General features: G+C 71.1%; 45 protein-coding genes and 4 pseudogenes (1 of these 49 cut by a window edge). 24 read left to right on the top strand and 25 right to left on the bottom strand.

Going from position 1 to position 56829, the window contains the following annotated elements; genetic code table 11:
- Position 1: 1 nt before the first annotated feature.
- The 3 genes from QM699_RS11185 to gloB form a co-directional block, all read right to left on the bottom strand.
- Complete coding sequence (locus QM699_RS11185; RefSeq protein ID WP_415011198.1) at positions 2 to 163, bottom strand: hypothetical protein; 162 nt, start codon at positions 161 to 163, stop codon at positions 2 to 4.
- Between the two features lie 179 nt (positions 164 to 342).
- A complete protein-coding gene (clpA, locus tag QM699_RS11190; protein WP_415011199.1) occupies positions 343 to 2667 on the bottom strand; it encodes an ATP-dependent Clp protease ATP-binding subunit ClpA in 2325 nt (774 codons plus the stop codon).
- Between the two features lie 193 nt (positions 2668 to 2860).
- A complete protein-coding gene (gene gloB, locus QM699_RS11195; RefSeq protein ID WP_415012745.1) occupies positions 2861 to 3625 on the bottom strand; it encodes a hydroxyacylglutathione hydrolase in 765 nt (254 codons plus the stop codon).
- An 87-nt stretch (positions 3626 to 3712) separates the two neighbouring features.
- On the opposite strand from gloB, the gene QM699_RS11200 reads away from it, so the two are divergent.
- From QM699_RS11200 to QM699_RS11225, 6 genes and pseudogenes are all read left to right on the top strand, one after another.
- Positions 3713 to 4480, top strand: coding sequence for a class I SAM-dependent methyltransferase (locus QM699_RS11200; RefSeq protein ID WP_415011200.1), 768 nt, complete (start codon positions 3713 to 3715; stop codon positions 4478 to 4480).
- Positions 4481 to 4914: 434 nt separating this feature from the next.
- A complete protein-coding gene (locus tag QM699_RS11205; protein WP_415011201.1) occupies positions 4915 to 5475 on the top strand; it encodes a F0F1 ATP synthase subunit delta in 561 nt (186 codons plus the stop codon).
- Entirely contained in the window at positions 5475 to 7013 is a 1539-nt protein-coding gene (gene atpA / locus QM699_RS11210; RefSeq protein WP_415011202.1) for a F0F1 ATP synthase subunit alpha, read from the top strand. Before QM699_RS11205 ends, atpA begins: the two co-directional genes overlap by 1 nt.
- Positions 7014 to 7118: 105 nt before the next feature.
- Entirely contained in the window at positions 7119 to 7991 is an 873-nt protein-coding gene (locus tag QM699_RS11215; RefSeq protein WP_415011203.1) for a F0F1 ATP synthase subunit gamma, read from the top strand.
- A gap of 21 nt (positions 7992 to 8012) precedes the next feature.
- A pseudogene (atpD, locus tag QM699_RS11220) lies at positions 8013 to 9444 on the top strand (F0F1 ATP synthase subunit beta).
- Positions 9444 to 9842, top strand: a complete 399-nt coding sequence (locus QM699_RS11225; protein WP_415011204.1) for a F0F1 ATP synthase subunit epsilon — start codon at positions 9444 to 9446, stop codon at positions 9840 to 9842. Before atpD ends, QM699_RS11225 begins: the two are co-directional and overlap by 1 nt.
- Positions 9843 to 10012: 170 nt before the next feature.
- On the opposite strand, the gene QM699_RS11230 is transcribed toward QM699_RS11225, so the two are convergent.
- Positions 10013 to 10486, bottom strand: coding sequence for a hypothetical protein (locus QM699_RS11230; protein ID WP_415011205.1), 474 nt, complete (start codon positions 10484 to 10486; stop codon positions 10013 to 10015).
- Positions 10487 to 10851: 365 nt separating this feature from the next.
- Positions 10852 to 12078: a urate hydroxylase PuuD gene (locus QM699_RS11235; RefSeq protein WP_415011206.1), complete on the bottom strand. Its 1227-nt coding sequence runs from the start codon at positions 12076 to 12078 to the stop codon at positions 10852 to 10854.
- A 123-nt stretch (positions 12079 to 12201) separates the two neighbouring features.
- On the opposite strand from QM699_RS11235, the gene QM699_RS11240 reads away from it, so the two are divergent.
- Complete coding sequence (locus QM699_RS11240; protein WP_415011207.1) at positions 12202 to 13146, top strand: LysR substrate-binding domain-containing protein; 945 nt, start codon at positions 12202 to 12204, stop codon at positions 13144 to 13146.
- A 208-nt stretch (positions 13147 to 13354) separates the two neighbouring features.
- On the top strand, positions 13355 to 15349 hold the full coding sequence (gene thrS / locus QM699_RS11245) for a threonine--tRNA ligase (protein WP_415011208.1): 1995 nt from the start codon (positions 13355 to 13357) through the stop codon (positions 15347 to 15349).
- A gap of 104 nt (positions 15350 to 15453) precedes the next feature.
- On the opposite strand, the gene rnk is transcribed toward thrS, so the two are convergent.
- Complete coding sequence (rnk, locus tag QM699_RS11250) at positions 15454 to 15858, bottom strand: nucleoside diphosphate kinase regulator (protein ID WP_415011209.1); 405 nt, start codon at positions 15856 to 15858, stop codon at positions 15454 to 15456.
- Positions 15859 to 16312: 454 nt separating this feature from the next.
- On the opposite strand from rnk, the gene QM699_RS11255 reads away from it, so the two are divergent.
- Positions 16313 to 17329 carry a substrate-binding domain-containing protein gene (locus tag QM699_RS11255; RefSeq protein ID WP_415011210.1) on the top strand — a complete coding sequence of 339 codons (1017 nt, stop codon included), beginning with the start codon at positions 16313 to 16315 and terminating at the stop codon, positions 17327 to 17329.
- A 52-nt stretch (positions 17330 to 17381) separates the two neighbouring features.
- On the opposite strand, the gene QM699_RS11260 is transcribed toward QM699_RS11255, so the two are convergent.
- The 4 genes from QM699_RS11260 to QM699_RS11275 form a co-directional block, all read right to left on the bottom strand.
- Positions 17382 to 18566, bottom strand: a complete 1185-nt coding sequence (locus QM699_RS11260) for an aromatic amino acid transaminase (RefSeq protein ID WP_415011211.1) — start codon at positions 18564 to 18566, stop codon at positions 17382 to 17384.
- A 19-nt stretch (positions 18567 to 18585) separates the two neighbouring features.
- Positions 18586 to 19143 carry a GNAT family N-acetyltransferase gene (locus QM699_RS11265; protein ID WP_415011212.1) on the bottom strand — a complete coding sequence of 186 codons (558 nt, stop codon included), beginning with the start codon at positions 19141 to 19143 and terminating at the stop codon, positions 18586 to 18588.
- Positions 19140 to 19991 (bottom strand): 3-mercaptopyruvate sulfurtransferase, encoded by an 852-nt coding sequence (sseA, locus tag QM699_RS11270; protein WP_415011213.1) that lies wholly within the window; start codon positions 19989 to 19991, stop codon positions 19140 to 19142. The genes QM699_RS11265 and sseA overlap by 4 nt, the downstream gene beginning before the upstream one ends.
- Positions 19992 to 20273: 282 nt before the next feature.
- The gene (locus tag QM699_RS11275; RefSeq protein ID WP_415011214.1) at positions 20274 to 22952 is read right to left on the bottom strand and encodes a GNAT family N-acetyltransferase; all 2679 of its coding nucleotides are present in this window, start codon (positions 22950 to 22952) and stop codon (positions 20274 to 20276) included.
- Positions 22953 to 23128: 176 nt separating this feature from the next.
- Between QM699_RS11275 and QM699_RS11280 the strand changes: the two genes are divergently transcribed.
- A complete protein-coding gene (locus QM699_RS11280) occupies positions 23129 to 24613 on the top strand; it encodes an NAD(P)H-hydrate dehydratase (RefSeq protein WP_415011215.1) in 1485 nt (494 codons plus the stop codon).
- On the opposite strand, the gene QM699_RS11285 is transcribed toward QM699_RS11280, so the two are convergent.
- From QM699_RS11285 to QM699_RS11295, 3 genes are read right to left on the bottom strand one after another with little or no spacing between them, the layout of a single operon-like run.
- Positions 24600 to 26168: an AMP-binding protein gene (locus QM699_RS11285; protein WP_415011216.1), complete on the bottom strand. Its 1569-nt coding sequence runs from the start codon at positions 26166 to 26168 to the stop codon at positions 24600 to 24602. The genes QM699_RS11280 and QM699_RS11285 overlap by 14 nt on opposite strands.
- A gap of 49 nt (positions 26169 to 26217) precedes the next feature.
- Complete coding sequence (locus tag QM699_RS11290; protein ID WP_415011217.1) at positions 26218 to 26901, bottom strand: DsbA family protein; 684 nt, start codon at positions 26899 to 26901, stop codon at positions 26218 to 26220.
- A gap of 11 nt (positions 26902 to 26912) precedes the next feature.
- Entirely contained in the window at positions 26913 to 27347 is a 435-nt protein-coding gene (locus QM699_RS11295; protein WP_415011218.1) for a DUF721 domain-containing protein, read from the bottom strand.
- A 173-nt stretch (positions 27348 to 27520) separates the two neighbouring features.
- Between QM699_RS11295 and QM699_RS11300 the strand changes: the two genes are divergently transcribed.
- Positions 27521 to 28549, top strand: a complete 1029-nt coding sequence (locus QM699_RS11300; protein ID WP_415012746.1) for an A/G-specific adenine glycosylase — start codon at positions 27521 to 27523, stop codon at positions 28547 to 28549.
- 15 nt (positions 28550 to 28564) lie between these two features.
- On the opposite strand, the pseudogene QM699_RS11305 reads toward QM699_RS11300, so the two are convergent.
- Together QM699_RS11305 and QM699_RS11310 are read right to left on the bottom strand one after the other, a co-directional pair.
- Positions 28565 to 28900, bottom strand: a pseudogene (locus tag QM699_RS11305) (VOC family protein); the annotation flags it as partial.
- A 47-nt stretch (positions 28901 to 28947) separates the two neighbouring features.
- Positions 28948 to 29634 (bottom strand): helix-turn-helix transcriptional regulator, encoded by a 687-nt coding sequence (locus QM699_RS11310; protein WP_415011219.1) that lies wholly within the window; start codon positions 29632 to 29634, stop codon positions 28948 to 28950.
- Between the two features lie 112 nt (positions 29635 to 29746).
- Here QM699_RS11310 and QM699_RS11315 point away from each other — a divergent pair, with 112 nt between their 5' ends.
- Complete coding sequence (locus QM699_RS11315; RefSeq protein ID WP_415011220.1) at positions 29747 to 30199, top strand: hypothetical protein; 453 nt, start codon at positions 29747 to 29749, stop codon at positions 30197 to 30199.
- Positions 30200 to 30221: 22 nt separating this feature from the next.
- Here the strand turns inward: QM699_RS11315 and QM699_RS11320 are convergent, their stop codons facing one another.
- Positions 30222 to 30980 (bottom strand): SDR family oxidoreductase, encoded by a 759-nt coding sequence (locus tag QM699_RS11320; protein ID WP_415011221.1) that lies wholly within the window; start codon positions 30978 to 30980, stop codon positions 30222 to 30224.
- A gap of 198 nt (positions 30981 to 31178) precedes the next feature.
- On the opposite strand from QM699_RS11320, the gene QM699_RS11325 reads away from it, so the two are divergent.
- Together QM699_RS11325 and QM699_RS11330 are read left to right on the top strand one after the other, a co-directional pair.
- Positions 31179 to 32525: a TldD/PmbA family protein gene (locus QM699_RS11325; RefSeq protein WP_415011222.1), complete on the top strand. Its 1347-nt coding sequence runs from the start codon at positions 31179 to 31181 to the stop codon at positions 32523 to 32525.
- Positions 32518 to 33288 carry a 3'(2'),5'-bisphosphate nucleotidase CysQ gene (locus QM699_RS11330; RefSeq protein WP_415011223.1) on the top strand — a complete coding sequence of 257 codons (771 nt, stop codon included), beginning with the start codon at positions 32518 to 32520 and terminating at the stop codon, positions 33286 to 33288. The genes QM699_RS11325 and QM699_RS11330 overlap by 8 nt, the downstream gene beginning before the upstream one ends.
- Positions 33289 to 33339: 51 nt before the next feature.
- Here the strand turns inward: QM699_RS11330 and QM699_RS11335 are convergent, their stop codons facing one another.
- Positions 33340 to 34584, bottom strand: coding sequence for an aminotransferase class V-fold PLP-dependent enzyme (locus tag QM699_RS11335; RefSeq protein ID WP_415011224.1), 1245 nt, complete (start codon positions 34582 to 34584; stop codon positions 33340 to 33342).
- 98 nt (positions 34585 to 34682) lie between these two features.
- Here QM699_RS11335 and pheT point away from each other — a divergent pair, with 98 nt between their 5' ends.
- Together pheT and mscL are read left to right on the top strand one after the other, a co-directional pair.
- Entirely contained in the window at positions 34683 to 37076 is a 2394-nt protein-coding gene (gene pheT, locus QM699_RS11340; RefSeq protein WP_415011225.1) for a phenylalanine--tRNA ligase subunit beta, read from the top strand.
- Between the two features lie 110 nt (positions 37077 to 37186).
- Complete coding sequence (mscL, locus tag QM699_RS11345; protein ID WP_415012747.1) at positions 37187 to 37558, top strand: large conductance mechanosensitive channel protein MscL; 372 nt, start codon at positions 37187 to 37189, stop codon at positions 37556 to 37558.
- Between the two features lie 333 nt (positions 37559 to 37891).
- On the opposite strand, the gene QM699_RS11350 is transcribed toward mscL, so the two are convergent.
- The 3 genes and pseudogenes from QM699_RS11350 to QM699_RS11360 all read right to left on the bottom strand — a co-directional run.
- Entirely contained in the window at positions 37892 to 38905 is a 1014-nt protein-coding gene (locus QM699_RS11350; protein WP_415011226.1) for a zinc-dependent alcohol dehydrogenase family protein, read from the bottom strand.
- Positions 38889 to 39917, bottom strand: a complete 1029-nt coding sequence (locus QM699_RS11355; protein ID WP_415011227.1) for an NAD(+) synthase — start codon at positions 39915 to 39917, stop codon at positions 38889 to 38891. Before QM699_RS11355 ends, QM699_RS11350 begins: the two co-directional genes overlap by 17 nt.
- Positions 39874 to 40992: pseudogene (locus tag QM699_RS11360) on the bottom strand (nitrilase-related carbon-nitrogen hydrolase); the annotation flags it as partial. The gene QM699_RS11355 and the pseudogene QM699_RS11360, both read right to left, overlap by 44 nt.
- A gap of 110 nt (positions 40993 to 41102) precedes the next feature.
- Between QM699_RS11360 and fabF the strand changes: the two are divergent.
- Complete coding sequence (gene fabF / locus QM699_RS11365) at positions 41103 to 42362, top strand: beta-ketoacyl-ACP synthase II (protein WP_415011228.1); 1260 nt, start codon at positions 41103 to 41105, stop codon at positions 42360 to 42362.
- A 10-nt stretch (positions 42363 to 42372) separates the two neighbouring features.
- The gene (mltG, locus tag QM699_RS11370) at positions 42373 to 43530 is read left to right on the top strand and encodes an endolytic transglycosylase MltG (protein WP_415011229.1); all 1158 of its coding nucleotides are present in this window, start codon (positions 42373 to 42375) and stop codon (positions 43528 to 43530) included.
- Positions 43531 to 43563: 33 nt separating this feature from the next.
- Here mltG and QM699_RS11375 read toward each other — a convergent pair whose 3' ends face one another.
- Positions 43564 to 44652 (bottom strand): hypothetical protein, encoded by a 1089-nt coding sequence (locus tag QM699_RS11375; RefSeq protein WP_415011230.1) that lies wholly within the window; start codon positions 44650 to 44652, stop codon positions 43564 to 43566.
- Positions 44653 to 44832: 180 nt separating this feature from the next.
- On the opposite strand from QM699_RS11375, the gene QM699_RS11380 reads away from it, so the two are divergent.
- The 6 genes and pseudogenes from QM699_RS11380 (at position 44833) to QM699_RS11405 (ending at position 53049) form a co-directional block, all read left to right on the top strand.
- A complete protein-coding gene (locus QM699_RS11380) occupies positions 44833 to 45612 on the top strand; it encodes a DUF2189 domain-containing protein (RefSeq protein ID WP_415011231.1) in 780 nt (259 codons plus the stop codon).
- Between the two features lie 74 nt (positions 45613 to 45686).
- Positions 45687 to 49298, top strand: a complete 3612-nt coding sequence (locus QM699_RS11385) for a hydantoinase B/oxoprolinase family protein (RefSeq protein WP_415011232.1) — start codon at positions 45687 to 45689, stop codon at positions 49296 to 49298.
- Between the two features lie 128 nt (positions 49299 to 49426).
- Positions 49427 to 50032, top strand: coding sequence for a nitroreductase family protein (locus tag QM699_RS11390; RefSeq protein ID WP_415011233.1), 606 nt, complete (start codon positions 49427 to 49429; stop codon positions 50030 to 50032).
- A 129-nt stretch (positions 50033 to 50161) separates the two neighbouring features.
- Positions 50162 to 50465 (top strand): annotated as a pseudogene (locus tag QM699_RS11395) (SelT/SelW/SelH family protein).
- On the top strand, positions 50465 to 51145 hold the full coding sequence (locus tag QM699_RS11400) for a uracil-DNA glycosylase (RefSeq protein WP_415011234.1): 681 nt from the start codon (positions 50465 to 50467) through the stop codon (positions 51143 to 51145). The pseudogene QM699_RS11395 and the gene QM699_RS11400 overlap by 1 nt, the downstream one beginning before the upstream one ends.
- Positions 51146 to 51306: 161 nt before the next feature.
- Positions 51307 to 53049 (top strand): ABC transporter ATP-binding protein, encoded by a 1743-nt coding sequence (locus QM699_RS11405; RefSeq protein WP_415011235.1) that lies wholly within the window; start codon positions 51307 to 51309, stop codon positions 53047 to 53049.
- A 60-nt stretch (positions 53050 to 53109) separates the two neighbouring features.
- On the opposite strand, the gene QM699_RS11410 is transcribed toward QM699_RS11405, so the two are convergent.
- The 4 genes from QM699_RS11410 to QM699_RS11425 all read right to left on the bottom strand — a co-directional run.
- Entirely contained in the window at positions 53110 to 53943 is an 834-nt protein-coding gene (locus tag QM699_RS11410) for a shikimate dehydrogenase family protein (protein WP_415011236.1), read from the bottom strand.
- A gap of 65 nt (positions 53944 to 54008) precedes the next feature.
- Complete coding sequence (locus QM699_RS11415; RefSeq protein WP_415011237.1) at positions 54009 to 55394, bottom strand: MFS transporter; 1386 nt, start codon at positions 55392 to 55394, stop codon at positions 54009 to 54011.
- A gap of 242 nt (positions 55395 to 55636) precedes the next feature.
- A complete protein-coding gene (locus QM699_RS11420; RefSeq protein ID WP_415011238.1) occupies positions 55637 to 56596 on the bottom strand; it encodes a LysR family transcriptional regulator in 960 nt (319 codons plus the stop codon).
- 110 nt (positions 56597 to 56706) lie between these two features.
- Positions 56707 to 56829 carry the 3' end of a DUF2934 domain-containing protein gene (locus tag QM699_RS11425; protein ID WP_415011239.1) on the bottom strand. 165 nt of this gene lie beyond the right edge of the window, so the window shows 123 of its 288 coding nt (coding positions 166-288); its start codon lies off the right edge, out of view — the gene reads right to left on this strand; the stop codon is at positions 56707 to 56709.

A 56829-nucleotide genomic window follows, 5' to 3' on the forward strand; every position in this document is an offset into this window, starting at 1 on the left:
GTCAGCTGCAGGTCGTCCAGCCCGGACGGGCGACGACGGTCCTGTCTTTGGCGGAAACCGTCACGCCGGCGTTGACGATGACGGCATCGCCGCTCTCCGCGTAGGTAAAGATCGGATCGGCATCGTCGGAGATGACGGATGTCGAGAAAACAGTGGTTGTCATGATTTCCCCCCAAGGCGCGCAGGCTGAATAGCCGAGTCGGAAAAGAGCGGGGGCTCCGACTGCCCAAATAACGTGCGCCTTCAGAGGCCGTTGGGGCAACGCGTTCCGAGGCCCGCGTAAACGAAAGGCCCCGCCGGCGAACCGGCGGGGCCTTCGATCCTTGCGAGCGACGTGCGGGCCTATTCGGCGGTGAGCAGCGGCGGCTTCTTCGCCGCGATCTGCGGCGTGCCCGCCGGTTCGATCTTCAGCGAAATCTCGTCGTTCTCCACCGTCACGCGCACCAGGCCACCCTTCGCCAGCTTGCCGAACAACAGCTCCTCGGCCAGCGGCTTCTTGATGTTCTCCTGGATCACACGGCCGAGCGGCCGCGCGCCCATCTTGTCGTCATAGCCCTTCTCCGCCAGCCACTCGGCGGCCTCCGGCGACAGCTCGATCTGCACGTTGCGGTCCAGCAGCTGCGCCTCGAGCTGGAGGACGAACTTCTCGACCACCTGCAGGATCACCTCGCGCGGCAGCGGCGCGAACGAGATCACCGCGTCGAGGCGATTGCGGAACTCCGGCGTGAACATCCGCTCGACGGCGGCCGTGTCCTCGCCCTCGCGCCGCGCCCGGCCGAAGCCCAGCGCCTCCTTGGCCTGCTCCTGCGCGCCGGCATTCGAAGTCATGATGAGCACGACGTTGCGGAAATCCACCGTCCGGCCGTTGTGGTCGGTCAGCTTGCCGTTGTCCATCACCTGCAGGAGGATGTTGTAGACGTCCGGATGCGCCTTCTCCATCTCGTCGAGCAGCAGCACGCAGTGCGGATGCTGGTCGACGCCATCGGTCAGGAGCCCGCCCTGGTCGAAGCCGACATAGCCCGGAGGCGCACCGATCAGGCGGGAAACCGTGTGCTTCTCCATGTACTCCGACATGTCGAAGCGCAGCAGCTCCACGCCGAGCTGCTCGGAAAGCCGCTTCGCCACCTCGGTCTTGCCGACGCCGGTGGGGCCGGTGAACAGGTAGTTGCCGATCGGCTTCTCCGGCTCGCGCAGACCGGCGCGGCTCAGCTTGATCGCCGAGGCGAGCGCCTCGATCGCGCGGTCCTGCCCGAACACCAGCCGCTTCAGCGACACGTCGAGGTCCTTCAGCACCGCGGCGTCGTCCTTCGACACGTTCTTCGGCGGGATGCGCGCGATCTTCGCCACCACCGCCTCGATCTCCCTCGAGGTAATCGTCTTGCGCCGGCGGCTCTCGGGCAGCAGGTGCTGCGCCGCGCCCGCCTCGTCGATCACGTCGATCGCCTTGTCCGGCAGCTTGCGGTCGTGGATGTAGCGCGCCGACAGGTCCACTGCCGACTTGATCGCATCGAGCGTATAGCGGATGTCGTGGTGATCCTCGAAGTACGGCTTCAGGCCCTTGAGGATCTTGAACGCATCCTCGACGCTCGGCTCGTTCACGTCGATCTTCTGGAACCGCCGCGCCAGCGCCCGGTCCTTCTCGAAGTGCTGGCGATACTCCTTGTACGTCGTCGACCCCATGCAGCGCAGGCTGCCCGACTGCAGCGCCGGCTTCAGCAGATTCGAGGCGTCCATCGCGCCGCCGCTCGTCGCCCCCGCGCCGATGACCGTGTGGATCTCGTCGATGAACAGGATGGCGTTCGGGTGCTGCTCCAGCTCCTTCATCACCGCTTTCAGCCGCTCCTCGAAGTCGCCGCGATACCGCGTGCCGGCGAGCAGGGCCCCCATGTCGAGCGAGAAGATCGTGGTGTCGGCGAGCACCGCGGGGGTCTCTCGATCGACGATCTTGCGCGCCAGCCCCTCGGCGATCGCCGTCTTGCCGACGCCCGGATCCCCGACGAGCAGCGGGTTGTTCTTGCGCCGACGGCAGAGCACCTGGATGCAGCGTTCGACCTCCAGGTCACGTCCAATCAGCGGATCCACGTCCCCCCGGCGTGCCTTGTCATTCAGGTCGACGCAGTACTTCTGCAATGCGGTCTCCTCGGCTTCCTTGTTACTCTGCGACTGGGCCTTTGTCTCGGGGGCAGCCTCGGCTCCTTTCACGGGGCGTGCTTCCCCGTAGGTCGGATCCTTGGCGACGCCGTGGCTGATGTAATTGACCGCGTCGTAACGGGTCATGTCCTGCTCCTGCAGGAAATACGCGGCATGGCTCTCGCGTTCCGCGAAGATCGCGACCAGCACGTTGGCGCCGGTCACTTCCGACCGGCCGGAACTCTGCACGTGGATCGCCGCGCGCTGGATGACCCGCTGGAAGCCGGTGGTCGGCGCCGCCTCGGACCCTTCGATGTCGGAGATAAGGGCGTCGAGTTCCTCGTCGAGGAAGGTCAAAATCGTCTTGCGCAGCTTCTCAAGATCGACGCCGCAGGCCTTCATCACGCGCGCCGCATCCGGTTCGTCCACCAGCGCCAGAAGAAGATGTTCGAGCGTGGCAAGTTCATGCTTGCGCTGATTTGCCTGCCCGAGGGCACTGTGGATTGCGGTCTCGAGGGTACTCGAAAAAGACGGCATAGTCCGCGTTCCTTCCGGTCTTGTCCCGCCGGCCTGGGGGTACCGGCGGTGGGCAGGTCCAAACCTAGCCCGTCACCTGTTAAACTTCGGTTTTATCCTCCACGCTTCAAGGCCGATTATGCCACGGCCCGACGAAAGCGCAAAAAAAATGCACTGACGTTCCCGCGAGGAGTCGTGCAGTTGCTGCACCTGCTCAGAAAGAATCCTTCCGGCGTCGGACCTCGGCGAAAACTTGGGCATCGGACGAACCCGAGAGCCCCAGTCCAGCCTTGAATCCCGGATCTACGACCCGCAGGAACGGGTTGGTCTGCCGCTCCAGCCCGAGAAGGGCCGGCACCGTCGGTGCGCCATTTTTTCGCAGCGCAGCAATTTCCGCCGCGCGCGCCTGCAGGGCGGGGTTCGCGGCGTCCACCGAGAGGGCAAATCGCAGGTTGCCCTCCGCGTATTCGTGGCCGGAGTAGACCATGGTCGTATCCGGCAGCGCGGCCATCTTCGCGAGGCTCTGCCACATCTGCGGCAGCGTTCCCTCGAACACCCGTCCACAGCCCATCACCATCAGGCTGTCGGCCGAGAACAGCGCCTCCGCGTCGGCGAAATGGTACGCGATGTGTCCGAGGGTATGCCCCGGCACGTCGAGCACCGTCGCGCGGCTCTCGCCGAGCGCCACGGTGTCGCCCTCCGCCACCGCCCGGTCGAGCGGCGGCATGCCCTTCTCGCCGGCCGGCCCCGTCACCTCCGCGCCGAAGCCCGCCACGAGCTCGGCGACGCCGGCGATATGGTCGTCGTGCCGGTGGGTGAGCAGGATCGTGTGCAGGCCCCAGCCGCGTGCCGCGAGGGCGGCGGCGATCGGTCCGGCCTCCGGCGCGTCCACCAGTCCGACCCGCCCGCTCGCGGTATCGCGGAGCAGGTACGCATAGTTGTCCGTACGGCACGGAACGACGACGACTTCGAGCGGCACGGACTTCCCCTTCGCATTGGCGCAGATGTTGGCGATCGGATAGGGTAGCACAACCTGCCCATCCTGCCAGGGAAGCCCGGGGCCCCGATGTATCTCGACGTCCTCGATCTGCGCGCCTTCTACTATCGCACCCGGCTCGGGCGCTCGGCGCAGCGCGTGCTGCAGGAGGCGCTGCGCGCGCTCTGGCCCGACACCCGCGGCCTCACGGTGGTCGGCTACGGATTCGCCGCGCCGATGCTCCGGCCGTTCCTCGCCGATGCCGGACGGGTGCTGTCGCTCATGCCGAGCGGCCAAGGGGTGATGGCGTGGCCGATCGGCGCGCCCAACCTCTCGGTGCTCGTCGAGGAAACCCGCTGGCCGATCGAGGCGGGCAGCGTCGACCGCCTGATCGTCATCCACGGGCTTGAGACCTCCGACCGGCCGGGCGCGCTGCTGCCCGAGATCTGGCGGGTTCTCGCCCCCGGCGGCCGGGTGGCGTTCATCGTGCCGAACCGCTCCGGCCTTTGGGCACGGCGCGACGTGACCCCGTTCGGCCACGGCCGCCCCTACAGCCTCGGCCAGCTCGAAGGGCTGATGCGCGCCCATCGCTTCGAGCCCGAGCGCCACGGCGCCGCGCTCTACGCGCCGCCGACGCACCGCCGCTTCTGGATCCAGACGTCCTACTTCCTCGAGCGCCTGGGCCGGCGCTTCGAGCCGCGCGTTATTGCCGGCGCGCTGATCGCCGAGGCGACGAAGCAGATCTATGCCCGCCCCCCCTCGACGGGCAAGCTCGCCGTCCCGGGGCCCCTCGACGTGCTCGAGGGCCTCACCCTGCCCTTCCCCGAGCCGGCCCGTGGCCATCGCGAGGCCAGCTGACCCCGCTGCCGGCCATCACCATCCCTACGCCGCGGCCGCCGCGCCGGACGACAGGCAGCGGCGACCGCCAGCATGGGAGCGGAAGAAAGCCGGCAGGGCCGCAGGACTCATCCCATCCCGGCAGGGAATCTCCGCACGCCCGACGCCCTCACCCCTCGCCCTCCGGTCTGCCGGCGCACCCCGGCGATCGTGCTGCTCCGCCGCAGGTGAGCCGCCCGGCGCGGCCGGCTTGCTGCGACGCGGCGTCGCAGGGCGCCGGGGTCGAATTCCTCCTCCGAAAGCCCTAACCCGCACGCGCGCCGATGTATTGCCACGCCTGAACCCCTCTGCTATCACCGCGCCGCGATCTCGCTCGGGCGATAGCCGGCCCTTGGCTGGGAATCGGAACTGTCCGCCCGCGGGGGGCCGTCAGAACAACGGAGATAGGGGGACGGGTGTCCAGCTCAGCGTCGATGACCTCTGGGGTGGCGGGCCGTTACGCGACCGCGCTCTTCGACCTCGCCAAGGAGGGCAACGATCTCGACAAGGTCGAGGCCGATGTCCTTGCGCTTGAGGATGCCCTCTCCGTCAGCCCGGAGTTTCGCGAGGTGCTCGCGTCCCCGGTGCATTCCCGCGATGAACATGCCCGCATGATCGCCGCCATCGCCGACAAGCTCGGCCACGGCGTCGTCGTGAAGAACACCCTCGGCCTGATCGCCCGGAACCGCCGCCTGTTCATCCTGCCCGAGCTCATCGAGCAGATGAAGGCGCTCATCGCCGACGAGCGCGGCGAGATCACCGCCGAAGTCACCACCGCCAAGCCGCTCACCGACGAGCAGGCCGGCGCGCTGAAGGAAACGCTCAAGGCGAGCGTGGGCAAGGACGTGAAGCTCGACGTCACCGTCGACGAGTTGCTGATCGGCGGCCTCGTCGTGCGCGTCGGCTCGCGGATGATCGACACGTCGATCCGCTCCAAGCTCGCCCAACTGCAGAATGTCATGAAAGAGGTCGGATGATGGCGATCCAAGCCGCTGAAATCTCTGCTATCCTCAAGGAGCAGATCAAGAACTTCGGCCAGGAGGCCGAGGTCGCGGAGGTGGGTCGCGTGCTCTCCGTCGGCGACGGCATCGCCCGTGTCCACGGGCTCGACAACGTCCAGGCCGGCGAGATGGTCGAGTTCCCGGGCGGCATCCGCGGCATGACGCTGAACCTCGAGGTCGACAACGTCGGCGTCGTGATCTTCGGCTCCGACCGCGACATCGGCGAGGGCGACACCGTCAAGCGCACAAAGTCGATCGTGGACGTGCCGGTCGGCAAGGGCCTGCTCGGCCGCGTGGTCGACGCCCTCGGCGACCCGATCGACGGCAAGGGCCCGATCGAGGCCGCCGAGCGCCGCATCGCCGACGTCAAGGCCCCGGGCATCATCCCGCGCAAGTCGGTGCACGAGCCGATGGCGACCGGCCTCAAGGCGATCGACGCGCTCATCCCGATCGGCCGCGGCCAGCGCGAGCTGATCATCGGCGACCGTCAGACCGGCAAGACCGCGGTGGCGCTCGACGCCATCCTGAACCAGAAGGTCTACAACGAGGCCGCGGGCAACGACGAGAGCAAGAAGCTCTATTGCATCTACGTCGCCGTGGGTCAGAAGCGCTCCACCGTCGCGCAGCTCGTCCGCAAGCTCGAAGAGACCGGCGCGATCGAGTACACCACCATCGTCGCGGCCACCGCTTCCGAGCCGGCGCCGATGCAGTACCTCGCGCCCTACGCGGCCTGCGCCATGGCCGAGTACTATCGCGACAACGGCATGCACGCGCTCATCATCTACGATGACCTGACGAAGCAGGCCGTGGCCTACCGCCAGATGTCGCTGCTCCTCCGCCGCCCGCCCGGCCGCGAGGCCTACCCGGGCGACGTGTTCTATCTGCACTCGCGCCTGCTCGAGCGCGCGGCGAAGCTCAACGGCGATTTCGGCAACGGCTCGCTGACCGCGCTTCCCGTGATCGAGACCCAGGCGGGTGACGTGTCGGCCTATATCCCGACCAACGTCATCTCGATCACCGACGGCCAGATCTTCCTCGAGTCCGAGCTGTTCTACCAGGGCATCCGTCCCGCGGTGAACGTCGGCCTCTCGGTGTCGCGCGTCGGCTCGTCCGCCCAGACCAAGGCGATGAAGTCCGTCGCCGGCTCGATCAAGCTCGAACTCGCGCAGTACCGCGAGATGGCTGCCTTTGCGCAGTTCGGCTCGGACCTCGACGCCGCGACCCAGCGCCTGCTGAACCGCGGCTCGCGCCTCGTCGAGCTTCTGAAGCAGCCGCAGTACTCGCCGCTCACCAACGCCGAGCAGGTTGTGGTGATCTACGCCGGCACGCAAGGCTATCTCGACAAGCTCCCGGTGCGCGACGTCACCCGCTACGAGCGCGCGCTGCTTGCGCACCTGCGCTCCGGCGAAGCCGGGCTTCTCGAGAAGATCACCACCCAGGACCAGAAGATCTCGGGCGACATCGAGAAGGAAATCAAGGCGGTCCTCGACCACTTCTCCAAGACCTTCGCCTGACGGGGTCGCGCGGGCCGCGGCCGGCCAAGCGCCGCCGCGGCCCGCATCATTCGACGCGCCTCTCCGCGGGCGCGTGACGAGGACTGAACGAGGGACCCGGGGACAATGCCCAGCCTGAAGGACTTGAAGATCCGGATCACCAGCGTGAAGTCCACGCGGAAGATCACCAAGGCCATGCAGATGGTCGCCGCCGCCAAGCTGCGCCGCGCGCAGGAGTCGGCCGAGGCCGCCCGCCCCTATGCCGAGCGCATGGAGTCGGTGCTCGGCAACCTCGCCTCCGGCGTGTCCGGCGCGGCGAACGCCCCGAAGCTCCTCGGCGGCACCGGCGCCGACAAGGTTCACCTGCTCGTCGTCGCCACGGCCGAACGCGGCCTCTGCGGCGGCTTCAACTCCTCGATCGTGCGCCTTGCACGCGCCCACGCCAACCGGCTGCTGGCCGAGGGCAAGACGGTGAAGATCCTCACCGTCGGCAAGAAGGGCCGCGAGCAGCTGCGCCGCGACATGAGCAGCCTTCTCGTCGGCCACGTCGACCTCTCGGAGGTGAAGAAGCTCGGCTACGCCGACGCCGCCCGCATCGCCGCCGACGTGATGCACCGCTACAACGCCGGCGAGTTCGACGTCTGCACCATCTTCTACAACCGCTTCCAGTCGGTCATCTCGCAGGTCCCGACCGCCCGCCAGCTGATCCCCGCGGTGTTCGAGGCCGCCGACGGCGCCTCCGGCGCGCAGTACGAGTACGAGCCCGACGAGGGCGCCATCCTCGCGGAGCTGCTGCCGCGCGGCGTCGCCACCCAGATCTTCACGGCGCTGCTCGAGAACGGCGCGTCGGAACAGGGGGCGCGCATGTCGGCCATGGACAACGCCACCCGCAACGCCGGCGAGATGATCGACCGGCTCACCATCCAGTTCAACCGCTCGCGCCAGGCGGCGATCACGAGCGAGCTCATCGAGATCATCTCGGGCGCGGAAGCGCTCTAAAGGGGACGGAGACAAAGGCACATGGCCGAAGCAAAACCCACCGGCAGGATCACGCAGGTCATCGGCGCGGTTGTCGACGTCCAGTTCGACGGCCACCTCCCCGAGATCCTCAACGCGCTCGAAACCGAGAACAACGGCGCCCGCCTCGTTCTCGAAGTGGCCCAGCACCTCGGCGAGTTCGACGATCCGCGCCATCGCGATGGACTCGACCGAGGGCCTCGTGCGCGGCGCGCGCGTGACCGACACCGGCAAGGCGATCCAGGTGCCCGTCGGTGACGGCACGCTCGGCCGCATCCTGAACGTCGTCGGCGACCCGGTGGACGAAAAGGGCCCGGTGCAGGCCACCGAGTACCGCCCGATCCACGCCCCGGCCCCGGACTTCGCCTCGCAGTCGACCGAGTCCGAAGTGCTCGTGACCGGCATCAAGGTCATCGACCTGCTCGCGCCCTACGCGAAGGGCGGCAAGATCGGCCTGTTCGGCGGCGCCGGCGTGGGCAAGACCGTGCTCATCCAGGAGCTCATCAACAACATCGCCAAGGTGCACTCCGGCTATTCGGTGTTCGCCGGCGTGGGCGAGCGCACCCGCGAGGGCAACGACCTCTACCACGAGTTCATCGAGTCGGGCGTCATCGACGCCAACGACCTGTCGAAGTCGAAGGTGGCGCTCGTATACGGCCAGATGAACGAGCCGCCGGGGGCCCGCGCCCGCGTCGCGCTGTCGGGCCTCACGCTCGCCGAGCAGTTCCGCGACCAGTCCGGCACCGACGTGCTGTTCTTCGTCGACAACATCTTCCGCTTCACCCAGGCGGGTTCCGAGGTGTCGGCGCTTCTCGGCCGCATCCCCTCCGCCGTGGGCTACCAGCCGACGCTCGCGACCGACATGGGCGCGCTGCAGGAGCGGATCACCTCGACGCGGAACGGCTCGATCACGTCCGTGCAGGCGATCTACGTGCCCGCCGACGACCTCACCGACCCGGCGCCCGCGACCTCGTTCGCCCACCTCGACGCCACGACGGTGCTGTCGCGCGCGATTTCCGAGCTTGGCATCTATCCGGCGGTCGACCCGCTCGACTCGACCTCGCGCCTGCTCGACCCGATGGTGATCGGCGACGAGCACTATCAGGTCGCCCGTGACGTGCAGGGCATCCTGCAGCGGTACAAGAGCCTGCAGGACATCATCGCCATCCTCGGCATGGACGAGCTGTCGGAAGACGACAAGCTCACCGTCGCCCGGGCGCGCAAGATCCAGCGCTTCCTGTCCCAGCCGTTCGACGTGGCGCAGGTCTTCACCGGCTCGCCGGGCGTTCAGGTGCCGCTGGCCGATACCATCGACAGCTTCAAGCGCGTCGTCGCCGGCGAGTTCGATCACCTGCCGGAGGCCGCGTTCTACATGGTCGGCGGCATCGACGAGGTCCTCAAGAAGGCGGAGAAGATGGCCGCCGAGGCGGCCTGATGGCCGACACCCTCACCTTCGATCTGGTCAGCCCCGAGCGCAAGCTCGCGTCGGTCCAGGCGACGGCGGTGCAGATCCCCGGCATGGCCGGGGATTTCACCGCGATGCCGAACCACGCGCCGTTCCTCACCACGCTGCGCCCCGGCGTCGTCCGCGTCACCGCGGCCGACGGCGTGACGGAATACGTGGTGACGGGCGGTTTTGCCGAGGTCTCGCCGACCGCCACGTCGATCCTTGCCGAGCAGGCGGTGCCGCGTGCCGAGGCGACCGCCGATCTCGTGACCGAGCTTCTGGCCACCGCCGAGAAGGATCTCGCCGACGCGCCGGACGAGGCGAAGATGGCCGCGGGCCAGCGCGTCCGCGACGTGATGGCCCTGCGCAGCCAGCTCGGCGCGTAACTCGATCAGGGTGGGTTCCGCGATCCACCCTGCCCTCACCGCTCGGCCGGTCCGGGACACCCTCATTCGCGGCTTTGCCGCGAAATCTGACCCACCAACTTCCTGATAAGATCAAATAGATACGCGTTACCTCGCGCGTGAAATCCCTTGGCCCGCGTTTCCGGCCCCTGCTAGCCGCCGATCCAGAGATCGAGCCGCCCGGGCTGCGGGTCGGTCAGAAGCTGGCCATAGTCTCGCACGCCGATGGTGCCGTGCTCGCCCACCGCCGGCGAGATCACCCGCGCCAGCGCCTGCGCCGCCGGCAGGTCCGCATCCCGAAAATAGCCGATCCGCGACGTGGCAATCCGAAACGGCAACGGCTCGACCACCACGTCGGGAACGCCGGCCTGCTTCAGCGCCGCCACCAGGCCGTCGCGCCGGTCATTCGAGACCTCCGGCCCGATCCGCAGGCGCACCGCCTGCACCCCGGCCAGCGCCGCGTCGGGCGCCCCGCCGGACACCGCCTGAGACGGCAGCGGGGCGGGCGTCGTTGCCACGCTCTCTTCGGCAGCCGGCGCCTCCGGCAAAGGACCGGGACGCAGCAACACCGCGGCGATCACGATCCCGACCGCCCCCATGGCGCCGAGACCGATCCAGAGCGCCATCCCCCGCCAGCGCGTCGCCCGGTACGCGGGCCGGCGACCGGCGGCGGCTTGCGGCTCCGGGCTGGTCGAAGCGGGGGCGGGCACCGGCCGAACCGGCTCGTTCTGGCTGGGCGGCCGAGGCTCCGGCGCAGCTGCGAGCGGAGCGGGCTGCCCCGCGGCCTGCGGGGCGCTGCGCCAGGGGCCGGACACCGCGCCTGCACGGATATTGTCCTTGCGGCTCCAGTTGTGAGCCGTCTTTCCCGGCGGGTGATCTCCCGTCCCGTCCACTGGCACCACCCGACACCACCGCCGACCAATGCCCGGCCGGCTTCGTGCGCGATGATAAGGAAAGGCCCGGGGCGTCGAAAGGCTTATTTCGAACGAGGTTAAGCGTCGCCGCCGATGGCCGCGCGATACCAGTCCACGATCTGCTTGCGCTCGGACGGCTCGATCTCGGAGACGTTGCCCGGCGGCATCGCGTGGCTGCGACCGGCCTGCAGATAGATCTCGCGGGCATGTACCGCGATCTCCTGATCGGTCTCGAACACCACGTCCTTCGGCGCGCGGTGGATGCCCGGCCAGAACGGCTCGGAGGTGTGGCACATACCGCAGCGGCCGCGGATCACGTCGGCGACCTGGGCGAACCCAGGTGCCTCCGCGAACTTCTGGTCCATCGGCGACATCGCCAGCTCCGGCCGCTGGCTCATCGGCGACGAGGACAGCCACATGATGACGATGAAGATGATCGCCGTCGCCGCCCACGTCCAGTTCGGCCCCTTGCCGGTGGCGTGCATGGTGTTGAAATAGTGCCGGATCGTCACGCCCATCAGGAACACGAGGCTCGCGATGAGCCAGTTCCACTCCGTCGCGAAGGCGAGCGGGTAGTGGTTCGACAACATCAGGAACAGCACCGGCAGCGTCAGGTAGTTGTTGTGCGTCGAGCGCAGCTTGGCGATGCGGCCGTACTTCGGGTCCGGCGTGCGCCCGGCCTTCAGGTCGGCGACGACGATCCGCTGGTTCGGCATGATGACGAAGAACACGTTCGCCGTCATGATCGTCGCGGTGAACGCCCCGAGGTGGAGCAGCGCCGCCCGACCGGAGAAGATGTGCGTGTAGCCATAGGCCATCACCACGAGGATGCAGAAGAGCAGCACCATGAGCAGCGTCGGGCGGCTCGCGAGACGCGACTTGCAGAGGTTGTCGTATGCAAGCCAGCCGACGGAAAGGGACAGCAGCGAGATCACGATCGCGCCCCAGACCGGCAGGTCGGCGACACCGCGGTCGACGAGGAAGATGTTCGCCCCGGCATAGTAGACGATGCAGAGCATCGCGAAGCCCGAGAGCCAGGTGACATAGCTCTCCCACTTGAACCACACGAGGTGGTCGGGCATCCGCTCCGGTGCCACCAGATACTTCTGGATGTGGTAGAAGCCACCGCCGTGGACCTGCCACTCCTCGCCGTAGGCGCCCGGCGGCAGGTCGGGGACCTTTTTCAGGCCGAGGTCGAGTGCGACGAAATAGAAGGATGACCCGATCCAGGCGATCCCGGTGATGACGTGCAGCCAGCGTACACCGAAGGCCAGCCAGTCCCAGATGACGGCGAATTCGTACATGCCCCGCTCCGTTTGGATGATGCGCCAGCGTGGCAGAATTCCAGCCTCCGGCAAATGGCACAAATCTCCGAGCAGTTTCGCCCCCAGCCTGAAAATGCTAGCGTGCCGCCCGGGGGTGACTGAATGTCCTACGTCGGCAACCTGAAGACCTTCATCCGGGTCTACGAACTCGGATCCATGTCGGCTGCCGGCCGCGACCAGCGCATCTCGGCAGCGGTGGCCTCGGCGCGGATCGCCGAGCTCGAGAAGCATCTCGGGGTACGGCTGTTCAACCGCACCACCCGAAGCCTGCATCCGACCGAGCAGGGCTCGATCTTCTATGCCGGGGCGCAGAAGATCCTCGAGGCGATCGACCAGGCCGAGGGGGCCGTGGCCGACATCTCGCGCAAGCCGCGGGGCTCGCTGCACGTCGGCGCCCCGCTCGGGATCGGCAAGCGGCTGATCGCGCCGCGAATCCCCGAGTTCAAGGATCTCTATCCGGAGATCGACGTGCGGCTGCGGCTGTCCGACCGGAAGATCGACATCACCGCCGAGGCGCTCGACATGGCCTTCGTGCTGGGGGTGCTCGAGGACTCGAACTTCCGGGTGCGGCAGATCGCCGATTGCCCCCGGGTGCTCTGCGCCTCGCCGGCGTATCTGGCCGGGCGGCCCCATCCGCGAACCGGGCGGGAGCTGCTGGCACAGGGACACGCCTGCCTGCTGCACCGCTTTCCGGGGGCACGGGATTTCGTCTGGACGCTGGCGACGGCGGAGGGGCCGCAGCGCTTCGAGGTCTCGGGGCCGCTCGAGTCGGACGACGGCGACGTGCTGACCGCGTGGGCGTTGTCCGGGCGGGGGATCATGCTGAAGCCGGCGTTCGAGGTCGCCGAATACCTGGCCTCGGGCGAGCTGTTGATGGTGTGCGAGGAAAACCCGCCCTTCCCGGTCAGCCTCGCCTGCATCTTTCCGCACAAGCGCCTGCAGGATCCGAAGAGCCGGCTGTTCATCGAATTCATGGTCGGGGTCATCAAGCAGGCGCTGGCTGGCCTGCCCTTCGGGGCGGCGCCGGAGGCTCAGGAAATCACTTAGTCCATCGTCTTTACCATATCTTGTTCGGGACGACCCGACCCTTGGGCCCGCGCGGTCGAGCGGTGCAGCCGGATCATCGGCCGAGCGGTCGACCGCAGCCGGCAAGGGCCATTCGCGTCACGCTTGACAGGCGGGGGGTGGCGGGCCTACGTCGCTGGCTCCTCTGAACCGGGCGCATCGTAGGCGCCGAACCGCATGGAGTACCGTGATGAGCGACCTCGAACCCCAGGTGCGGGAGGTGGCGGTCACGCTCCCCGACGGTGCCGTGCGGCGCGTGCCGGCCGGCACCACCGCCGCCGACGTCGCGGCGGGCATCTCGAAATCGCTCGGCAAGGCAGCCCTTGCCGCCGTGGTGGACGGGCGGCTCTCCGACCTGTCGCTGCCGATCGACAAGGACACCTCGCTCGCCATCGTGACGGCAAAGGACGACGCGGCGCTGGAGCTGATCCGGCACGACTGCGCGCACATCATGGCCCGCGCGGTGCAGGAGCTGTGGCCGGACGTGAAGGTGACGATCGGCCCGGTGGTCGAAAACGGCTGGTACTACGATTTCGACCGCAAGGAGCCGTTCACGCCCGAGGATCTCGGCGCGATCGAGGCGCGGATGCGCCAGATCATCGCCGCGCGCGATCCGGTGCGGACCGAAGTCTGGGCCCGCGACCGGGCGATCCGGCACTACGAGGCGTCGGGCGAGCCGTACAAGGTGGAGCTGGTCGAGGCGATCCCGGGGGCGGACCCGATCCGGATGTACTGGCACGGGCACTGGCAGGATCTCTGCCGTGGCCCGCATCTCGCCAACACCGGGCAGGTGCCGCCGGATGCCTTCAAGCTGATGTCGATCGCCGGCGCGTATTGGCGCGGGGACTCCTCGCGGCCGATGCTGCAGCGGATCTATGGCGTGGCGTTCCGCTCCAAGGCCGATCTCGACGCCTACCTCCACCAGCTCGAGGAGGCGGCGAAGCGCGACCATCGCAAGCTCGCGCGCGAGATGGACCTCTTCCATCTGCAGCAGGAGGCGCAGGGGTCGGTGTTCTGGCACCCGAACGGCTTCCGGCTGTGGCGGGTGCTGGAGGCGTACATCCGGCGGCAGCTCGACACCGACGGCTATGTCGAGGTGAAGACGCCGCAGCTGCTCGATTCGAAGCTGTGGCGGCAGTCGGGGCACTGGGGCAAGTTCCGCGAGAACATGTTCGTGGTGCCGGACGAAATCCCGGAAACGACCGACGAGGAGGCCGATCCGATCCTGTCGGGCAAGGCGCAGCTGATGGCGCTGAAGCCGATGAACTGCCCCGGGCACGTGCAGATCTTCAAGCAAGGAACGAAGAGCTATCGCGACCTGCCGCTCCGCATGGCGGAGTTCGGCTGCTGCCACCGCAACGAGGCGCACGGCGCGCTGCACGGGCTGATGCGGGTGCGGCAGATGACGCAGGACGATGCGCACATCTTCTGCCGCGAAGACCAGATCAAGGACGAGACCAGCCGGTTCCTGGCGCTGTTCAGCCGCGTCTACGCCCACATGGGAATGACCGACATCTCGTACAAGCTGGCGACCCGGCCGGACATGCGGGCGGGCGATGACGCGACGTGGGACCGGGCGGAGGCCGCGCTCAGCGACGCGCTGCGCGCCGCGGGGCTCGACTTCGAGATCGCCGTCGGCGAAGGCGCGTTCTATGGGCCGAAGCTCGAATTCCACCTGACCGACGCGATCGGACGGACGTGGCAGGCGGGCACGTTCCAGCTCGACTACGTGCTCCCCGAACGGCTGGATGCGTCCTACGTCGGCGAGGACGGCGGGCGGCACCGGCCGGTGATGCTGCACCGGGCCGTCTTCGGCACGTTCGAGCGGTTCATCGGCCTGCTGATCGAGCACTACGCCGGGCGCTTCCCGCTGTGGCTGGCGCCGCGGCAGGTGGTGGTGGCACCGATCGTGTCCGAGGCCGACGGCTATGCCGGCGAGGTGGTCGCGGCCCTGGCCGCGGCGGGGATCCGGGCCGAGGCCGACCTGCGCAACGAGAAGATCAACTACAAGGTGCGCGAGCATTCGCTGGCGAAGGTGCCGGTGATCCTCGCGGTCGGCGGGCGCGAGGTCGAGGAGCGGACGGTCTCGGTGCGCCGGCTCGGTGAGCAGGGCAGCCGGGTGGCGGCGCTCGACGCGATCGTGGCCGAACTCAAGGCCGAGGCGACGCCGCCGGACCTGCGCTGAAGGCTCCAACTCCCCGGTGAGCCGGGGCAACCGGCCTGTCCCCTGCATCCGCCGTCGCGAAACGGCGGCTCCAGTAGACAGGCCGGCGCGCTGCCGGCGGCCGGTCAGGCGGCCGGCGCGACCGAAAGCACGGTCAGCCGGCGCGCTTCGCCCTCGCGGGTTTCCCAGCCGATGCCCGCGCCCGAGCGGAGGCCGATCAAGGCGGCGCCGACCGGGGTCAGCACCGAGATGCGGCCGCGGTCGATGTCGACGTCGGGCGGCAGCACGAGCGTCACGGTGTGCTCGCGGCCGGTGGTCTCGTCGCGGTAGCGCACGGTCGAACCGATGTTGACGACGTCGGCGGGCATTTCGGCGGTCGGCAGCACGGTGGCACGCGCGACCTCGGCCATCAGCCGGTCGCCGACGGCGGCGAGGCCGCGACGGCTGGCCACGGCGGCGAGCTCCTCGAGCCGGTCGCTCCAGGCGGCATCGAGAACGATGGGCGGGTCCTGTACCGGGACAGTGGACATGACGGGTCCTCCTTCTGGGCGTATCCGCTGCGCCCTCTTGCCGGGGCGTGCAGGATGTCGGTGTTTCGGAAAGCGTGGACGATCTTGGCCCGGGCCTGCCGGGCCGGCAGGCTCAGCGCGCCTGCGGGTGCAGGCGCTGCAGCAGCCGGCCCCCGGCCGGCGAAAAGCGATAGAGCGTGTCCATGAACTCGCAAGTAGGAATTGCCGGCGTGACGGTCAAGGCGTCGCCACGGCGGGGCGCGACGCGCTTGACTTCGCGGAGGGCTTCGGGAACCCTCGGCGTCGGAGACGAAGGACGGCGAGAAGCGCCGCGACGGCTCCCCGGGGGGAAGTCCAGCATGGGCAACGGAAAGCATGGTTCCGCTCAACTGGCTAGCTTGTCGGTTTAACGTTTCATCAACCAGTTCGACAATCCGGGCGGTCGAAAAGGCCGTTCCCGATCGGGAGGAAAGACATGAAGCACCTGCTTGCGGGGACCGCGTTCGCCGTGGCACTCGGCATCGGCTCCGCCGCGATGGCAGCGCCGATCTCGGCCTGCCTCATCACCAAGACCGACTCCAACCCGTTCTTCGCGAAGATGCGTGAGGGGGCCGTCGCCAAGGCGAAGGAACTCGGCGTCGAGCTCAGCATCGCGGCCGGCAAGTTCGACGGCGACCATGAAAGCCAGGTCTCGGCGGTCGAAGCCTGCCTCGCCTCGGGTGCCAAAGGCATCCTCATGGTGGCGAACGATCCGGTGCAGATTGCACCGCTGATGCAGAAGGCCCGTGACGCGGGAGTTCTGGTGATCGCCCTCGATACGCCGCTGTCGCCGGCGGACGCTGCCGACATGACCTTTGCCACCGACAACTTCGGCGCGGGCGAGCTGATCGGCAAGTGGGCGGCGGCGAAGCTTGGCGACGGGGCGAAGGACGCGCATATCGCCATGCTGGACGCCCTGCCCTCTTTCCCCACCATCGACCAGTTGCGCGATCAGGGCTTCATGAAGGGCTTCGGCATCGACATCGGCGACCCGAAGGTCATCGGCGACGAGAAGGATCCGCGCATCGTCGGCCACGAGGTGACGCAAGGCTCCGAAGAGGGCGGCGTCACCGCGATGGAGAAGCTGATGGCGGCCGATCCGAACGTGAACCTCGTCTACACCATCAACGAGCCGTCCGCCGCCGGCGCCTATCAGGCGCTCGTCAGCATGGGCAAGGCCAAGGGCATCACCATCGTTTCGGTCGACGGCGGCTGTCCGGGCGTGAAGAACGTGGCAGCCGGCTCCATCGGCGCGACCGCGCAGCAGTATCCGCTGCAGATGGCGGCGCTCGGCGTCGAAGCGATCGCGAAGTTCGCCCAGACCGGACAGAAGCCGGAAGCGACCGAGGGCAAGACGTTCTTCGACACCGGCGTCGCACTCGTCACCGACCAGCCGATGCCCGGGATCGACTCGATCGACACGACCGAGGCCCTGAAGCTCTGCTGGGGCTGACACGCCCGCGCGCGCCGGCTCCCTTGGCGGAGCCGGCGCGATCCCTCAGGGGTCAGTCCTCGACCGAGGCGATCGCCGCCGCAAGCCTGGCGAGGCCCTGCGCCGGCAGGCCGGCGATGTTGATCCGGCTGTCGCCCACCGCGTAGATCCCGAAGTCCTCGCGCAGCTTCACGACCTGCGCGGGGCCGAGGCCGAGGCGGGAGAACATGCCGCGGTGGACGCCCACGAAGTCGAAGCGATCCGAGTTGGTCGCCCGGCGCAGCTCGTCCGCCAGCCCCTTGCGCAGCTCGAGCATGCCGCTGCGCATCGCCTCCAGCTCGGCCTGCCAGTCGGCCTTGAGGCCCGGGTCGCCGAGGATGATCGCCACCACCTTCGCGCCATGATCCGGCGGGAACGAGAAATTCAGCCGGCTGAGCGAGGCCATGTTCGCCTTGGTGATGGCCGCGCGCTCCGGCGTCTCGGACAGCGCGAAGGCCGCGCCCACCCGGTCGCGGTAGAGCCCGAAGTTCTTCGAGCAGCTGACCGCGAGCAGCATCTCGGGCACCGCCGCCGCCATGTGCCGCACACCGGCCGCATCGGCCTCCAGCCCGTCGCCGAAGCCCTGATAGGCGAGGTCGATGAACGGCACGACCCCGGCCTTCGCCACGAAGTCCGTCACCTCGCGCCATTGCTCCAGCGTGAGATTCGCCCCCGTCGGGTTGTGGCAGCAGCCGTGCAGCAGTAGCACGTCGCCGGGCTTCATGCCGACGAGATCGGCCATCATGCTGGCGAAGTCGACGCCGCCGGTGGTCGCGTCGAAGTAGCGATAGGTCCGCGACGGGATGCCGAGGTGCGCGAGCATCGCCGGATGGTTCGGCCAGGTCGGGTCGGAGTACCACACCGTCGCCGTCGGGCTCGACCGCTTGACGAGCTCGAGCAGCTGACGGATCGCGCCCGTGCCGCCCGGCGTCTGGGCGCCCGACAGCCGGTCCGCCGGCACGGCGCTGCCGAGGGCCAGTTCGCCCATCGCCCGGACGAAGTCCAGATCGCCGAGGATGCCGACGTAGGCCTTGCTGTCCTGCGCGTCGAGCAGCCGCTTCTCGGCGGCCTTGACCGCGCGCATCACCGGGGTCTTGCCGTTCGCGTCCTTGTAGACGCCGACGCCGAGATCGAGCTTGTCCGTGCGCGGATCGGCCCGGAACATCTCCAGCAGCTCGATGATCTTGTCGGGCGGTGACGGCTTCAGCGTCTCGAACATTGGGCCCTCCCGGGGCTCGTCAGGAATCGATGAGGGAACGGTCGCGGGTCAGCACCCGCTGGAAGCTCGCCCGGCGCACCGGCGCGAAGCCGGCCTTCTGGTAGAGCGGCAGCGCGCGCGGGTGGTCGAGCGAGTTGGTGTTTACCGTCACCGCCGCGCAGCCCGGCCGGTCCCAGGCGGCATGGACGGCGGTCTGGATCAGGAAGGTGCCAAGGCCCCGGCCGATCGCCTCGGGCACGAGACCGAAGTACGACAGATCGACCACGCCGGGCGCGCGGCCGTCGAGGACGAAAAAGCCGTGCGGCCAGCCGCCGCGCACCAGGGTGTAGAGCGTGACCGCCGGATCGTGCAGGAACGCCGACACGTCCTCGGCCGAGGCGTCGTGCTGATCGGTCCACTCGTAGTCCCGGCCGACCGCATCGTAGAGCGTCAGGAAGTACCAGAGCGGCGGCCGTTCCGCGGCGATCAGCGCCGTCACCGGCCCGACCGGCACGTGCGGCCGCGGATAGCCCGGGCGCGCCGTCATGCGCAGGTAGGTGACGGTCACGTCCACCTGTTCGCCGGCGCTGCGGATCATCCCAGCTCGACCTTCAGATCCGGGTAGGCGCCCCATTCCGCCCACGACCCATCATAGAGCGCATGCGCCCGGTTTCCGAGACGCTCCAGCGCCAGGCTGAGGATCGCCGCCGATATGCCCGAGCCGCAGGTCGTCACCACCGGCTTCGACACATCGACCCCGGCCGCCACGAAGGCGGCCCGGAGCCCGGCCGCATCTAGCAGGGTGCCATCGGCATTGAGCAGCGTCGTCCAGGGCACGTTGCGCGAGCCCGGGATATGGCCCGAGCGCAGGCCCGGCCGCGGCTCCGGCGCCTCGCCGCGGAACCGCACGGCGGCGCGGGCATCGACGATCTGCGCGTCGCCGAGCTTGGTCGTCGCCGCCACCTGGGTCACATCGCGCACCAGGCTCGCGTCACGCCGGGCGGTGAAGTGCCGGTCGCGCAGGATCGGCATCCCGTCCTCCAGCGCCCGCCCCTCCGCGCGCCACTTCGGCAGGCCGCCGTCGAGCACGGCGACGTCCTCCTTGCCGAACAGGCGGAACAGCCACCAGACCCGCGGCGCGCTGAAGACGCCGACGCTGTCGTAGATCACCACCCGGTGCCCGTCGCCGATGCCGAGTCCGCGCACCCGCGACACGAACTTCTCCACCGGCGGCGCCATGTGCGGCAGCTCCGACTGCTCGTCGGAAATCTCGTCGATGTCGAAGAACCGCGCGCCCGGGATGTGGCCGGCCTCGAACTCCACCTTCGGGTCCCGGCCGGAGCCCGGCATGTGCCAGCTCGCATCGAGAATGCGCAGGTCGGGCGCCCCGAGGTGCCTCTCGAGCCACTCGGTCGAGACCAGAAGCTTCGGATCACTCTCGGCCATCGGCGTGCATCCCGGGGGAGGTTCGTCGGAGCTACCCCGATAGCCTCGCGGCGCCCGGGGGGCAAGGCAAGATGAGCGGCCGGGCCCCGGCGATCCTCCCAAGGCTGCCGGGCGGCACGCCGGGGCGCGCGCTCTTCCGGCCAGAAACCTGGAGAGCAGTGCCGGGGGTGCGGGGGCGGCGAGCGCCCCGCCGGCGCCGGCCAACTGGCCGGTGCCCAGCAAAGGACTCCTGCGCGCGACCCGCGCGCTCCGCATGGCCGCAACGGCGGCCCGCGCGGCCAGTCACAGCACGAGCGTCGACATCACCACCCCGGGGTCGTCAGGGATCGGCGCAAAGGTAAAGCCCAAGTGGCCGACGAGGCCCTGCATCGCGCGGTTCTCGGCCAGCACCATGCCCTCGATCCGCTCCATGCCGTCGGCGCGGGCGTAGTCGATCAGCAGGCGCATCAGCGCCGCGCCGATTCCCCGTCCCTGCAGGTCCGAGCGCACGAGCAGCGAATACTCGCCCGAGAGGTGATCGGGCGCCGCGACCACGCGGCTCACCCCGGCCAGCTCGCCCGCCGGCGTGAGCGCGACGAAGGCCATCTCGCGGTCATAGTCGAGCTGCGTCCAGCGCAGGGCGAACTCCTCGGGAAAGTGCACGCGCACCGCGAGAAAGCGCAGGCGCATGTCCTCGCGGCTGACCCGCGCGAGGAAGTCGGGATAGAGCAGCGCGTCCGCCGGGCGGATCGGCCGCAGGTCATAGACCCCGTCGGGCCGCTCGATGCTGCGCCGCCATTCGGTCGGATAGGGCCGGATCGCGAGGTGCAGGTTCGGCGGCCGGCGGTCCAGTTCGGCCGGGTCGAACTCCACATTCATGTCGAGCGCGATGACCCCTGCGGCATCGGCCAGCAACGGGTTCACGTCGACGGCGCGCAGGCAGGGGAAGTCCTCTACGAGGTGCGACAGCGCGATGAGCGCGCCGTTCAGCGAGGCGAGGTCCGCCGGCGCCCGACCGCGGTAGCCGGCGAGCTGCGCGCTCACCCGGGTCCGGCCGACCAGTTCGGCCGCGAGGCCGGAATCGAGCGGCGGCAGGGCGACGGCGGTGTCGCGCAGGATTTCGACCGCGAGGCCGCCGGCGCCGAACAGGATCACCGGGCCGAAGATCGGGTCGGTCGCCACCCCGAGGATCAGCTCGACCGCCTCCGGGCGCGCCACCATCGGTTGCAGCTCGTAGCCTTCGATTCGCGCCCCGACCGCGTGGCGCGCCACCCGCGCGGCGATGCCGGCGACGGCGGCCGCCGCCTCGTCGCCGGTGGCGACGTCGAGGACGACGCCGCCCACGTCGGAGCGGTGCGGCAGGTCGGCCGAGAGCACCTTGACCGCCAGCCGGCCGCCCGCGCCCAGCATCTCCGTCGCGACCGCCCCGGCCGCCGCCGCGTCGCGGACGATGCGCGAGCCTGCGACCGGGATGCCGTAGGCCGCGAGCGCCGCGCCGGCCTCGGCCTGGGTCAGCCGCCGCCGCCCTTCGGCGGCAGCGGAAGCGAGCAGCGCCGCCACCTGCGCCCGGGCGTCCGGAGCCGCGGCGAGCACTTCCTCGGAGCGCCGGTCCGGCACCTGCAGCAGCGACGCCTGCGCCCGGCCCCAGTCGGTCAGGTGCCCGACCGCCGCCGCCGCCGCCGCGGGCGCCTCGTAGGTGGCGATGCCGCCGGCGCGGAGCGTGCCGCGAGCCTCCCGCGCCGTGGCGCCACCCATCCAGCACGCCAGCACCGGCTTGCCCCCGATCCGGCCGCGCTCCGTGCGCCCGACCAGCGCCTGGGCCACCGCGGCCGGCTGGCCGTGCCCGGTGGGGCAGCTCATCGCGAGCAGCACGTCGACGCCCGGGTCGGCGGCGAGCACGTCGAGCGCCGCGAGATACCGGCCGGGGTCCGCGTCGTCGCCGAGATCGACCGGATTGCGCGGGCTGCAGCCCCCCGGCAGCGCCGACGCGAGCCCGGCCAGCGTTGCCGGGCCCGGCTGGACCAGCGGACTGCCGGCCTCGACGAGGCGATCGACCGCCAGCACGCCGGCGCCGCCGCTGTTCGTCACGATCGCCACGCGGCCGCGCTGCATCGGGCGGAAGCGCGAGACGATCTCGGCCGCGTCGAACAGCTCCGCCAGCCCGTGCACCCGCAGGATCCCCGCCCGGCGCAGGGCTGCGGCGATGACCGCGTCCGCCCCGGACAACCGTCCCGTGTGGGTCTCGGCCGCGGCGGCCGCCTGCGGGGTCTGGCCGGCCTTGAGCGCAATCACCGGCTTCAGCCGCGCGGCGGCGCGCGCCGCGGACAGGAACCGCCGCGGATCGGTGATGCTCTCCACATAGACGAGGATCGCCCGGGTGTGCGGGTCTCCCGCGAGCAGGTCGAGACAGTCGCTCAGCCCGACATCCACCCGGCCGCCGAGGCTCAGCACCGCGCTGAAGCCGATGGCGTGGCTCGCGGCCCAGTCGAGCAGCGCGGTGGCGATGCTGCCCGATTCCGACACCAGCGCGATGCCGCCCTCGGTGGCGGCAATCGGCGACAGGCTGGCGTCGAGCCGCGCCCGCGGCGCGATGATCCCGAGCGAGCCGGGCCCAAGGATCCGCAGTGTGTACGGCCGCGCCGCATCGAGCATCGCCTGGCGCAGGCCCGGGTCCGGCCCCTCCTCCGGCGTGACGACCAGCGCCATGCGCCAGCCGGCGGCGCCAAGCTCGGCGATCCGCGCCGGCGCCTCGCCGAGCGGCCCGGCCAGCACCGCGAGGCCGGGCGCAATGCCGAGCTCGGCGACAGACGCGACCGCCGGTATCCCGTCCACGTCGCCCGCGCCCGGCTCGACCGCCACGACCGGCCGGGCATAGCCCCCGGCGCGGAGGTTGCGCAGGATGGCGAGCCCGCGCGGACTGGGGGCGCCCAGCACCGCGATGGACGGCGGGCGCAGCAGATCGTCGAGGTTGCGGATCGTCATGCCGGATCTCCGTTACCGGCGCGCATCATAGGGCACGGAGCGGGATTGCCCACCCGTCCGCGGCCTGCCCGGCGTGGCCGGTCGCCGAAGGTTGACCAAACCCCTTCCCGCGGCTTGCGCGCCGACGGGCCGGTGGCGCAGGATGCCCGGCTCTGGTGCCGACCCCGAGGGATGCCATGCTCGAACTTCTCACTACCGCCCAGATGGCCGAAGCCGACCGCCTCGCGATCGCGGGCGGCGTGCCCGGGATCGAGCTGATGGAGCGCGCCGGCGCCGCGGTCGCCGAGGTCGCGGCGGCGCGGGTGCCGAACGGCCGGCTGCTGGTGCTCTGCGGTCCGGGCAACAATGGCGGCGACGGCTTCGTCGCGGCCCGGCGCCTGCGGGCCGCGGGCCGCGACGTCGCGCTGCACCTGCTCGGCGATCCCGCCCGGATCACCGGGGACGCGCGCGCCGCCTTCGATCGCTGGGGCGGCCCCACCCACCCGGCGGACGTGGCCCTGCCCGAGGCCGCCGGCGTCATCGACGCGCTGTTCGGCGCCGGCCTCGACCGGCCGATCGACGGACGCGCCGCGCGCATCGTCACCGAGATCAACGGGCGCGGCGTGCCGGTGATCGCGGTCGATGTGCCGAGCGGGGTTTCCGGCGACACCGGCGAGGTGATGGGCACCGCGATCGAGGCGGCCGCCACCGTCACGTTCTTCCGGCTGAAGCCGGGGCACCTGCTCTACCCCGGACGCGACCTGTGCGGCGACGTGACGCTCGCCGACATCGGCATCCCCGCGGCGGTGCTCGACACGCTGGCCCCGCGGGTCTGGCGCAACGGCCGCGTGCTCTGGGCGAAGGACATGCGCGCGCCCACGGCAGACGGGCACAAGTACCACCGCGGCCACGCGGTCGTCGTGTCGGGCGGCATGGCGCGCACCGGCGCCGCGCGGCTCGCGGCCGGGGCGGCGCTGCGCGCCGGGGCCGGGCTCGTGACGCTGGCGAGCCCGCCGGAGGCGCTGGCGGTCAACGCCGCGCACCTGACCGCGGTCATGCTGCGCCGGATGGATGGCGCCGAGGGCCTCGCAGCGCTGCTCGCCGATCCCCGGATCAGCGTGGCGGCGCTCGGACCGGGCCTCGGCACCGGAGCGGCGGAACAGGCGCTCGTCACGGCCGCGCTGGCCGCGCCCGCTGCACTGGTGCTCGACGCCGACGCGCTGACCCTCTGGCAGGACGCGCCCGACGCGCTCTTCGCCGCCATCGCCGGCCGGGCGGCGCCCGTCGTCCTGACGCCGCACGAAGGCGAGTTCGCCCGGCTGTTTCCCGACCTCGCCGGCCCGAAGCCCGCGCGCGCCCGCGCCGCCGCCGCCCGCTCCGGCGCGACCGTGGTGCTGAAGGGGCCCGACACCGTGATCGCCGCACCCGACGGGCGGCTCGCGATCAACGGCAACGCCCCGGCGTGGCTCGCGACCGCAGGCTCCGGCGACGTGCTCGCCGGGATCGCCACCGGCCTGCTTGCCCAGGGCGTGCCCGGGTTCGAAGCCGCCGGCGCCGCGGTCTGGTTCCATGGCGCCGCGGGCACGGAAGCAGGCCCGGGTCTGACCGCCGAGGATTCGGAGCCCGCGCTGCGCGGGGTGCTGCGCCGGCTCTGGGCCCCGACCGGCTTCACCCTGCCCTGATCGCTACGACGCGAGCAGGGCCTGCAGGCGCGGCAGGTCGGTCTTGCCCGAGGCCATCACCGGGATCTCCTCGAGGACCCGCACCTCGGACGGCACGAGGATCTCGGCGATGCCGGCGGCGCGGGCGCGCTCGCGCAGCGAGTTCGAGCGAGGCGGCGGGGTGGGCGATCGCCACCACCACCCGCTCGCCCTTGCGCTCGCACGGCAGCGCCACGGCGCCGAGCGGCTCGCCCGGCCAGACGTCCGCGGCCAGCGCCTCGACCAGCGCCAGCGACACCATCTCGCCGCCGATCTTGGCGAAGCGCTTGGCCCGGCCGACGATGGTGACGTGGCCCTCCGGCCCGACCTGCACGATGTCGCCGGTGTCGTACCAGCCCTCCGGCGGCGCCGCGATGCCGTCGGCCGATCCCGACAGCAGGTAGCCCGCCATCACGTTCGGCCCGCGCACCGACAGCCGGCTGCCCTCGACCCCGGGCATCGGCGCGAATCGCGGCTCGATGCCGGGCAGCAGGCGCCCGACCGTGCCCGGGCGGGGGTCGTCGAGATCGTTGAGCGCCATGACCGGCCCGGTCTCGGTGGCGCCGTACCCCTCGAGGATCACCGCGCCGAAACGGTCGGACCAGATCGCCCGCGTGGTCGCCTTGACCGGCTCCGCCCCCGCGACCACCGCGCGCAGATGGACGAAGTGCTCGCGGGTGGCCCGGCGGCCCCAGCCGGCGAGGAAGGTGTCGGTGCCGAACAGGATCGTCGCATCCAGCCGCTTGGCCAGCTCGGGGATCACCCGGTAGTGCAGCGGCGAGGGGTGCAGGCCGGTACGGATGCCGGTGGCCAGCGTCAGGACGATGCCGGCGGTCAGCCCGAAGCTGTGGAACAGCGGCAGCGCCGAGACCGCCCGGTCGTCCGGCCCGATCGGCGCGCGCGCCTGCAGCTGCGCCACGTTGGCGAGCAGGTTGCCGTGGGTGAGCACGACGCCCTTCGGCGCCCCCTCGGTCCCTGAGGTGAAAAGCACCGCCGCCTCGGCATCGCGGCGCAGTCCGCCCGGCGCGCGGTGCCGGGTGACGAGGCCGACGAGCTTGTCGAGCAGGCCCGCCGCCTCGCGCAGGTCCTCGGTCCAGACCACGTCGAAGCCGTCCGTCCGGATCGTCTCGATCAGATCGCCGAAGCCGCCCTGCTCGATGAAGGCGCGGCTGGTCAGGACGCTGCGGCAACCGGCGGTGCGCAGCGCCGAGACAAGTGGCCCGGTGCCGACGGTCGGGTTGAGCATTGCCGGCACCCGGCCCGCGCGCCAGAACGCGAGCAGGACCACCACGGCACCCGGCGCCGCGGGCAGCAGCACGCCGACCCGCTCGCCCGTCGCGAACCGGGCGCGCAGGCCGCGCTCCAGCACCGCGGCGCCGAGCGCGATCTGGCCGTAGGTGAGCGACTTGCCCTCGATGTCCTCGAAGGCGACGCGGTCGCTGCCAAAGGAACGCCGCGCGGCGAGGATCGCCTCGGGCAGCGACGCGAAGCGGTCCAGCGCCTCGAAACGTCTCGTCTCGTCCGTCCGGTCCACCATCGCCCCCCGTTCCGGCTTCTCTCGGCCGGCGCCAGGCCGACCCGTTGCGTCAGGCGCCGAGCGCCTTGTCGAGTTCGGCCTTGAACTGATCGTAGGGCATGTAGCCGCTGCCGACCTTCTTGCCACCCATGATGAAGGTGGGCGTCGAGTTGATGCCGTCGGCGGCGGCATTCTTCTGATAGGCGGCGACGAGCGATTCCGCAAAGGCGCGGTCGTTCATGCACTTGTCCATTTCCGCGTCGGACAGGCCCGCCTGCCGGCCGATGCGGTAGAGCGCCTGCATCATCGAGGCGTCGTCGCGCACCGAGCCGTCCGGGTTCACCATCCAGGCGTTCTGCGTCGAGAACACCAGGTCGGCGATGCCGAAATAGCGATCGGCCGGCGCACACCGGGCAATCATCGCCGCCCAGAGCCCGGGCTTGTTGAAATAGACCTCGCGGAAGATCCAGCGGATCTTGCCGGTGTCGATGTAGTCCTTCTTCACCTGCGGAAAGGTGTCGCGGTTGAAGTCGGCACAGTGCGGGCAGCTGTACATGGCATATTCGATCACCGTCAGCGGCGCGTTCGGATCGCCGAGCGCCATGTCGGCCACCGGCGCAGGCGAAGGGACCGGCGCGGGGGCGGGCGCCGGCGTCTCCTGCGCCCAGCCGATCCGCGGCAGGCCGAAGGCCACGATCGGCGCGAGCACGAGGGCGGCAGCGAGGATCTGGCGGCGGGTGAGGGTCGATTGCATCGGCTATCCAGTCAGTTCTTCGGGGTCCGCGCCCGGATTACCACATTCCGCGCCAGTGTCTCCAACGCGGATTCGAGCTCGCCATCACCAATGGTTGAAAGACTCTCGGCGGCCGCGCCGATGTCGGGCGGCGGCCCCTCCAGCGGGGCGCGGGCCGGGGCGGGCGGCGCGACGAAGCCGGCGGGAGCGTGGGCGAGCTGGATGCGGCCGACCGTGCCGGGCCCGAGCGCGGCGTTCACCCGGTCGCGCAGCATCGGGATGAGCATCTGCAGCCGCGGCGCGTGCGCCCCGGCGACCGCGAGGGTGAGCAGGCAGCCGGCCGGGCCGCGGGCGGCGGTGAGCTTCAGCGGCGCGCAGACCGACGCCAGCTCGGCGCCGGCGATCTCGGGCCAGAGCGCGCGCAGGCGCGCCTGGGCGAAGCCACGCCTCGACGCGGCCTTCGCCATGTGCGAACTCGATGAGGCCGCCGGCGCGGACGAAGCCGCGGGCGCGCCGGCCCCTGCCGCCGGGACCGTTGCCGCTGGGGAGACTGTCGTTCATGGGCGCCAAGGTTAACGGCTGGCGCGACGCTTGTCAGGGAGAACGGATGCAGGTCGTGGCGCCACGGCTCGGCCCGGAGATGGCCGGAGAGCTGCTCGACTGGTACGACCGCTTCGCCCGGGTGCTGCCATGGCGCGCGCCACCGGGGGCGCCGCCGCCCCCCGCCTATGCCGTGTGGCTCTCCGAGGTGATGCTGCAACAGACGACGGTCGCGGCGGCCGGCGGCTACTTCACGCGGTTCCTCGCGCGCTGGCCGACGGTCGGCGACCTCGCCGCGGCCGAGGACGCCGAGGTGATGGCCGCCTGGGCCGGGCTCGGGTACTACGCCCGCGCCCGCAACCTGCTCGCCTGCGCCCGGGTGGTGGCGCACGAGCGGGGCGGCCGGTTCCCCGACGACGAGGCCGGCCTCATCGCGCTGCCCGGGGTCGGGCCCTACACCGCGGCAGCGATCGCGGCGATCGCCTTCGGGCGCCGCGCCGTGGTGGTCGACGGCAACGTCGAGCGGGTGATGGCCCGGCTCGGACGGATCGAGACGCCGCTGCCGGCGGCAAAGCCGCTGATCCGCGCCCTCGCCGACCGGCTGACCCCGGACGCGCGGCCGGGCGACTACGCGCAGGCGGTGATGGACCTCGGCGCGACGATCTGCACGCCGCGGGCGCCCGCCTGTGGCATCTGCCCGTGGCGCGATCCCTGCGCGGCCCGGGCGGCGGGCGACGCGGAGCGCCTGCCGGCCCGGGCGGAGAAGCCGGCGAAGCCGGTGCGCCACGGCATCGCCTGGCTGGCGCTGCGCGACGACGGCGCGGTGCTGGCGGAGACCCGACCGGCACGCGGGCTGCTCGGCGGGATGCTGGCCCTGCCCTCGACCGAGTGGACCGAGGCAGGACCGGCGGGGGCCCCGCCTTTCCCCGCCGCCTGGCGCGACCTCGGCGTCGAGGCGCGCCACACCTTCACCCATTTTCACCTGATCCTGCGGGTGCACGGCGTGCGCGCGCCGGCCGGCAGCCCGGGCGACTTCCGCCCGGCGGCGGGGCTCGACGCCGCCCTGCCGACGGTGATGCGCAAGGCGCTGCGCCTCGGCCTGCCGGCGCTTCAGTCGGCGGGCGCATAGAATCCGCAGACGGTGGCCGTCCGGGTCGGTGGCGACGAAGCTGCGGCCGAAGTCGAGGTCGGTCGGCGGCATCAGGATCGCCACGCCGCGCGCCGACCAGTCGGCATGCGTCGCATCGACCGCAGCATAGTCGTCGACCCGGATGCCGATCTCGGCCGCGCCCGGCGCGCCGGCAGTTGCGGGCACTACGGTGTCGCGCGACCAGAGGCCGAGCATCAGTCCGAAGTCGAGCGCGAACATCGCGAAGGTCTCCGAGGCTTCGACCGGCGCGCGGTCAAAGAGCCCGGCGTAGAAGCGGCCGCTGGCCTGCGGGCTCGCCACGTGGAGGAGGATGAGGGGATTGCTTGCCATCTCGCGGTCCTTTCTTGCGATGGACCCTGCCCTAGCCGGTGCCGCTGTCAGATTCCGGCAGCAGCGATGCCGAGCGCCGCCTTCCAGGCGCGAACGAGCGCAAGCCGGCGCTTCGGATAGCGCGCGTCCAGCGGCGTGATCGACGCGATGCGATCGGCACGGAAATGGCGAAAGTCCCCGCGCAGTTCGCACCACGCGACCACGACGCGGGCGCGGTCGAAATGCGTGAGCGCGATCGGCCAGATGGTGCGGCGCGACGGCGCGTCGCCCCGGTCGCGGTAGCCGATCTCCACCTTGCGCTCGAGCCGGATCGCCCGGCGGACCAGCGTCATGTCGGCGCCGTCCTCGCCGCCCGGGCCGACGAGGAGGCCGCTCGAGTCCAGTTCGTCCCGGCGCGCCGGCGGCAGCACCGCCTCGATCTTGGCCAGCACGTCGGCCGCGGCGGCGGCAAGCGGCGGATCGCCGCGCCGCGCCACCCAGCGGGCGCCGAGCACCAGCGCCTCCACCTCGTCCTCGGAGAACATCAGCGGCGGCAGCAGAAAGCCCGGACGCAGCACGTAGCCGAGGCCCGCCTCGCCGACGATGTCCGCCCCCTGCCCCTGCAGCGTGGCGATATCGCGGTAGAGCGTGCGCAGGCTGACACCGAGCGCGTCGGCCAGCACCTGCCCGGTCGCCGGCGCGCGGTGTCGGCGCAGGATCTGCAGGAGGTCGAGCAGGCGTTCGGAACGTGACATGGGGCGGCATCCTGCCACCGGGCCGCGGGCGATGCACCCCCGTCGCAAGGGGTTGCCAAGCGCCGGCCGTTCGCGTCGACTCCGGCGCGAGAGTCTGTGGAGAACGAGTTGCATGGCCGAGGATCGCTCGAAATGGACGGCCGACGCGCTGCGCCGCGAAATGGTCGAGCGCGAGATGAAGGCGGCCGAGGCGGAGGCGAAGCTGCACGAGGCCGAGCACGCGCGCCTCGTCGCCTTCACCCAGGATTTCCTGATGCACCACATCGGCCCGGATGAGCTGAAGGAGGTGCGAAGGCGCGTCGAGGCGGCGGCGAAGCGCGGCGCGTTCGAGGCGCTGATCTACACGTTTCCGTCGTCGCTCTGCACCGACGACGGCCGGGCGATCAACAGCGGCAATCCGGAGTGGCCCGCGACGCTGCAGGGCAAGGCGAAGGAGCTGTTCGACATCTGGGACCGGCACGCCCGGGCGATGGGATACCGGCTGAAGGCCGAGATCGTGACCTTTCCCGGCGGCATCCCCGGCGACGTGGGGCTGCTCTTGAACTGGGCGCCGCTCGCCGGCTGAGCCGCCCGGGCGGCGCGCGAGTCTAGAGACCGATCCGCGCGCGCATCTCCGGCTGGCGCAGCGAGATCTCCTGCCCGGCGAACTCGGCGGCGTCCTCGGTGAGCAGCCAGACCAGCGCGCGGGCGGGGTCCGTCACCGGCGCGTGCTGGGAAAAGTCCATCTGGCTGACGGCGTTGATGCCGCTCGCCTTGATCCGGCGCTGCATGTCGGTCGCCACCGTGCCCGGCGACAGCGAGTAGACCCGGATGCCGCGGCCGCGGTTCTCCAGATGGGCGCAGCGCGTCAGCATCGAGGTCGCGGCCTTGGCGGCGCAGTAGTGGCTCCAGCCCTCCAGCGGATTGTGCGCGGCGCCCGATCCGACATTGACGATGACCCCGGCGCCCTGCGCCCGCATCTCCGGCAGCACCGCGCGCATGCCGTTGAAGACGCCCTTGAAGTTGACGTCGGTCGCGTGCGCCCAGGCGCGGGGATCGGCGCTTGCGAGCGGCCCGATCGGCTCGATGACGCCCGCGTTGTTGACGATCGCGTCAACCCGGCCAAAGGCCTCGTGCGCCCGGCCGATGGCCGCCTGCACCTGGGTGAACTCGGCCACGTCGCAGGTCATCGCCTCGGCGACATGGCCCGCCTTGCGCAGGCGCGAGGCGAGCGCGGTGATGCCCTCCGCGCTGCGGGCGAGCAGCAGCACCGACGCCCCCTCCCCCGCCATCTCCTCCGCAGCGGCGGCGCCGATGCCGCGGCTCGCGCCGGTGACGACCACGGTCTTTCCCGAGAGCTTTCCCATCGCCGCCGTTCCCCCCAGAAGGCAATTTTCCGTCATGAAAGGCGCTCGCGGGGCGAAAGGCAAGCGTGACGTGCGGCGCAAGCGGCAAGCCTTTGATTTTACGCCGCCGTTCGCCGCAGCGCACCAACGCCCGCAGCGCCGGTTGTAAGGGCGCGAGAAACCGCCTAGGTAGCGGCGCGGACCATCGGGAGGCATGGCATGGCGGACGATCTGGCAGGCCTGACGGAACGGCTGCTCGCCGCGGCGAAGGCGGCCGGCGCCGAGGCGGCGGACGCCCTTGCGGTGGCGGGCGAGAGCCTCGGGATCGAGGTCAGGAACGGCGCCCTCGAGCACGCCGAGCGGGCAGAAGGCATCGACGTCGGCCTGCGCGTGCTGCTCGGCCGGCGGCAGGCCTGCGTCTCGTCGAGCGACACCCGGCCCGAGACCCTGGCGGCCATGGCCGAGCGCGCCGTCGCCATGGCCCGCGAGGCGCCGGAGGACCCCTGGTGCGGTCTCGCCGCGCCGGAGGATCTGGCGACCGGGTGGGATGTGGCCGCGCTCGACCTCGAGGACACGTCGCCGCTGCCCGCGCCAGCCGAGCTCGAGGCGGCGGCCCGCGCGGCCGAGGCTGCGGCAGCGGCGGTGCCGGGGATCACCCTGATGGAGGCCGCCGGCGCCAGCTGGTCGCGGAGCCGGGTGCATCTGGCCGCGAGCAACGGCTTTTCCGGCGGCTATCGCCGGACCTCGCACGCGCTGCAGGCGGTGGCGATCACCGGCGAGGGCACCGGGATGGAGCGCGACTATGCCTTCGAGAGCCGCACCCACCGCGCCGACCTGCCGGAGCCCGAGGCGATCGGCCGGCTCGCCGGCGAGCGCACCGCCGCCCGGGCCGGCGCGGGCAAGCCGCCGACCGGCGCATTCCCCGTGCTCTACGATGAGCGCGTCGCCTCCGCGCTGATCGGCCATCTGGTCTCGGCGATCAACGGCACCGCGATCGCACGCGGGGCGAGCTGGCTGAAGAGCGCGATGGACGAGGCGGTGCTGCCCGCCGGGCTCGATCTGGTCGAGGATCCGCTGCGGCCGCGCGTCGGCGGCTCGCGGCCGTTCGACGGCGAGGGGCTGCCGGTGGCGCGCCGCGTGCTGGTCGCCGACGGGGTGCTGCGGTCCTGGACGCTCGATCTCGCCACCGGCCGCCAGCTCGGGCTGCCGAGCACGGCCAACGCGGTGCGCGGGCCGTCGTCGCCGCCCTCGCCGGCGGCGGGCAACCTCGCGCTGACCCAAGGCGCGCTGGACCGGGACGCGCTCATGGCCGAGGCCGGGACCGGGCTGCTCGTCACCGCGATGCTCGGCGCCTCGATCAACCCGACGACCGGCGACTATTCGCGCGGGGCGAGCGGCTTCTGGTTCGAGAACGGCCAGATCGTGCGGCCGGTGAACGAATGCACCATCGCCGGCAACCTGGGCGAGATGCTGATGACGATCCGCCCGGCGAACGACGCGCGGCCGTGGCTCGGCCGGGTGGTGCCGAGCCTGCTGGTCGAAGGGCTGGTCATCGCCGGTGATTGACGCCGAACTCCTTGCCAGCGCGGTGCGCGAGGCGGGCGCGCTCGCACTCGCCCGCGTCGGCGCCCCCGGCACGGTGGTGGAAAAGCCCGACGGCGGCGGGCCGGTCAGCGAGGCTGACCTCGCGGTCGACCGGCTGTTGCGCGACCGACTGCTGTCGGCCCGGCCGGACTATGGCTGGCTGTCGGAGGAGACCGAGGACAGCACGGCGCGGCTGGCCGCAACACGGGCGTTCGTGATCGACCCGATCGACGGCACCCGCGCCTATCTCGCCGGCCAGCCGACCTGGGCGATCTCGGCGGCGATCGTCGAGGCGGGCGAGCCGATTGCCGGGGTCGTCCACATGCCCGCGCTCGGCAAGACCTATGCCGCGCGGCGCGGTGCCGGCGCCACGCGCAACGGCCGGCCGATCGCGCCGAGCGCCCGGAGCGAGCTGGACGGCGCCGAGGTGCTCGCGAACGCCAACCAGCTTGCCCCGGGGTTCTGGCCCGGCGGCATCCCGTCGGTGGCGCGACAGTTCCGCCCGTCGATCGCCTACCGGCTGTGCCTGGTGGCGGAAGGCCGCTTCGACGCCACGCTGACGTTCCGGCCGAGCTGGGAGTGGGACGTGGCGGCGGGCGACCTGATCGCCCGCGAGGCGGGCGCCCTCGTCACCGACGGGCGCGGCCAGCGGCTTGCCTTCAACCGGCCCGATCCGCGGGTGGCCGGGATCATCGTCGCCCCCGCCCCGCTGCACGCGGCGCTGCTGGCGCGACGGCTCGGGTAGCGGCAGGGCCCTGACAGCCGGCGCCTGAGCTGTTCCAGCCGCGCCTCGCGCTCAGTCCCGCGGCGCGTCCAGCACCGCGTCCAGCCCCGCGATCGCCTGCCCGACCTCCGCCGCACTCGTGTAGTGCACGAAGCTCAGCCGCAGCACCCCGTGGTCCGGCTCGATCCCCAGCGCCTGCAGCAGGCGCACCGCGTAGAAATCACCGCCGCCCGCCATCACCCCATGCGGCGCCAGCGCCGCCGCAACGGCCGCCCCCGGCTGCGCGCAGACCATCGACACCGTCGGCACCCGCCGGCCCGCATCCGCCGGCCCGACCAGCCGCACGTCGTTCCGCGCTGCCGCCCAGTCGAGCAGCGGCTGCAGCAGCCGCGTCTCGTGCGCCCGCATCAGCCCGCGCACCCGGGCGCTCGCCTGCCGCAATCCCGCCGGCTCGCCCGGGAAATGCCGCCGGTCGAGCGCCTCGACATAGTCCGCCACCCCGGCGAGCGCCGCCACCTGCGCATGATCCGGCCCCGCCGGCGTCAGCCGCTTCGCGGCGATCCCCGCATTGAACCAGTGTCCCTGATTCGGCAGTGCCTCGGCCAGCGACCGCCGCACCACCATCACCCCCTGGTGCGGCCCATAGGTCTTGTAGGAGGAGAACAGGTAGACGTCGGCCCCGAGCGCGCCGACGTCCGGCAGACCGTGCGGCGCGTGGCTCACCCCGTCGACACAGGCGACCGCCCCGGCGTCGTGCACCATCGCGACGAGTGCGGCCACGTCGTTCGTCTCGCCGACGATGTTCGAGCAGTGCGGGAACGCCACCAGCCGCACCCGCCCGTCGAGCAGCGCCGCGAGCCCGGCTGGGTCGAGGTGCCCGCTCGCCGGATCGACCCGCCACTCCCGCACCTCGACGCCGCCTTCCGCCAGCCGCCGCCAGACGCCGGAGTTCGCCTCGTGGTCCTGATCCGTCACCACCAGCGCGTCGCCGGGCGCCAGCATCTGCCGGAACGCCTGCGCCAGCACATAGGTGTTCTGGCTCGTCGACGGCCCGACCAGCAGCTCGTCGCCCTCGACCCCCAGCAGCTCCGCCAGCCGCGCGCGGCCCTCGTCCATCTCCGCGCCGCCCAGCCGGCTCGCCGCGTAGGGCGCATACGGCTGCACCTTGCGCTGCCGGTAGAACCGCGTCAGCCGGTCGATCACCTGCCCGCAGGCATACGAGCCGCCCGCATTCTCGAAGAACGCCTGCCCGGCCAGCGACGGCTCCGAGAACGCCGGAAACTGCGCACGCACGAACTCCAGATCCAGCTCAGGCATTCTTTCCCTCCTCGCGCCCCGCGGAACTCGGGGCTTCCCCTTCCGCGGCCCATCCCGTATGTCCGCGGCCTATCGCAAGACCCCGGGGCACGCCACCGATGAAGTTCACCCTCGCCTGGCTCAAGGAGCACCTCGACACCTCCGCCGCGCTCGAGGACATCACCTTCGCCCTCACCGACCTCGGGCTCGAGGTCGAGGGCGTGGCGAACCCGGCCGCCCGCCTCGAGGCGTTCACCGTGGGCGAGATCCTCGAAGCGACCCCGCACCCCGACGCCGACAAGCTCCGCGTCTGCCGCGTGCTGACGGCCGGCGGCGAGACGCAGATCGTCTGCGGCGCCCCCAATGCGCGCGCCGGCATCAAGGTCGTGGTGTCGAAGCCCGGCGACTACATCCCCGGCATCGACACCACCATCAAGGTCGGCAGGATCCGCGGCGTCGAGAGCCACGGCATGATGCTGTCCGAGCGCGAGATGGAGCTCTCCGACGCCCACACCGGCATCGTCGAGCTTGACCCCGCCGCCCCGGTCGGCGCCCGCTTCATCGACGTGCGCAGCTTCGATCCGGTGATCGAGATCACCGTCACGCCCAACCGCCCCGATGCGCTTGGCGTCGCAGGCATCGCCCGCGACCTCGCCGCCCGCGGCCTCGGGCGGCTCATCACCCCCGCCATCGCGCCGGTGCCGGGCAGCTTCCCCTGCCCGGTCGCGGTCTACCTCGCGCCCGACGTCGCCACCGAGGCCTGCCCGCTCTTCGCCGGCCGGCTGATCCGCGGCGTCACCAACGGTCCCTCGCCGCAGTGGCTGCAGGACCGCCTGCGCGCCATCGGCCTGCGGCCGATCTCGGCGCTCGTCGACATCACCAACTTCCTCACCTTCGACCGCAACCGGCCGCTGCACGTCTTCGACGCCGACAAGCTCGACGGGCCGCTCACCGTCCGCCTCGCCCGGCCGGGCGAGACCATCCGCACGCTCGACGGCAAGGACTACACCTTCGACGGCAGCGAGACGGTGATCGCCGACGGCACGGGCGTCGACAGCATCGGCGGCATCAAGGGCGGCCTGCGCACCAGCGCCACCGAGGCGACGACCAACGTCTTCGTCGAGGCGGCCTATTTCGATCCCGTCCGCACCGCGCGCGCCGGCCGCCGGCTCAACGCCGCTTCCGACGCGCGCTATCGCTTCGAGCGCGGCGTCGACCCGGCCTTCACCCCCGTCGGCCTCGAGCTTGCCACCCGGCTCATCCTCGAGCTCTGCGGCGGCGAAGCCTCGGACGTCGGGATCGCCGGAAGCGTGCCGGCCGTCACCCGGCGCTATCGGTTCGATCCCGCCCGCGTGGTCAGCCTCGTCGGCATGGACATCGCCGAGCCGGAGCAGCTCCGCATCCTCGACAGCCTCGGCTTCACCGTCGACGGTCGGGAGGTCACGCCGCCGAGCTGGCGCCCCGACATCCTCGGCGATGCCGACATCGTGGAAGAGATCGCCCGCGTCGCCTCGATGAGCCGCCTCGAAGGCAAGCCGCTCTCCCGTCCGGCCGGCGTCGCCCGCCCGATCGTCTCGCCGATGCAGCGCCGCGAGCGCGACGTCCGCCGCCGCATCGCCGCCCTCGGCTTCAACGAGTGCGTCACCTACAGTTTCATCGACCGCACGGCCGCCGAGCTGTTCGGCGGCGGCGCCGACACGGTGCGCCTCGAAAACCCGATCAGCTCGGAGATGAGCCACCTGCGGCCCAACCTGCTGCCCGGCCTGCTGCGCGCCGCGGCACGCAACCAGGCCCGCGGGTTTGCCGACCTCGCGCTCTTCGAGATCGGCCCGGGCTTTCCCGGCGGCGAGCCGGGCGAGCAGATGCTGCTCGCCTGCGGCCTGCGCGTCGGTGCGACCGCTCCACGCGACCCGATGGGCACGCGCCGCCCGGTCGACCTCTGGGATGCCAAGCGCGACGCCGAGGCGGCCCTCGCGGCGATCGGCGCGCCCGCGAGCCTGATGGTCCGCCGCGACGTGCCGGGCTGGTTCCACCCCGGCCGCTCCGCCCTGCTGTCGCTCGGGCCGAAGACCGAGCTCGCGGTCTTCGGCGAGCTTCACCCGAAGGTTCTCGCCGCCCTCGACGTCAAGGGCCCGGCGGTCGCCTTCGCGATCCGTCTCGAAGCGGTCCCCTTCCCCAAGGCGCGCGCCACCACCCGGCCGCCGCTCGTCGCCTCCGACTTCCAGCCGGTCGAACGCGACTTCGCCTTCGTGCTCGATGCCCGCGTCGAGGCCGAGGCCGTGCTGAAGGCCGCCCGCGCCGCCGACAAGGCGCTGATCGAGGCGGTCAGCGTGTTCGACGTCTTCGACGGACCGAAGGCCGAGGCGCAGATGGGGCCGGGCAAGAAATCGCTGGCGATCAGCGTTCGCCTCGCGCCGACCGACCGCACCCTCACCGACGCCGAGATCGACGCGGTGGCGGGCAAGGTCGTCGCCAGCGTGGCAAAGGCGACCGGCGGCAGCCTGCGGACCTGACCCGCGCGGGTTGCCACCCCTCCCGACGGCGCTACCTCAGTTCACGGAACGGAACACGGGAGAAGCCAGTGATAAAGGAATTCCGCGACTTCATCGCGCACGGCAACGTGATGGATTTCGCCGTCGGCATCATCATCGGTGCCGCCTTCACGGCGATCGTCACCAGCCTCGTGAACGACCTCATCAACCCGCTGATCGGTTTCGTCATCGGCGGCATCGACTTTTCGAGCTACCAGATCTCGCTCGGCGAGGGCGAACACGCGGCCACCTTCCGCTACGGCGCCTTCCTGACCGCGGTCATCAACTTCCTCATCATCGCCTGGGTGGTGTTCCTGCTCGTCAAGGCGGTCAACAAGGCCCGCAACATGGTGCCGGCAGAAAAGGCGCCGGACGAGCCCAAGGGCCCGACCCAGGAAGAAGTGCTGATCGAGATCCGCGACCTGCTGCGCGACCGAGCGGTCCCGCTGCCGCCCAGCGCCTGACGCGCAGACGTCGGCCACACCGACTCCAGCCGGAACCGCGTCCGAGGTCCCGCACGTCCGCGATTGTCACAGACGTGCGGGATGCCTCGATCCAGGCCGAACGCGCAGCAATCGCCGGTTCTGGATATGGATCGGTCTTGATACCGGCACCCGAAACTTGCCGCAGCAAGTGACGTGGGCCGTCTTCCTCCCTGAATTGCCCCTGGTTCGAGGCTTGGTCCGGCTACCCCGGTGCCAAAACGTTACCCGGCGACCCTATGCGCCGCAAATGCAATCGCGGGCCTTTGACATGCCGGATTCGACATGCCGGCCGGACGGTCCCGACTGCCCCGCTCACAGGCCGGGATCGACCAGCACCTTCACGTCCCCCGGCAGCGCCGGACCGGAGATGGCACCCGCCGCCTCGTCCAGCGACACCGTGCGCGAGATGAGCGGCGCCACGTCCACCGCCCCCGAGGCGATCAGCGCGATCGCCCGCGTCGTGGTGAACGGGTTGATGAAGGCGAAGTCGAGCCGGATCTCGCGGAAGAGAAGGTCAAAGGGCTGGATCGGCACCGTCGCCCCGGCGGCGAGCACGCCGAGCACCACCACCCGGCCGCCGGCGCGCGCCAGCCACGGCGCGGCGGCCACCGTCGCCGGCACCCCGGCGCATTCCACCACCAGATCGGCGCCCTCGGGCCAGAGCTCCCGCGCCGCCTCCGGTGTCGGCGCCGTGGCGACCGCCCCGAGCTGCCGGCCCAGCGCCTGCTTGCCCTCGCTGCGGGTCAGCAGCATCGTCTCGGCCCCTGCGAGCCGCGCCAACTGAACCGCGAGCTGGCCGATCACACCGCCCCCGAGCACCAGCACCCGCTCGCCCGGCCGCGGCGCGCCGACGTCGAGCCCGTGCAGCGTGCAGGCCAGCGGCTCGGCGAACGCGCCCTGCGCCAGCCCGAGCCCGGCGGGCAGCGGCAGTGCCTTCCACGCCGGGATCACCGCGTACTCCGCGAAGCCGCCGTCGCGATGGATCCCCGTCGCCACGTTGCGGGGGCAGAGGTTGACCCGCCCCCGGTTGCACGCGTCGCACGTCCCGCACCAGGTGTTCGGATCGCACGCGACCGGCGTCCCCAGCGCCATCGAGACCCCCGCCCCGACCGCCGCCACCGTGCCGGAAAACTCATGGCCGAGCGTCACGGGCGGCTCGCTCGGGAACTCCCCGAGATAGAGATGCCGATCCGTGCCGCAGATGCCGGCAGCCGCGATCTTCACCAGCACCTCGCCCGGCCCCGGATCGGGCACCGGCACCTCGACGCAGCGCAGGTCGCCGGTCGCGATCAGTCTTAGAGCACGCATCTCAAGCCTCCGGTACATTGCGCGCCAGCTCGTCGAGCCAGGGCTGTTCAGACGAATCCGACGGGGCCCTCCAGTCGCCGCGCGGCGACAGCGCGCCGGCCGACGACACCTTCGGGCCGTTCGGGATCGCCGAGCGCTTGAACTGGCTGAACGCGAAGAACCGCCGCAGGAAAACCTCGAGCCACCCGCGTATCGTCGCGAGGTCGTAGGCGCGCCGCGCGTCCGGCGGAAAATCCGCCGGCCAGAGCCCGGCCTCGGCATCGCGCCAGGCGTGCCAAGCGAGAAACGCCACCTTCGACGGGGCATGTCCCCAGCGCATGACCTGATGCAGGAAGAAGTCGTGCAGCTCGTAGGGACCGATCTTCGACTCGGTGCTCTGGATCGCGCCGCTCGCATCGGCGGGCACCAGCTCGGGCGAGATCTCGGTGCCGAGGATCGCCGCCAGCACGTCCGCTGTCGCCGCATCGACCTGGGTCCGCGCCGTCCAGCGGATCAGGTACTGGATCAGCGTCTTCGGCACGCCGCAGTTGACGGCGTAGTGGCTCATCTGGTCGCCGACCCCGTAGGTGCACCAGCCGAGCGCCAGCTCCGACAGGTCACCCGTTCCCACCACCAGCCCGCCGCGCTGGTTCGCCAGCCGGAACAGGTAGTCGGTCCGAAGCCCCGCCTGCACGTTCTCGAACGTCACGTCATAGACCGGCTCGCCACCCGCGAACGGATGCCCCATGTCGGCCAGCATCTGCCGCGCCGCCGGCCGGATGTCGATCTCGTCGGCGGTGACGCCGGTCGCCCGCATCAGCTTCCAGGCGTTCGACTTCGTGCCCTCGCTCGTCGCGAAACCGGGCATGGTGAAGCCGAGAATGGCACTGCGCGGCAGCCCGAGCCGGTCGCAGACCTTGGCGGCCACGATGAGCGCGTGGGTCGAGTTCGAGCCCGCCAGAGACCCCGATGACCAGCGTCCGGCTCCCCGTCGCCTGAAACCGGCGGGCGAGCCCCTCGACCTGGATGCTGAATGCCTCGAAACAGTCATCTTCCAGCTTCTCCGGCCGGTTCGGCACGAACGGAAACCGCCGGATCCGCCGCACCAGCCCGATGTCGCGAAATCCCGGACGGTGCTCGAAGCCGATGCGCCGGAACGGCCGCGCCAGCCCTTCGGCCGCATCGGCGAATGTGCCCATCCGCGTCCGCTCGGCGAGGATGCGGCCGGTGTCGACGTCGGCGGTGCAGAGCCCGGGCACCAGCGGAAAGCGCTCGGACTCCGCCAGCAGGTCGCCCAGCTCGTAGATCACCGCCTGTCCGTCCCACGCGAGATCCGTCGTGCTCTCGCCCGGCCCGGCGGCCGCGTAGAGATAGGCCGCCACCGCCCGGGCCGACTGCGAGCGGCAGAGCATGTGCCGCTCGTCGGACTTGCCGATGGTGCTGTTCGACGCCGACAGGTTGGCAAGGATCGTCGCCCCGGCCAGCGCCCCGTCCGACGACGGCGGATGCGCCGCCCAGAAGTCTTCGCAGATCTCCGCATGCACGAGAAACCCCGGCAGGTCGCTCGCCTCGAACAGCAGGTCGACCCCGAAGGGCGCCTCGATCCCGCCCACCCGGATCGTCTCGCCGACGACGCCCCGGCCATGGGCGAACCACCGCTTCTCGTAGAACTCGCGATAGTTCGGCAGGTACGATTTCGGCACCACCCCGAGCAGCCGCCCGCGCGAGATCGCCAGCGCGCAGTTGTAGAGCCGCCCGCGATGCCGCAGCGGCGCGCCGACGAGCAGCAGCGGCGTCAGGTTGGCGCTCGCCTCGACCAGCGCCGCGACCGCCGCCTCCACCGCGTCGAGCAGCGCGGTCTGCATCAGCAGGTCGTCGATCGCGTAGGACGACAGCGACAGCTCTGGAAACACCACCAGATCCACTTCCGCCGCCGACGCCCGCCGCGCCTCGGCGAGCAGGGCGTCGCGGTTGAAGGCGACATCCGCCGGCCGCACCCGCGGCGTGCTCGCCGCGACCCGGACGAAGCCGTGCCGGTGCATGGCATAGAACTGCGTCGGCTCCGTCCCTTCGATCATGCGCTCCCCCGGCCCGCTGGTTACAGGACTAGCTACCGCCTCGCGCATGCGCGGTCGAGCGGCAGATTGCGCGCCGAAATTTCGGTGCGAGGAACGAGGCTTGTCGCTCCGGGCGCTTTCGCGGTAAACGGGGCCGGATTTCACGGGGAGGGGTGCCGATGCGGCGAGTGGTCATTACCGGAATGGGCATGGTCTCGCCGCTCGCATGCGGCGTCGAGGAGACCTGGAAGCGGCTCGTTGCCGGCAAGTCCGGCGCCGGCCGCATCACCCGCTTCGACCCGAGCCACCTCGCCACGCACATCGCCTGCGAGGTGCCGCTGGGCGACGGCTCGGACGGCACGTTCAACGCCGACGACTGGATGGCGCCGAAGGACCAGCGCAAGGTCGACACCTTCATCCTCTTCGCCGTCGCCGCCGCCGAGATGGCGCTGACCGATGCCGGCTGGAAGCCCGAGGACGAGGCCGAGCGCGAGCGCGCCGGCGTCATCATCGGCTCGGGGATCGGCGGCCTCTCCACCATCGCCGACACCTCGATCATCCTTCGCGACAAGGGACCGCGCCGCGTGTCGCCGTTCTTCATCCCGGGCAGCCTCATCAACCTCGGCTCCGGCCAGGTCTCGATCCGCTACGGCTTCAAGGGGCCGAACCACTCGGTCGTGACCGCCTGCTCCACCGGCGCGCACGCGATCGGCGACGGGGCGCGGCTGATCCAGTACGGCGACGCCGACGTGATGGTCGCGGGCGGCGCCGAGGCGGCGATCTGCGAGCTCGGCATCGCCGGGTTCAACGCCTGCAAGGCGCTCTCGACCGCCTACAACGACACGCCCGAGCGCGCGAGCCGCCCCTACGACAAGGACCGCGACGGCTTCGTCATGGGCGAGGGCGCGGGCGTCGTGGTGCTGGAGGAGTACGAGCACGCGAAGGCGCGCGGGGCCAAGATCTATGCCGAGGTGGTGGGCTACGGCCTGTCGGGCGACGCCTACCACATCACCGCGCCCGCCGAAGACGGCGACGGGGCGTTCCGCTCGATGTCGGCGGCGCTGAAGCGGGCGGGGATCGCGCCGGGAGACGTCGACTACATCAATGCGCACGGCACCTCGACGATGGCCGACGTGATCGAGCTCGCGGCGGTCGAGCGGTTGCTCGGGAGTGCCGCCGGCAAGGTGACGATGTCCTCGACCAAATCGTCGACCGGCCACCTGCTCGGCGCCGCCGGCGCGATCGAGGCGATCTTCTCGGTCCTCGCCATCCGCGACAACCTGGCGCCGCCGACGATCAACCTCGACAATCCCTCGACCGACACCGCGCTCGACCTCGCCCCGTGGAAGCCGGTGTCGAAGCCGATCGACGTCGCGCTCTCCAACTCGTTCGGCTTCGGCGGCACCAACGCCTCGCTGGTGCTCCGGCGGGTGGAGTGAGCGCCGCGCGATGATGCGCCATGTCGCGGCCAACGCGCTCACCCTTCTCATCGTCGGGCTGGTGGTGCTCTTCGGCCTCATCACGTGGGGCCAGTCGCAGTTCCGCGCGCCCGGCCCGCTCGCCGCGCCCGCCGACTTCGTCGTCGACAAGGGCGAGACCTTTGCCAGCGTCTCCGACAAGCTGCTGGCGCAGGGTGTCATCTCGAACGCCACGATCCTCAGGATCGGCGCCCGCTACGCCCACCTCGACGGCAGCCTGAAGTTCGGCGAGTACCAGATCCCCGCCGGCGCCTCGATGGAAGACGTGCTGAAGCTGCTGAACGCCGGCGGCAACATCGTGCGCCAGATCGTCGTGCCGGAGGGCCTGACCAGCGCCCAGGTGGTCGCTATGGTCGAGGCGCGCGACGATCTCGTCGGCACGGTGACGGCCACGCCGCCCGAGGGCATGCTCGCCCCCGCCGGCTATGACGTGCAGCGCGGCGACGACCGCACCGCGCTTCTCGCCCGGATGCAGGCGGAGCAGGAGCGCATCCTCGCCGCCGCCTGGGCGGGGCGCGCCCCCGATCTGCCGCTGAAGTCGCCGGACGAGCTTCTGACGCTCGCCTCCATCGTCGAGAAGGAAACCGGCGTCGCAACGGAACGCGCCCGTGTCGCCTCGGTCTTCGTCAACCGCCTGAAGCGCGGCATGCGGCTGCAGACCGACCCGACGGTGATCTACGGCATCACCAACGGCGCCGCGCCGCTCGGGCGCGGCCTGCGCGCCAGCGAGCTGGCCGCGCCCACGCCGTTCAACACCTACATCGTCGCCGGGCTGCCGCCGACGCCGATCGCCAACCCCGGTGCCGACGCGATCGAGGCCGCGGCGCACCCGGAGAAGACGGATTTCCTCTACTTCGTCGCCGACGGCACCGGAGGCCATGTGTTCGCGAGCACCCTCGACGCGCACAACCGCAACGTCGCCGCCTGGCGCAAGATCGAGGCCCAGCGCATCGCCGAGGAACGTGCGGCCGCCGCGGCGCAACCCGCCCCGGCCGACGCCGCCAGCCCCGACTCCGCGACCCCGGACGCCGCAACTCCCGACGCCGCGCCCGACTCGCCGGATGGCTCCGGCACCCCGGCCGAGGGCACCCCGGGGCAGGTGGACGGCCCGAAGCCGCGCCAGCCCTGAGCGACGGGCGGGACCAGCGGCCCCGCCCCCGCCTCACCTGTCGCCGAGAAACTCCGGGTCGAACGGCACGGTCTCGCGCCGACCGCTCACGTCGGTCAGCACCAGCTTGCCGCCGCCCACGGTGATGTCCATCACCTCGCTCCAGCCGTCGGGCACCGGGATCGCCCCGAGAGCATAGCGCACGTCGACGCGGCCGCCGAGCGTCACCGCGGTGCGATACCCCTGCCGCGAGAGGTCGTTGTCACCCCCGGACACCGCCGGCCCGTCGCCGAAATGCGCGCAGGTCTCCTCGATGCCCAGCACGGCCAGGTGCCGCGACGACCACGGCGCATAGCTCCGCCCGCCGTTGCTCATCCAGAGCGAGGTCTGGGTGAGCACGCTCGCATCCTTCACCGCGAAGAACACGAAGCCGTCCACCTTCGCCACCGCCGCCGACCAGCCGACGCGCGCGGCCTGCGGATCGAACAGCGTCAGGAAATCTTCCTGCGTCTCCGCCCACGGATACCGGCTGAGATCGAGCCGCCGCCCGTCGACCAGCCCGACGTCGGCCAGCGAGTCGAACCGTTGCGGATAGGCGAGGAGCGAGCGCCCGCGCGCCGGATCGCTCTCCTGCGGCGTGGTCGGCGTCGCACCGAAGTCCTTCGGCGAGAACGACACCCGGGCACCGCCCGGCACCCGGATCATCGCATGGTGCGCGATCGGGACGCGCCCCGAGCCGCCGCGCAGGACATGCCGCTGATAGACCACCGGGTGCCCGGGCCGCAGCGTCATCTCCTTGCTCACCACCGCGCCGTTCACCCGCTCGGGCAGCTCGAACCGCCCGGTCTTCGAGCCATCCGCGCCGACGTCGATGCCCTCGAGCTGCCAGCGGCCATTCGCCGGCCAGCCGTGCGCCGGGATCGCGGGATCATCGGTCCTGCCGAACGGCGCGCAGAAGAAGTCACCCTCGAGCACGGCGAGATGCGGCGCCGCGTCCGCCGGCATCGCGTCCAGCTCCTGCACCCATGGCGCGCGGTGCAGCGGCGCGAGCCGATGGCCGTTGCGCTCGATCACCAGATCGGCCAGCATGCCACCACGCGGCTCCACGGCAAGCGAGATGCCCTCCACGACCAGTCGACACATCGGCGGCCCCCTGTTCCCGTGTATGTTTCGTGACGGGCAAAGGCCACGAAAGCTTGCGCCATGTCAACGCGCTGCTCCCGCCACCTCGTGCAAGCTGCGATGCTGGCGCCCGCGGATCGACCGCGGGCCGGATCGGCCGGTCCTGCAGGGTCGACGGCCTGCCCCGGAGAGGAGACGCCCATGAACCCGACTGCCGCCCCGCTCGCCCCCCAGTGGCCGACGGTTCGCCGCATCAGCGCGGACGACGCCTATGCCGCGCTCGCTGCCGGCTGGGCGGACTTCCGGGCGGCGCCGCGCTACGGCCTGTTCTTCGGCGGCGTCTATGCCGTCGTCGGGATCGCGATCTTCCTGCAGCTCTGGGTGCTGCACCAGTCGCTCTGGATCGTGCCCTTCGCGTTCGCCTTCCCGCTCGTCGGCCCGTTCGCGGCCATCGGTCTCTACGAGGTGAGCCGCCGCCGCGAGGCCGGAGAGCCGCTCGACGCCCGGGCGATCCTCGGCGTCGTCTGGCAGGCGCGCACGCGGCAGATCCCGATGATGGCCTTCGTGGTGCTCGCGGGCTTCCTGATCTGGATGTGGGCCGCCGGAATGCTCACCCTGCTCTTCCTCGGTCACTCGACGGCCGGTCCCGCCGATCTCGACAGCCTGCTCGCCTCCGGCGGCGGTCACGCGCTGCTGGTCGTCGGCGGTCTCGTGGGGGCCGCCATCGCCGCCACGCTGTTCGCGCTCACCGTCGTGTCGCTGCCCCTGCTCCTCGACCGGGATCTCGATGTCGTCACCGCCATGGCCACCAGCGTTCAGGCGGTGATGACGAACCCGCAGGCGATGCTGCACTGGGCGTGGATCGTCGTGGGCGTGCTCGCGGTCGCCATGGTGCCGCTCTTTCTCGGCGTCGTCGTCGGCCTGCCGGTGCTCGGCCACGCCACGTGGCATCTCTACCGCCGGGTCATCGCGCCGGCCTGAGCGCAAGCCGGCGCCGCTTGCATCCTCCGCCGCCCCATGCTGACAGTCCCGGGGCGCATGAGGGGGAGCGTGGCATGGCGGCGTGGGACTTCTGGATCGACCGCGGCGGCACCTTCACCGACATCGTCGCCCGTGATCCGGGCGGCCGTCTGCACCGTGCCAAGCTCCTGTCCGAGAACCCCGGGCAATATCGCGACGCCGCGGTCCATGGCATCCGCCGCTTCCTCGGCCTCGGCCCCGACGCAGCCATCCCAGCGGCCCGCGTCGCAAGCGTGCGCATGGGCACGACCGTCGCCACCAACGCGCTGCTCGAGCGCCGCGGCGAGCCCGTCGTGCTCGTCACCACCCAGGGGCTCGGCGACCAGCTCCGCCTCGCCTACCAGAACCGTCCGCGCCTGTTCGACCGGCACATCGTCCTGCCCGAGATGCTGCACAGCCGCACCATCGAGGCCCGCGAGCGCGTCCGCGCCGACGGCACCGTCGAGACCCCGCTCGACGAGGCCCACCTCGCCGCGGAACTCGCCGCCGCGCGCGCGGCCGGGTTCACCGCCTGCGCCATCGTCTTCGTGCACGGCTATCGCCACACCGCCCACGAGGCCCGCGCCGCCGCCCTTGCCCGCGCCGCCGGCTTCGGCCAGGTCTCTGCCAGCCACGCCGTCAGCCCGCTGATGAAGATGGTCAGCCGGGGCGACACCACCGTCGTCGACGCCTACCTCACGCCGATCCTGCGCCGCTACATCGACCGCGTCGCCGCCGCCTTCGACGGCGACATGACCGGCAAGCTGATGTTCATGCAGTCGTCCGGCGGCCTCACCGCCGCCGACCGCTTCCAGGGCAAGGACGCCATCCTCTCCGGCCCGGCCGGCGGCGTCGTCGGTGCCGTCCGCACCAGCGCCATCGCCGGCGAGGACCGGATCATCGGCTTCGACATGGGCGGCACCTCCACCGACGTCTGCCACTACGCGGGCGAACTGGAGCGCGTGCTGAAGACCGAGGTCGCGGGCGTCCGCGTCACCGCGCCGATGATGATGATCCACACCGTCGCCGCGGGCGGCGGCTCGATCCTCGGCTTCGACGGCAGCCGGATGCGTGTCGGCCCGGAAAGCGCCGGCGCCGACCCCGGGCCCGCCTGCTACGGCCGCGGCGGCCCGCTCGCCGTCACCGACGCCAATGTCCTGACCGGCCGCCTGCGCCCGGAGTTCTTCCCGGCGATCTTCGGCCCCGCCGCCGACCAGCCGCTCGACACGTCCGCGACACGGGCGAAGTTCGAGGCCCTCGCTGCCGAGATCGGCCGCGCGCCGGAGGCCGTTGCCGAAGGCTTCCTCCGCATCGCCGTCGAGAACATGGCGAACGCCATCAAGAAGATCTCCGTGCAGCGCGGCCACGACGTCTCGGGCTACTGCCTCACCGTCTTCGGCGGGGCGGGCGCGCAGCACGCCTGCGCGATCGCCGACACCCTCGGCATCGAGACCTGCCTCATTCACCCGATGGCCTCGCTCCTCTCTGCCTACGGCATGGGCCTCGCCGACATCCGCGCCGTCCGCGCGCAGGCGGTCGAGGCCGCGCTCGACGCCGACGGCCGCCTCGCCGCGGCGGCGGTCCTCGACCAGCTCGGCTCCGACGCCGAGATGGAGGTGGCGGGCCAGGGCGTTCCCGCCGCCGCCATCCGCCTGCGCCAGATCCTGCACCTGAAGGTCAAGGGCACCGACACCGCCCTGCCCGTCGCCTTCGGCCCGCTTGCCGACCTGCGCACCCGCTTCGCACAGGCCCACCGCGCCCGCTTCGGCTTCGACCCCGGCGATACCGCCCTCGTCATCGAGACCGCCGAGGCCGAGGCGATCGGCGCGGCGAACAGCCTCGACGAGCCGGCGCTCGCCACCACCCACCGCGCCGAATCCGCCACCGAGACGGCGCTGACCGCGCCTGTCTGGCTGGCCGGCGACTGGACCCCGGCCCGCTTCGTCCGTCGCGCGTCCCTCCGCCCCGGCGACACGCTGACCGGACCCGCCGTCTTGGTCGAGCCGCACACGTCGATCCTGATCGAACCCGGCTGGCAGGCCGCGATCACCGCCCACGACCACGTTCGCCTCACCCGCATCACCGCGCGCCCCACCGCCCACGCGGTCGGCACCGAGGCCGACCCGGTGATGCTCGAGGTGTTCAACAACCTCTACATGTCGATCGCCGAGCAGATGGGCGCGGTCCTCGAAAACACCGCCGCCTCCGTCACGATCAAGGAACGACTCGACTTTTCCTGCGCCGTCTTCGACGCGACGGGTGATCTCATCGCCAACGCGCCGCACATGCCGGTCCACCTCGGCTCGATGGGCGCCTCGGTGAAGGCGGTCATTGCCCAGAACCCCGGCATGGCGCCGGGCGACGTCTTCATGCTCAACGCCCCGTACAACGGCGGCACCCACCTGCCCGACATCACCGTCGTCCGTCCGGTCTGGAGCGACGACGGCGCGCGCGTGCTGTTCTTCACCGCCGCCCGCGGCCACCACACCGACGTCGGCGGCCTCACGCCCGGCTCGATGCCGCCCGACAGCCGCACCATCGAGGACGAGGGCGTCTATATCGACAACTTCACCCTCGTCTCCCGCGGCCGCTTTCGCGAGGCCGAGACGCGGCACCTGCTCACCGCCGCCCGCTATCCGGTGCGCGCCCCCGACACCAACCTCGCCGACCTGCGCGCCCAGCTCGCCGCCTGCGAAAAGGGCGCGCAGGAGCTCGGGCGCATGGTCGGGAGCTTCGGCCTCGCCACCGTCGAGGCGTACATGGCCCACGTCCAGGCCAACGCCGAGGAGTGCGTCCGCCGCGCCATCGCGGCGCTGTCGGACGCCGAGATGACCTATCCGATGGACCCCGACTTCGACGGTACGCCCCGCGAGATCCGCGTGAAGATCACCGTCGACCGGGCCGCCCGCGCGGCCACCATCGACTTCACCGGCAGCACGCCCGAACTCGCCACCAACTACAACGCCCCCGAGCCGGTGACGCGGGCCGCCGTGCTCTACGTCTTCCGCTGCCTCGTCGACGACGACATCCCGATGAACGAAGGGGTGATGAAGCCGCTCCGCGTCATCCTGCCGCCCGGCACGATGCTCTCGCCGCGCTACCCCGCCGCGGTGATCGCCGGCAACGTCGAGACGAGCCAGGCCGTCACCTCCGCCCTGTTCCTCGCCCTCGGCGTCCAGGCGGCGGCGCAGTCCACCATGAACAACACCACATGGGGCGACGACCGCCTGCAGTACTACGAGACCGTCTGCGGCGGCACCGGCGCCGGGCGCCTCTCGGACGGCTCCGGCCACCCGGGCACCTCCGGCGTCCATTCGCACATGACGAACTCGCGCCTGACCGACCCGGAGGTACTGGAATGGCGCTACCCGGTGGTGCTCGACACCTTCGCGCTGCGCCCCGGATCCGGCGGGTTGGGACGGTTTCCGGGCGGCGACGGCGTGCTCCGGCGCATCCGCTTCCTTGCGCCGATGACCGTCGCGATCCTCGCCGGGCACCGCGTCGTGCCGCCGCCCGGGCTCGGGGCCGGCGGCCCCGGCGCGCCGGGCCGCACGGCCATCGAACGCGCCGACGGCCGCGTCGATGCGCTGCGCTCGGCGGATCGCACCGAGGTCGCCCCCGGCGATGTCTTCCGGCTCGAAACGCCGGGCGGCGGCGGCTACACCTGACGGCGCGCACGGGCGGACGATTGTCCCCGCCGCCGACACACTCTCTTTCCGCATCGGGCCGTTTCCTTTCATGCTGCGCGCGCTTACTTGTGCTGCATCAGCGAACCCGCTTGCGAAAGATTTCCGCCATGAACCAGATCGCCCGCATCACCGCCCGCAGCCCCGAACATCCCGTCGACGCGCTCTTTACCGACCGCTGGTCGCCGCGTTCGTTCGACGGCACGCCGCTCTCCGAGGCGCAGATCCTCACCATCCTCGAGGCCGCCAGCTGGGCGCCCTCCGCCTACAACGCCCAGCCGTGGCGCTTCATCTATGCGCTGAAGGGCACGCCGGAGTTCGACCGCCTGCTCGGCCTGCTGGTCGAGTTCAACCAGTCGTGGGCCAAAGAGGCCGGCGCGCTGGTCTTCATCGTGTCGCGCACCCACCTTGACGCCAAGGACGGCGCCGAGGCGCAGCCGATCTACAGCCATTCCTTCGACGCCGGCGCCGCCTGGGCGCAGCTCGCGCTGCAGGCGCACCTGCTCGGCCTGCACGCCCACGGCATGACCGGCCTCGACTTCGCCCGCAGCCCCGCCGCGCTCGGCCTGCCCGAGGGCTACCGCGTCGAGGCCGCCGTGGCGATCGGCACCCGCGCCGATGCCGGCCGCCTGCCCGAGCCGTTGCGCGCCCGCGAGACCCCGAGCCCGCGCAAGCCGCTGGCCGAGATCGCGTTCCGCGGCAGCTTCTCCGCCTGAGGCCCGCCACGGGTCGCCCGCGCCCGGTCCCGGGCGACCCTGACGACACGCGGCAGGCCCTTCGTCTCGTCGAAGCATATGCCAGCGCCCGCCTTGCGGCGCCCACCCGCGGGTGCCAAGGTCGACCGCATGACCGAGCCCTCCGCCGCGCGCCCGACCGTCACCATCACCTACTGCACGCAGTGCAACTGGCTGCTCCGCGCCGCATGGATGGCGCAGGAGCTGTTGCAGACCTTCCCGGAGGCAGCTCGGCGCCGTCAGCCTGCGGCCCGGCACCGGCGGCATCTTCCAGATCCACGTCGACGACACGCCGATCTGGGACCGCCGCACCAATGGCGGCTTCCCGGACGTGCGCGCGCTCAAGGGCCGGGTGCGCGACCGCATCGCACCCGACCGCGCGCTCGGCCACCTGGACCGCCCGAAGGCCGACTGATGCCCGTCCCCGACAGCTGGGCCGCCGCGCTCGCGCCCGTTGCCGCGCGCATCGCCGAGGTCGAGGGCCGCGTCACCGCCGCCCGCGCCGCCGGGCGGCCGATCGCGCCGGGCGACGCCGACGTCTGGCGCGCCCTCGCCCTCACCCCGCCCGAGGCGGTGCGCGTGGTGATCCTCGGGCAAGACCCGTACCCGACCCCCGGCCACGCCGACGGGCTTGCCTTCTCTGTCCGCGACGGCATCGCGCCGCCCCGGTCGCTGCGCAACATCTTCCGCGAGCTGACCGACGACCTCGGCCTCGCCGAACCCGCTTCCGGCAGCCTCGCCCCGTGGGCACGGCAGGGGGTGCTGCTGCTCAACACCGCCCTCACCGTCGAGGAGGGCGCCGCCAACGCCCATGCCCGTCTCGGCTGGGGGCCCGTCACCGACGCGATCATCGACGCCGCCAGCGCCGGCGCCCCGTCCGTCTTCGTGCTCTGGGGCCGCCAGGCGCAGGCCAAGGCGCCACGCATCGCGCCGCGCCACACCGTCCTCGCCTCGGCCCACCCCTCGCCGCTCTCGGCCCGCACCGGGTTCTTCGGCTCGCGCCCGTTCTCGCGCGCCAACGCCGCCCTCGCCGCCGCCGGCCGGGGGGAGATCGACTGGCGGCTGCGAGCGTCCGCCGAAGCGGAGAATCCCTGACATCCCTCTGAACACACCCGGGATCGTCTTTCCCGGCTTCGGGCAACCATGCCCCGGCCGCTCCAGGCCGGGCGCCGCCTCGTCCCGAGGTTTCCCGCTTTGTCTCCCTCGGGGAACATGCTACCCCGGCCGGCACCCGAAGGCGCCCTGAGCGAGACCCGATGACACAGCCAAACACCACGAGCCCCCCTTCGCCATGGTGGCGGCTCTGGCGCGACTGGCTTCGGCCGCACTGGGCGCTGCTGACGATCTCGCTGGCGATGACCGGCATCGTAGCGCTGGCCTCCGCCGGCTACTCCAAGCTCATCCAGCTGGTGATGACCGCGTTCCAGTCCGATACCTCGGGCGTGGTCTGGTGGGGCCCGGCCGGCGTCATCGCGCTTTCCGCCGCCAACGGCATCGGCCAGTACTTTCGCGAGACCACCAGCACGCACGTCACCACCCGCATGGAGACCGAGCTGCGCAAGACGATGTTCGAGCGCCTCGTCGGCACCGACCTCGCCAAGCTCCAGACCGAGGCGCCGGCCGGCCTCGCCGCGCGCTTCTCCTCCGATATCACGCTGATCGGCACGGCCGTGCGGTCGCTGCTCGGCGGCATCACCGGCACGCTCACCATCATCGCGACCTTCGTGGTGCTGCTGACGATCGACTGGCAGCTCACCATCGCGATCTGCCTGATCTTCGGCATCGCCCTCATCCCGGTGAACCGCATCGGCCGCCGCCTGCGCCGGCTCGCCGGGCACACGCAGGAGGAGGTCGCCACCATGACCTCCGAAGTCACCGAGGGGCTTGCCGGCATCCGCATGGCCCGCACCTACCGCCTCGAGGAGCCGCTGACCGCCCACGCCGACGACCTCTTCGAGCGGCTGTTCGGCCTGCGCATCAAGCAGAACCAGTGGCAGGCCCGCATCGGCCCGATCATGGAGATCCTGATCGGCCTCGCCGTCGCCGTGCTGCTCTACGCCGTCGCGATCCGCATCCGCTCCGGCACCATCACCATCGCCGACTTCACCGCTCTGCTGACCGGCCTCGGCGTCATCGCGAGCCCCGCCCGCCGGCTCGGCGGCAACTTCGCCACCGTCCAGCAGGGCGCCGCCGCGCTCGACCGAGTGTTCCTGCTGTTCGATGCGGAGAACACCATTCTCGACGGCCCCGACACGCTCACCCACGCGGTCGGGCAGCTCCGCTTCGAGAACGTGAGCTTCGCCTATCCGAACGGCCACACGGCGCTGGAAGACGTCAGCTTCAGCGTCGAGCCCGGACAGCGCGTGGCCTTCGTCGGCCGCTCCGGCGCCGGCAAATCCACGGTCTTCAACCTGATCCCGCGGCTCTACGACGCCACCGGCGGCCGCATCCTGCTCGACGGGCACGACGTGCGCGATCTTACCCTCGCCTCGCTGCGCGAACAGATCGCGGTCGTCAGCCAGGAGTCGGTGCTGCTGACCGCCACCGTCGCCGAGAACATCGGCTTCGGCCGCCGCACCGCCGCGCGCGACGAGATCGAAGCCGCCGCGCGCGACGCCGCCGCCGACGGCTTCATCCGGGCGCTGCCCCTCGGCTACGACACGCCGGTGGCGCCCTCGGCCGGCCAGTTCTCCGGCGGCGAGCGCCAGCGGTTGTCGATCGCGCGCGCCATGCTGCGCGATGCGCCGGTGCTGCTGCTCGACGAGCCGACCTCGGCGCTCGACGCGGAGAGCGAGGCGCTGATCCGCGGCGCCCTCGACCGCCTCGCCCGCGGCCGCACCACGCTCGTCATCGCCCACCGCCTCGCGACCGTGCTCGACAGCGACGTCATCATCGTCATGGATCGCGGCCGGATCGTCGAGCAGGGCACCCATGCCGAGCTGCTGGCGCGGGACGGGCTCTACGCCGACCTCTACCAGCTCCAGTTCGCCGGGGCGTGACGCGGGGACCGGCCGCTCCCCTTTCCTGCGGCGGGAGGGGGGAGGACGGCCGGCCTGCCCTCAGTAGCTGATCGTCGCCACCGCGCGCAGCTCGTCGGCCGTGGTGCTGCCGAACCCGAAGAACTCGAGGTACGCCGGGATCTGCTCGAACAGCATGTCCGTCCCGACCTGATAGGCACACCCGCGGGCCCGCGCCGCGGCGAGAAACGGCGTGATCTCCGTCTTCATCACCACCTCGCCGACGAACGTCTCCGGCGCGATCCGCTCCACGTCCATCGGCAGCGGGTCGCCCTCCTTCATCCCGAGCGGCGTCGCGTTCACCACCACGTCGTAGCCGGCCGGATCCCTGGCCCCCGCCGCGACGTCGAGCGTCGGATACGCGGCGCGGAGCCGTCCGGCCAGACCGTCCATCATCGGCGCATACGCGTCGAAGACCCCGAGCCTCGCCACGCCGGCCTTTGCGAGCGATGCGGCGATCGCCGAGCCGACGCCGCCCGAGCCCACCACCAGCGCCTTCGCGCCCCGAAGCTCGCGCCCCTTGCGCAGAACGCCGCGCACGAAGCCCTCGCCGTCGAACATGTCTCCGACCAGCCGGCCGGACGCATCCCGCTTCACCGCGTTGCACGCACCGGCGACGGTCGCCGTCGTCGACGCCTCGTCGAGCAGCTCCATCGTCGTCACCTTGTGCGGCATGGTGACGAGCGCGCCGACGACGTTCGAGAGCCGGAACACGAGCGGCAGGAACGCCCGGTAGTCTTCGGACTTCACCCCCATCGGCACGACGACGGCATCGACGCCGCGCTTCTCGAACCAGGGGTTGTAGATCATCGGCGCCTTGAACGACTCGGTCGGGTAGCCGAGATGCGCGACGACCTTGGTCTTGCCGCTGATCATGCGGATCATCCTTCGGGTGTGTCGTGACGGAAGGGACGGCACGCGCCGCCCCCTCCCCTTTCGGATCAGGCCGCCATCGTCTTGGCCCGCAGCCGCTCGTACTCCTCGACCGGCATCGGCTTGGCGTTCGGCTTGCCGAGGTCCTTCATCGGGATCCGGTAGGTTTCCCGGGCCGACCAGGCCGCGATCGCGGCGATGCAGGTGATGCCGAACGCGAGGCTGCCGATCACCACCGGCACGTTCTGCGAGCCCGGAGGGGCAACGGTGGCGAAGAGGGCCGGCAGCAGCGCGGTGATCGTGGTGCCGATGTTCTGGCTGATCGCCATCGCCGAGACGCGGTTCCGGGTCGGGAACAGCTCCGGGTAGAAGCTCGGGAAGGTGGCGTTGTAGCCCTGGTAGACGATGCCCCACATCAGGATCGAGAACGTGATGGCAAGCGGCACCGAGTGGATCGAGATCGCCCACAGGTAGGCGAAGGACAGCAGTCCGGCGCCGAGCGAACCGAAGATGATCGGCGGACGCCGCCCGATCTTGTCGGACAGGTTGCCGACGAACGGGATCACGAAGCAGGCGACGATGTTGCCGAGCACCGGGATCCACAGGTAGACGTCCTTGTGGAAGCCGATGCCATAGGCCGCCTGCACCGCATAGGCCGCGCCGAACACCGTCGTCACCACCGGGATGGTGTTCATCAGCGCCATGCAGACCACGCGGATCATGTCGCGCCAGCTGGTGCGGAACGCCTCGGCGATCGGCGAGCGCGGCACGGCGTCGCCTTCGGCTTCCTCCTCGAAGGCCGGCGTCTCCTCGACCTCGCGGCGGATGATCCAGCCGGCGACGATGACGAAGAACGACAGCAGGAACGGGATCCGCCAGCCCCAGGAGGCGAACGCCGTGTCGGGCATGTAGTGCGCCAGCGGCAGGAAGATCGCCGCCGCGAGGATCTGGCCCGCCTGCACGCCCTGCAGCGTGAACGAGGCGAAGAAGCCGCGGCGCCCGAACGGCGCGTGCTCGACGATCATCGACGAGGCGCCGGAGATCTCGCCCGCCACCGCGAAGCCCTGGATCAGGCGCAGCACGACGAGCAGGAACGGCGCCCAGAGGCCGACCGAGGCATAGGTCGGCAGCAGACCGACCGCCATCGTCGAGAAGCCCATGAGGAACATGCAGAGGATCAGCACCTGCTTGCGCCCGTGGGTGTCGCCCCAGTGGCCGAGCACGAAGGCGCCGATCGGCCGCGCGACATAGCCGACACCGTAGGTGGCGAGCGACGCGATGATCGCGACCTTCGGATTTTCCGACGGGAAGAACATCTGCGGAAAGATCAGCGACGCGGCGGTCGCGTAAATGAAGAAATCATAGTATTCCAGCGCAGAACCGATCCAGCCGCTCGCCGCGGCCTTCTTCGGCTGATGCACTCCCTGCGGTTCGTGATCCGCGATCGCGGTCATGGACTCTCTCCCTAAGAGTTGCATTTGAATTTTTGCAACCGGCTCCGGACACCCCCGGAGGCAGTCGATCGGGCGGCGCTCGCGGACGCCGCACGCGGTTCTTCGGGCGACGCGCGATCGGTGCGCCGCGGGGTCGTGAAATGGACAAAGAGGCTGCATGGCAGCGACCTTCCTCCCCTCACGGGCGCCTTGCTCGGCGCCTCCTTGATATGGACGCAGCATCGCGCTCAAGGAGGCTAACGTCAAATACCCAAACGTCGCCCATCGTAACTTGAAGTTAATCCAAACTTGCCGCCGCCGCGCAATCCGGCGGCCACGCGGATTTCTTCGCGCAGCCGCGCGATGGCGTGCTCGGCAAAGCTCGAGAGCACCCGCCCGGCCTTGTGGATGGCGTAGATCGTCATCGGCACCTGCTCGACCAGCGGCACCCGGACGATACCGCTCAGGCTTTCGCTCGCCACGGAAAATTCGTCGATCATGGCCGCACCGACGCCGTTCTGGACCAGCCCGACGGTGGTCTGGGCAAACCGCACCCGGATCGACAGGCGCCGCGGCAGGCCGGCGATCTCGAACGGACGGGCCGTCAGCTCGCCGTAGGGATCGGTCGGGTCGACGCCGATCAGCGGCACCCCGGACAGATCCCGCACCGACAGCCGCTCGGAGGCGGCGAGCGGATGGCCCTCCGGCACGATGGCGATCACCTCGCCGACGCCGAGCGGGGTGAACTCCAGCGACGGATGCTCGAAGCGATAGGAAAACGCGACGAACTCGCCCCGCTCCAGCAGGAGATAGTCGACGATCTCCTCGTAGCGCACGAGATTGAGGTCGATGTAGAGTTCCGGATGCCGGCGCCGGATCGCCGACACGGCCCGCGGCACCACGAACTGCGCAATCGACGGCGCTGCCGCGAACGCAAGCTCCAGCTCCGTCCCCGCCTTCAGCCGGCCGATGGCATACGACAATCCGGCCATCTTCTCGTAGATCTGATGGATCTGCTCGAACACCGGGGCTGCCTCCGGCGCCGGCTGGAACAACCCGGCCTTGCGCTCGAACAGCCGCACGCCAAGGCTCTCTTCCGTGTGCCGCACCAGACGGCTGATCCCCGGGGCGGACACGTTCAGCAGGTCGGCCGCACCCGAGATGGTGCCCGCCATCATGACGGCCCGGATCACTTCAACCTGGCGTAGCGTCAGATCCCGCATGATCCACCGACACTAGCGCCGGTCCCGCCATGTTGCCAAGCGAGACCCGGCGCCTTGATGCCGGATCCCGCAGAAATCTCAGGCCGTTTGTCCCGGCCAGCCCAGCCGCGTCAGTCGGAATGATCGAGGGTCGCCCGGCCCACCCCATCGGGATCGTCTGCCGCCTCGTCCCGCTCGATCGCGTCTTCGATCCCGGTCTCGGCCGATCGCCCACCTTCGGACTCCGGGGATGC

The sequence above is a fragment of the Amaricoccus sp. genome, from assembly GCF_047602525.1.
GTDB lineage: Bacteria > Pseudomonadota > Alphaproteobacteria > Rhodobacterales > Rhodobacteraceae > Amaricoccus.

What these genes read in the sequence shown, in the direction of transcription:
- fabF (WP_415011228.1), top strand. Translation starts at nt 41,103, where the DNA reads ATGCGGCGAGTGGTCATTACCGGAATGGGCATGGTCTCGCCGCTCGCA.
- QM699_RS11375 (WP_415011230.1), bottom strand. Translation starts at nt 44,652, where the DNA reads ATGTGTCGACTGGTCGTGGAGGGCATCTCGCTTGCCGTGGAGCCGCGT.
- QM699_RS11390 (WP_415011233.1), top strand. Translation starts at nt 49,427, where the DNA reads ATGAACCAGATCGCCCGCATCACCGCCCGCAGCCCCGAACATCCCGTC.
- QM699_RS11265 (WP_415011212.1), bottom strand. Translation starts at nt 19,143, where the DNA reads ATGATCCGCAGCGCCGGCGAACAGGTGGACGTGACCGTCACCTACCTG.
- QM699_RS11300 (WP_415012746.1), top strand. Translation starts at nt 27,521, where the DNA reads ATGGCCGGAGAGCTGCTCGACTGGTACGACCGCTTCGCCCGGGTGCTG.
- QM699_RS11385 (WP_415011232.1), top strand. Translation starts at nt 45,687, where the DNA reads ATGGCGGCGTGGGACTTCTGGATCGACCGCGGCGGCACCTTCACCGAC.
- QM699_RS11355 (WP_415011227.1), bottom strand. Translation starts at nt 39,917, where the DNA reads ATGACTGTTTCGAGGCATTCAGCATCCAGGTCGAGGGGCTCGCCCGCC.
- QM699_RS11380 (WP_415011231.1), top strand. Translation starts at nt 44,833, where the DNA reads ATGAACCCGACTGCCGCCCCGCTCGCCCCCCAGTGGCCGACGGTTCGC.
- QM699_RS11335 (WP_415011224.1), bottom strand. Translation starts at nt 34,584, where the DNA reads ATGCCTGAGCTGGATCTGGAGTTCGTGCGTGCGCAGTTTCCGGCGTTC.
- QM699_RS11280 (WP_415011215.1), top strand. Translation starts at nt 23,129, where the DNA reads ATGCTCGAACTTCTCACTACCGCCCAGATGGCCGAAGCCGACCGCCTC.
- QM699_RS11400 (WP_415011234.1), top strand. Translation starts at nt 50,465, where the DNA reads ATGCCCGTCCCCGACAGCTGGGCCGCCGCGCTCGCGCCCGTTGCCGCG.
- mscL (WP_415012747.1), top strand. Translation starts at nt 37,187, where the DNA reads ATGGATTTCGCCGTCGGCATCATCATCGGTGCCGCCTTCACGGCGATC.
- QM699_RS11320 (WP_415011221.1), bottom strand. Translation starts at nt 30,980, where the DNA reads ATGGGAAAGCTCTCGGGAAAGACCGTGGTCGTCACCGGCGCGAGCCGC.
- QM699_RS11225 (WP_415011204.1), top strand. Translation starts at nt 9,444, where the DNA reads ATGGCCGACACCCTCACCTTCGATCTGGTCAGCCCCGAGCGCAAGCTC.
- rnk (WP_415011209.1), bottom strand. Translation starts at nt 15,858, where the DNA reads ATGTCCACTGTCCCGGTACAGGACCCGCCCATCGTTCTCGATGCCGCC.
- QM699_RS11275 (WP_415011214.1), bottom strand. Translation starts at nt 22,952, where the DNA reads ATGACGATCCGCAACCTCGACGATCTGCTGCGCCCGCCGTCCATCGCG.
- QM699_RS11350 (WP_415011226.1), bottom strand. Translation starts at nt 38,905, where the DNA reads ATGTACCGGAGGCTTGAGATGCGTGCTCTAAGACTGATCGCGACCGGC.
- QM699_RS11420 (WP_415011238.1), bottom strand. Translation starts at nt 56,596, where the DNA reads ATGCGGGATCTGACGCTACGCCAGGTTGAAGTGATCCGGGCCGTCATG.
- QM699_RS11215 (WP_415011203.1), top strand. Translation starts at nt 7,119, where the DNA reads ATGCCCAGCCTGAAGGACTTGAAGATCCGGATCACCAGCGTGAAGTCC.
- QM699_RS11240 (WP_415011207.1), top strand. Translation starts at nt 12,202, where the DNA reads ATGTCCTACGTCGGCAACCTGAAGACCTTCATCCGGGTCTACGAACTC.
- QM699_RS11235 (WP_415011206.1), bottom strand. Translation starts at nt 12,078, where the DNA reads ATGTACGAATTCGCCGTCATCTGGGACTGGCTGGCCTTCGGTGTACGC.
- QM699_RS11295 (WP_415011218.1), bottom strand. Translation starts at nt 27,347, where the DNA reads ATGGCGAAGGCCGCGTCGAGGCGTGGCTTCGCCCAGGCGCGCCTGCGC.
- pheT (WP_415011225.1), top strand. Translation starts at nt 34,683, where the DNA reads ATGAAGTTCACCCTCGCCTGGCTCAAGGAGCACCTCGACACCTCCGCC.
- QM699_RS11255 (WP_415011210.1), top strand. Translation starts at nt 16,313, where the DNA reads ATGAAGCACCTGCTTGCGGGGACCGCGTTCGCCGTGGCACTCGGCATC.
- QM699_RS11230 (WP_415011205.1), bottom strand. Translation starts at nt 10,486, where the DNA reads ATGGCGCTCTGGATCGGTCTCGGCGCCATGGGGGCGGTCGGGATCGTG.
- QM699_RS11200 (WP_415011200.1), top strand. Translation starts at nt 3,713, where the DNA reads ATGTATCTCGACGTCCTCGATCTGCGCGCCTTCTACTATCGCACCCGG.
- atpA (WP_415011202.1), top strand. Translation starts at nt 5,475, where the DNA reads ATGGCGATCCAAGCCGCTGAAATCTCTGCTATCCTCAAGGAGCAGATC.
- QM699_RS11285 (WP_415011216.1), bottom strand. Translation starts at nt 26,168, where the DNA reads ATGGTGGACCGGACGGACGAGACGAGACGTTTCGAGGCGCTGGACCGC.
- mltG (WP_415011229.1), top strand. Translation starts at nt 42,373, where the DNA reads ATGATGCGCCATGTCGCGGCCAACGCGCTCACCCTTCTCATCGTCGGG.
- sseA (WP_415011213.1), bottom strand. Translation starts at nt 19,991, where the DNA reads ATGGCCGAGAGTGATCCGAAGCTTCTGGTCTCGACCGAGTGGCTCGAG.
- QM699_RS11310 (WP_415011219.1), bottom strand. Translation starts at nt 29,634, where the DNA reads ATGTCACGTTCCGAACGCCTGCTCGACCTCCTGCAGATCCTGCGCCGA.
- thrS (WP_415011208.1), top strand. Translation starts at nt 13,355, where the DNA reads ATGAGCGACCTCGAACCCCAGGTGCGGGAGGTGGCGGTCACGCTCCCC.
- QM699_RS11415 (WP_415011237.1), bottom strand. Translation starts at nt 55,394, where the DNA reads ATGACCGCGATCGCGGATCACGAACCGCAGGGAGTGCATCAGCCGAAG.
- QM699_RS11405 (WP_415011235.1), top strand. Translation starts at nt 51,307, where the DNA reads ATGACACAGCCAAACACCACGAGCCCCCCTTCGCCATGGTGGCGGCTC.
- QM699_RS11315 (WP_415011220.1), top strand. Translation starts at nt 29,747, where the DNA reads ATGGCCGAGGATCGCTCGAAATGGACGGCCGACGCGCTGCGCCGCGAA.
- QM699_RS11325 (WP_415011222.1), top strand. Translation starts at nt 31,179, where the DNA reads ATGGCGGACGATCTGGCAGGCCTGACGGAACGGCTGCTCGCCGCGGCG.
- clpA (WP_415011199.1), bottom strand. Translation starts at nt 2,667, where the DNA reads ATGCCGTCTTTTTCGAGTACCCTCGAGACCGCAATCCACAGTGCCCTC.
- QM699_RS11260 (WP_415011211.1), bottom strand. Translation starts at nt 18,566, where the DNA reads ATGTTCGAGACGCTGAAGCCGTCACCGCCCGACAAGATCATCGAGCTG.
- QM699_RS11290 (WP_415011217.1), bottom strand. Translation starts at nt 26,901, where the DNA reads ATGCAATCGACCCTCACCCGCCGCCAGATCCTCGCTGCCGCCCTCGTG.
- QM699_RS11185 (WP_415011198.1), bottom strand. Translation starts at nt 163, where the DNA reads ATGACAACCACTGTTTTCTCGACATCCGTCATCTCCGACGATGCCGAT.
- QM699_RS11410 (WP_415011236.1), bottom strand. Translation starts at nt 53,943, where the DNA reads ATGATCAGCGGCAAGACCAAGGTCGTCGCGCATCTCGGCTACCCGACC.